This is a genomic window from Candidatus Paracaedibacteraceae bacterium, assembly GCA_019636055.1.
GTDB lineage: Bacteria > Pseudomonadota > Alphaproteobacteria > Paracaedibacterales > Paracaedibacteraceae > Paracaedibacter.
The window spans coordinates 230,687-288,357 of record JAHBYH010000002.1; the positions used below are offsets into that span (position 1 = coordinate 230,687).

Here is a 57,671-nt window from a genome sequence, read left to right on the forward strand (position 1 = left end):
ATAATGAAACGGGAGTCATTCAACCTTTAGATCAAATCGTGAAACTATGCCGTCAGTATGGCGCAAAGATCCACACGGATGCGGTTCAGGGTGTCGGCAAACTAAATTTAACTTGGTCAGATTTTGATTTTATTTCTCTGTCTGCTCATAAAATTGGCGGGCTACAGGGTGCCGGGGCCTTGATTATCAATGAAAAAATTTCATTATTCCCACTGATCCGGGGCGGGGGACAGGAACGTTACTTTAGGTCAGGTACAGAAAACATTACCGGGATTGTCAGTTTAGGAACAGCAATTGCTGATTGTCCGAATCGAGATTGGCAGGCTATTGAGGCATTGCGCGACTCTCTTCAAGATCAATTAACCGCAGCTTGCCCGAATTTAACCGTTTTCTCAAAGGATGCGCCTCGTCTAGCTAACACTCTGTGCTTTGCAACGCCTGACCTGACCAGTAATACGCAGGTTATGCACTTTGATTTATCAGGTATCAGCGTTTCTGCCGGATCAGCCTGCTCATCGGGCAAGGTTAAAACGTCTCATGTATTACAAGCCATGGGGATGACATCCCCCTGTTTAGATCAATCTCTTCGTGTTAGTTTAGGTCTAACAACAACTAAGGCTGATATCGACGCATTCATTGCCGCTTGGCAAATTTTATATTCTCGCACTAAAGAAAGGATCGCTTCATGACAACTTCATGTAATCCAACTGCTCAACAATCACCGTCATTGGAAGGTCAAATCTATCTTGATTATCAAGCAACTACACCGTGTGATCCTCGTGTTTTTGAAAAGATGATCCCCTATTTTTGTGAGGTCTTTGGCAATCCTCATTCTCGGAGTCATCCACATGGTTGGTTAGCCGAAGCTGCTGTTGAAAAGGCACGCGCTCAAGTGGCCTCTATTATTAAAGCCGATCCACGCGAAATCGTCTTTACGAGTGGGGCAACCGAATCTAATAACTTGGCTCTAAAGGGAACAGCTCAGTTCCACAAGGATAAGAAAAACCATATTATTACTGTGGTCACAGAACATAAATGTGTTTTGGACACCTGTCGTCACTTAGAACAAGATGGTTTTGAGATAACATACTTACCTGTTGGGACAGATGGTCTCATTAATTTGGATGACCTGAAGTCAGCGATTAAAGATACAACGTTAATCGTCTCGGTTATGGCTGTTAACAATGAAATTGGTGTCATTCAACCGATAGCTGAGATTGGTAAGATTTGCCGTGAAAAAGGTGTATTATTCCATACCGACGCAGCACAAGCCATTGGAAAAATTAATATTGATGTTGAAGCTATGAACATTGACCTCTTAAGCATTTCAGGTCACAAGATTTATGGTCCTAAGGGCATTGGGGCATTGTATGTTCGTCGTCGTCCTCGGGTTCGACTCCAAGCGTTGATTAATGGTGGCGGGCAAGAACGAGGTATGCGGTCAGGGACATTATCCCCTGCATTATGTGTTGGGTTAGGTGAAGCGTGCGCCATTGCAGAAGCAGAAATGACACAAGAACACGATCGTATTAAAAAGTTAGCTGACAAATTTTATTCAACATTGACGGCACGCTTACCTGAAGTCTTTTTAAATGGTCATAAAGACAAACGAGTTCCCGGTAATTTGAATTTAAGCTTTGCCCACGTTGAAGGCGAAAGTATGATTATGGGGATTAAAAAACTATCCGTATCATCAGGATCTGCCTGTACCTCGGCATCCCTTGAACCATCTTATGTCTTGCGTTCAATTGGTGTCGGAGAAGAACTCGCCCATACGTCCATTCGTTTTGGCATTGGACGGTTTACAACAGAACAAGAAATTGACCTCGCTCTCGAGGCGATTATTACATCCGTTGAAAAACTTCGTGCCATGAGCCCTCTATGGGAAATGGCACAAGAAGGGATTGATATTACGAAGATTCAATGGGCAGCCCATTGATGATCAGTATGGCAGAAGATGCTTGGACAATACTAAAATCGTACTAATATAATTAAAGTAAGGAGGCCAAAATGGCATACACAAAAGAAGTTCTCGATCATTATGAAAACCCACGCAACGTTGGATCGATGGACAAAGATGACCAATCTGTTGGAACAGGTCTTGTTGGTGCACCGGCATGTGGCGACGTTATGAAACTACAGATTAAAGTATCTGCCGAAGGTATTATTGAAGATGCAAAATTCAAGACTTTTGGCTGTGGGTCAGCAATTGCTTCATCCTCTCTGATCACAGAATGGGTTAAAGGAAAATCCATTGAGGATGCTCAAGCCATTAAGAATACAGAAATCGCTAAACATTTGGCATTGCCTCCTGTTAAAATTCATTGCTCAATTTTGGCGGAAGATGCCATCAAAGCAGCTGTTGCTGATTATAAAAGTAAAAATTCAACCACTGTTGATGCAGCTTAATTAGAGGATTGAACCGATGCGCCCAACACCATTGACCATGACAGAATCAGCCAAGCAGCGTGTTCGCGATTTGATGAGTCAGCGTGAAACACCTGCTGTTGGGATTCGCATTGGAATCAAAACTAAAGGATGTTCGGGCATGTCCTATACCATGGAATTTGCTGATCAAGCCTCTCCTTTTGATGAAGTTGTGACCATTGATGACATTACCTTGATGATTGATCCCAAAGCTATTATGTTCATCCTGGGTACAGAAATGGATTACATCGAAGAAACTTTGCATTCTGGATTTGTCTTTAACAACCCGAATGAAAAAGGCCGTTGTGGCTGTGGAAAGTCTTTTCATGTCTAGCAAAAAAACGCCTCTCCTTCAAAGGGAGGGGTGAGTTCTAATAAGGAAACTTTCTATGTCTAATTCTTTTGATATTTTTGATCTCGAAGCAATGTTCAATATCGATCTTATCATCTTAGATCAAAAGTATCGAGCGATCCAAGCTTTGGTTCATCCAGATCGTTTTATTGGTAAAACAGATGCTGAACGACGCGCTGCCGCTGATCACGCTATCAAGGTAAACGAAGCTTATCAACGCCTAAAGAATCCGCTTCACCGCGCAGAAGAGCTGCTCAAAGCAAAAGGAATAGATATCCCGGGACAAGGCGGACAAACAATTCAACACTCAACGTTACTCATGCAAGTTATGGCGTGGCGTGAAGAGTTAGATGATGTTCAAAAAATTGAAGATTTAGATTTATTAGAACAAGCATTACAAAAGAGGCTAGTGTTTGTTCATCAATCCATGGACACATCAGATTCTTTGGTTTATCTTTATCTCGAACTTGTCTATTTGACCAAAATATTAGAAGAAATATCTTATCATCCGCTAAGGAAAACTCATGTTCGTTCAACTCCTAGACCCTAAAAAATCACAAGAACCTCAACAATCCCAAAAAACTGCTATTGGAATTGATTTAGGGACAACTCATTCTGTTATCGCTTTGGCTGATGATGAAGGCGTACGTGTTTTAACTCCATCAAAACAAAACCGTCTGATTCCGTCTGTTGTCAGTTACAATCAAGGAATTCCTCAAGTAGGAAAAGCAGCATTATCTGACCCTAAGGCAATTCATTCTATCAAACGATTTATAGGAACAGCTAATCGCCCCGAAAGTGGTCATTCCCCTATTCAGGTTTCATCTCATATCTTAGCCTATTTAAAAGCGCAGGCAGAAGAAACCTTGGGAACATCTGTTAATGACGCTGTGATTACAGTACCCGCCTATTTTGATGAAGCAGCACGCCAAGAGACCATTGAAGCAGCAAAAATTGCTGGACTCAAAGTTTTACGGTTAATTAATGAACCAACAGCAGCTGCTCTTGCGTATGGTCTCGATCAAAATATTGAAGGAATTTACGCTGTTTATGATTTAGGTGGTGGAACCTTTGATTTGTCCATTATCCGTTTCAGCAAAGGTGTTTTTCAGGTCATAGCCACGGCTGGTGACACACTATTGGGTGGTGATGATGTGGATCAATTGATTGCAACAGAACTTAATGTATCCGTACAAGACGCGCGTGTGATCAAAGAATATTTATCGGATCATCCTATTCATCCGAGTGGACTGACACAACAAGATTTAGCTGCTTTGTGTGCCCCACTCCTTGATCGGACGCTTATGATTTGTCGTCAAGCCCTAGAAGATGCCAAACTTGCGACTACAGATCTATCTGGGATTGTTCTTGTGGGTGGCTCAACACGGATGCCGGCTGTTCGACAAGCTGTTGGCCAGTTTTTTGATCAAGCCCCCCTCGTCAATTTAAATCCGGATGAAGTGGTTGCTTTAGGGGCAGCACTCCAAGCTAAGGCGTTAACCCATGGCTCTGACACTGTACTATTGGATGTAACGCCGCTATCTCTTGGTATTGAAACCATGGGGGGGTTAGTTGAAAAAATTATCCATCGCAACTCCCCAATTCCAGCTGCTATCGCCCAAGAATTTACTACCTATGAGGATGGTCAAGACGGCATGGTTGTCCATGTTATGCAAGGAGAGCGTGAGTTTGTCAAAGACTGCCGGTCCCTTGCAACATTTACGTTAACAGGGATTCCGCCCATGAGTGCAGGGATTGCTCGGGTTCGTATTACCTTTATGTTAGATGTTGACGGTCTATTGACCGTCAGTGCAAAAGAAATGACAACGGGCGTGTCACAGCGTATTGATATTCGTCCGTCCTATGGTTTAAATGAAGATGATTTATTCTCTATTCTAAAGGATAATTTTGATCATGGTGCCAATGATATTGAACAGCGATTACTGATCGAAACACGGTTAGAAGCCGAGCAAACCATGAGCCTTGTTACATCAGCTTTGGCTCAAGATGGGGATTTACTGACAAATGACGAGCGACAGGTCATGGATACACGGATGAATGATTTACAGAAGTCTTTGAATTGTGATGATAAAAATGTTATAAAAACTCAACTACAAGCCCTTGAAGCAGCGACTCAAGATTTTGCCGATCGTCGGGTTAACCGAAATATTAAACGTGCATTATCCGGGAGTCATGTGGACAAAATTTAAGAGAGAAAAAAATGCCAAAAGTTACGTTTATTGACCAAGCCGGAAATAAAAAAGAAGTTGATGCACCTGTTGGTCTATCTATTTTAGAGATTGCTCATCGCAATGATATTGACCTAGAAGGTGCGTGTGAAGGATCTTTGGCTTGCTCAACCTGTCACGTCATTGTTGACCCAGAGTGGTTTGATGTCTTGTCCGAAGCCACCGAAGATGAAGAAGATATGTTGGATCTTGCTTTTGGTCTAACCCACACATCCCGTCTGGGATGCCAAATCATCATGAGTGATGAATTGGATGGTTTAGTTCTACGTCTACCGGCTGGTACCCGCAATATGTCGGTTTAACCAATTTAGGCACCTTCTCTATAAAAATGAAGGTGTCTTTTGCATGACAATAGGAATGCATTCGTTGACATCTCGAAAAATCCAGTCAAAAGCCTATGATAACCTCAGCCATCGGTATCGTCATACCCTTGATAAAAAGGGGTTGCGATCAGAAGATGAAGCACAAGCATATGTCACGGCTCGTATGCCTGCAACACAGGCAACAATTAAAAGGTGCTTGAGTGAACTCCCATTAGACTATACGCCAAAAACAAGCTTAGATGTGGGCGCGGGTCCCGGAACAGCAAGCCTTGCCCTGTTAGAAAGATTTCCGGATATTCAAACCACCTTGATAGAAGATGATCCTTATATGTGGAAAATTGGTCAAGACTTTGTTCCCCATGGACAATGGATTCGCCAAAAATTGAATTCATCATCAGTACTTCCATCTGCTGATCTTGTCATCCTATCCTATGTTCTAAATGAGCTTCCTCAAAATGAGATGACCTCTATCCTTGATAGTCTGTGGAAAGCAACAAAGGATTATTTGCTGATTATTACCCCGGGAACCCCTGATGCTTTTTCACAGATCAGAATAGCTCGTCATTATCTAATTACCCAAGGCGCCCGGCTTCTTGCTCCGTGCCCCCATAGCTTTGATTGTCCTATTCAAGGCAATGATTGGTGCCATTTCACAGTACGTCTTAATCGTTCGGCCGAACATCGCCGAATTAAGGGTGCTGAGTTGGGATATGAAGACGAAAAATTCAGCTATCTTATCCTAAGCCGACATCCTGAATTGCAACAAGAAAGTCGAGTCACGAAACCGCCACAGCATCGTTCAGGTCATGGGAGTTTTGAAGTTTGTACGCCGCAAGGACAGCTTAAGACAATCCCCTACAGTAAAGCCAAATCCCAGAATTACAAAATATTAAAAGACTTAAACTGGGGCGATACAGTTAGTGCAAGTAGAATGTGTCCTAAAGATACAAAATAGAAAAATTGCCTCTACCCTTCTTCCTCAAACGGTTTGATCAAACCAAGCCCTATCAACCCCATTCCGAGCAAGACGACAAGATGATACTTGATTAAGTTTGGCTCATGCCATTTTTGCCACAAATAAGATGCAACAAGCGGTGCCGAACCTGAAAATAGTAAAGACCCCACTGAATGGCCGAAACTAATGTGACGGTAACGTGATGATGAAGGGAATTGCCTCATCAACAAAACAAAACCGGGGCTATGTATTGCAGCTAAAGCAATGCTACAGAAAATAAGGATTGGAAGAGAAGCAGTGACAAATGGAACCACACACAATGCACTAAGAATACCCGCTAAAATAACACGCTTTCCACCATATTTTTCTGCAAGCAACGCACTAAGAAAAAGGCTTGGAATATAGACTAATAACGATGTACTAATCAACCCTTGCGCTGCTGCCGGTGATACAATGCCTAATATTTTAGACCAATAGGTTGATTGATAAACAAAGAAAAGGTGATAAGTTCCACCAACAGATCCGCATAGCAAAATTGTTGCTAATAAGCCTTGGAAGTTTGGCTTACCGATTAACTGCTTGGGGCGTAAGAATTGGGGCGATTCCATAAGGCTCCTGCGTGCTAAGAACAACAACAAACCAGCAGAACCACCCAAAATAAATGGGATTCGCCAAAGATCTGGCATGATCTCTGCAAAATGAGCGGCATGAGATGCTAAATATATCCCGATATAGCAAGCAATCCCCGCAGCAGCATTCAAGACATAAGCTGAGCCACTCGATTCAAAAAGCCGAACACGAACACCATCACTCTCACCCGCAATAAAGATTCCTTGTGCCATACGCGATAGTAACACAATAACCATAGCAATTTGTGGAGAAAGCCCTTCTGGCATAAAAGCAATCGTAAACGTTGGGATAATTATCCCCAACATACTCCACCGCAAGGCTGGACGACGCCCCTTGATATCTCCGATCCAACCAAAAATCAAAGCCCCCAATGGTTTAGCCAAAGAGCCCGAACAAAATAACAGGTACGTTTGACATAATGCCCACTCCGAGTCAATATTTGGGAAAAACTTATCTGCCATAAACCCGGCACAAAAGCCATACAGGGCATAGTCATAATATTCTAAGATCGTGCCAAATAAGGATAAACGATGGGTGCGTGATGTCGCCACAGATGCAAGTGCCATTTTTTCCTCTTCCTACGGTAGTCCTAACTACATCAGGTTCAAAGGGTTGATCGCAAAGCAATCTCTCAGCCCAAGTGGGCACCCCCGGTTTTTTCTAAGTCATATCTTATTTTTTTAGAACTTACAATTGTTATCTACAAATGTGTGGTAAAAGTTTTATATTTGCAATTTTGGATTTAATCTCTATTTAAACAATAGATAAATACGGAGTTTTTGACCATGAACATCAATAAATTATATTCAGTTTTATTTTTATTATCGACGACTCAAGCACAAGATGTCCCTGTTTCCGCACCTAATCAAGGTTTAGTTGTTGAGCAAAATCAAGCGCTGCAACAGGATCAAGTCCCGTTGAGACTGACACTATCGATTTTGAAGGGAGTAAAATTACAAAGCCTTGTAAAAAAATACCCCCAATTTACACAAGAAGACTTGCATCAAATTATACGAAATAAGAAGAAAGCTGGGGATATAACCAAAGCTGAATATGATTACATCATCCGCCCCAGAAAATATGCCCGTGTTTTGCCTGGAATTTATAAATCTCGTAAATATACTCATAAGCAGCTTAGGGCGATTGGTCGACTCTCAAGAGAGAAACAAGAGACGCTATTGTATATTCTGAATAAAATGTCTTATGACCAAATGCAAGCTACCAACCCAACTAAAACACGCCAATCTTTTGCATCAACTGTATCTTTCTTAAAAAAGTCAGCTTTTGTTAAAGCCCAAGATACTCGCTATTTATCACCAAAACGCATCGCAAGTGAAGATGTACAATCTGCTGATTTTATCAATTCAGCTATTGATACGATCCTTGAAGAAGAGAGTGAACCAACATTCAACATGTTAGTAGAAGCAACAGGATACACCTCTGGCTCCCTGCGTGTTATGGTATCAAAATACTGCCAATCTGGTCTATTGGACCATGATAAGATTGCGGAATTTGATAAAAGAACCCGTCTTTCCCGTGATTTTCAAAACCGTGTGAATACATTAATTGATTTGGTCAGAAATAAGGCCCCTCTCGAACAACTCCTGTCGACTATGGGGACTGAAACAAAACTAAAACTCAACCGTCAATTTCAACGACTTTATGAAGAACAACGATTAACACCAGAAGATACAGCCTATATTAAAGAAGTTGGGTCTGTTGTCCAACGTCGCGGACAAACGAAACAACAAATCCTAAGTTTTGTAACACAATGTTATCAAGCTAACCGCTATTTTGGGATGCTCTCGAGTGTATGGGATGCTTTTAACGATGAAGGCAATAACGGAGCGAGAGCGATTAAAGTCGGAACCATTGGAACACATTACCGAGAATTAGTCAAACTTGGACGAGTCTCAGCCCAAATACAAACTTATATGGACACCATTAAAGAACGTGGTGAAGCCATATGGAAATCAAACATGGGAAATTCATCGAACTTACATTAGGATTTTTTCATATATCCTTTGAAGAATTTCTAAATCACCTAAGCTCACCAATTCATTATCCTTATGAGCCAAAACATTACATAGCCCTAGTTCAACAACTGGGGCTATGTCTTTTATAAACCGAGCATCGGACGTGCCGCCACTCGTAGATAAGATTGGTCGTGATCCTGTGACACTTTCGACAGCTGTTGCAACTTGCTCGGCCCAAGGGTGCCCCACATTGTGAAAAGCTTCGCCGCTTACTCGAATATCCAAAGATAGGCGATCGGATATTTGGGCGGCTGTATCCCTTAAGTAAACAGCCAACTGATCCCCTGTATGGCAATCATTAAAACGGATATTAAAACGAGCATGAGCCATTCCGGGAATGACATTACTCGTTGGGTTTCCTGCATCAATAGTGGTGAACTCCAGATTAGACGGTTGAAAAGCCTCATTCCCCTGATCAAGAGGCGATGATTTCAATTTATTATAAAATTGGACAATAAGGTCGAGAGGATTGAGGCACTGATCCGGATAGGCCACGTGCCCAGCAATACCTGTCGCTGTGACCATAGCATTTAAGCTGCCACGACGCCCCACCTTAATCATATCGCCAATACGAGATACACTGGTGGGTTCTCCCACAAGACAACAGGTAATTTCTTCCCCAATTTCTTGCAGCCAATCAACCATTTTTCTGGTACCGTGTTCGGCGGGCCCCTCTTCATCTGCGGTCAACAAAAGGCTAATTGACCCCTTAAGAGGTGTTTGGAGTCGTTTTTTAACCGCGATCATAAAGGCAGCAATAGCGCCTTTCATATCGACAGCACCACGACCATAAACAGTATTCCCAATAGTCATCTTAGAAAAAGGGTCATGATCCCAAGTCTCAGGATGCAAAACCGGAACGACGTCTACATGCCCGGCAAAACATAGATTCGGCGTGGCTGTTCCAATGCGAGCATACAGATTGTCGACATCGGCAAACTTTTTACGGGTGCACTCAAAGCCCAAATTCTTCAGATAATCCTGAATAAAATCCAAACATCCTGTTTGATCAGGCGTGACCCCGGGAAAAGAAATTAACTGCTGGGCTAAGGTTGCAAATTCTGTCATGCACGTAATAACTCGTTAATACCAACTTTTGATCGGGTTTTTGCATCTACCTGTTTGACAATAACCGCGCAGGCTAATTGAGGCGCATCGGGTGTCGCCCCCGGAAGCGTCCCCGGAACAACAACAGAATAAGCAGGAACACGCCCATAGGTAATCTCACCCGTTTGACGGTTGACAATTTTTGTTGATGCCCCTAAGAATACACCCATGGATAGGACAACACCTTCTTCGATAATAACGCCTTCGGCGACTTCACTACGAGCTCCGATAAAGCAATTGTCCTCAATAATGACAGGATTAGCTTGAAGCGGTTCTAGAACCCCGCCAATGCCTACACCACCTGAGATGTGGCAGTTTGCACCAATCTGGGCACAAGATCCGATCGTTACCCACGTATCAACCATAGTCCCCTTCCCGACACGTGCGCCAACATTAATAAAGCTTGGCATGAGGACCACATCCTTTTCAATAAAGGCTGAGTGACGGATGATTGATCCGGGAACAGCACGGAATCCAGCTGTTTGGTAATCAACTTCTGTCCAATCAGATGTTTTAAGAGGAACTTTGTCAAAAGCGTATTCTCCCATCATGACATTGCCTTTTAAGCGAAAGGATAGCAGTATTGCCTTTTTTACCCATTGATTCACATGCCAGTCGCCATCAATTTTTTTGGCAACTCGTAAAGATCCTGCATCTAGTTGATCAAGGACACCTTGGACTAAAGTTAATGTATCTGTGTTCGCAGGGGATAAATCCTGACGATTTTCCCACGCTGTATTTATTTGTTGTTCTAGGGTCATTTTCTTTCAGTACTCTATATTACTTTCTCAAGGATATCTATATATGGTTTAAAATGGAATGTTTTGTTACGTTTTGATGCGGTATCTTCTTGAATTATATTTTCATTTATAAGTTTTGTAATAACGTTGCTGATGGTATTATAGGCGCCCCCCGTTCGTTGAGCTAAATCTGAAATGGTTGTGACGGGTGTTGCGAAGAAATGCCCAATAACATCTTGGGAGATTTCCCGAATTCTTGAGAAATTTGGTGATTCTGAAATTGTTAACCGAATTTGACTTTCAAGAAGTTCTACTTGTTTTGCTCGTTTATGAGCATCCTGAGCACTATCTCGAATAGCTGACAGATAAAAGGCTATCCATCCTTCATAATCTCCGTGAGTTCTAACTCGATCAAGGCATTGATAATATTGCAGATGAAATTTCTTAAAATAAAAAGATGGATACAAGATTTCAACATCAAGTATTTCGTAAAATATGAGCATAAGAACGATTAAAAGACGTCCGATGCGGCCGTTTCCATCTAAAAATGGATGGATTGTTTCGAAATGGACGTGAACAAGACCAATTCTGATCAGAGGGGGAATATCGCTTGGACTATTCATGTAGTCCTCCAATTGTTTAATTAAGTTTGGAATCTCAGGGGCTGGCGGTGGAATTAAATTACCAACTCGCACAGATTGTTGGCGATAACTCCCTGGCGCAGACTTATCACCATCCCCTGTCATCATGAGTGTTTCATGGGCTTTTAAAATGACACGTGACACTAATGGGTAATTTTGATCCTTAATTAGAGATAGTGCTTCATCGAGAGCATTTTTATAGTTTAAAACCAGCTGAGTTTCTTTGCTGGGCTTTGTGTCTGTTAATGGGGCTGTAAAAACTTCCATTAACGTTGTGTGGATTCCTTCAATTTCCGATGATATCAGAGCTTCCTTGATTACGTAGGCTTTGATGAATCGCTGAAGATTAGGTAATCTTCCACCCATTTCATTAAGTTGCCCCAGGGCAAAGCTGGCTTCACTAAGTAATGTTATAATCTCGGGGGGTAATTGTAAATCAGGATCCTTAGGTGGTAAGGAATAGGGAATGAAATACTTTACATCTCCGAGTTGTTGATAAAATCCAGTTTCACGCATAATCGTTATTTCAATTTAGGGTGCTATCCTGAAATAAGAATATCATTTTCCTATTCTTATTTCAACTTAGGTACCTAAACTGAAATAAGAAGGTTAAAAATTTGGCCTTATTTCAGTTTAGAGGGCTATCTTGAAATAACGATATCATTTTAAGGGGGCTTATTTCAACTTAGGTGTCTAAACTGAAATAAGGATGATCAATATCCCAGAGTTTTGGCTTCAATGCGCTTTAATTCATCACGCAAACGAGCCGCTTCTTCAAATTCAAGGTTTGATGCGGCTTCTCGCATTCGTTTTTCAAGGTCTTTCATATGATTTTCCAGACGTTTTCCTGTTAACTCAACTGTTTCGTTATCAATCTCAACCGTTAGATGATCGGATTCATAAACACTTTGCAAAACATCTCGGATTGACTTTTTAATAGATTCCGGCGTGATGCCATGAGCAGTATTATAAGCCTGTTGACGTTCACGGCGGCGATTGGTTTCTGTTAAGGCTTCTTGCATGGATTTTGTAACCCGATCCGCATATAAAATCACACGTCCATTCACGTTACGCGCAGCACGACCAATAGTCTGAATCAAAGATGTTTTTGATCTGAGGTATCCTTCCTTATCTGCATCAAGAATGGCAACAAGACCGCATTCAGGAATATCAAGTCCTTCTCGAAGTAAGTTAATCCCAATCAAAACATCAAAAATACCAAGGCGCAAATCTCGGATGATTTCAATACGCTCTAAAACCTCAATGTCTGAGTGCATATACCGCACTTTGAGGCCTGCATCATTAAGATATTCTGTTAAGGCTTCGGCCATTTTTTTGGTGAGGGTCGTGATCAAAACACGCTGCCCTTCTTTGATCACCGATTGACATTCAGCAATTAAGTCATCAATTTGATGCTCACAGGGGCGAACCACACAAACAGGATCAATAAGTCCCGTTGGCCGAATAATTTGTTCGGCAAACACACCTTGAGTTTTATCTAACTCCCAAGGGCCCGGTGTGGCAGAAACAAACACAGTCTGTGGGCGAAGGTTTTCCCACTCTTCAAATTTCAAAGGCCTGTTGTCTGCACAGGATGGCAAGCGAAAACCATATTCACTCAAGGTCGTTTTGCGGGCTCGGTCTCCTTTGTACATGCCATTGATCTGAGGAACGGTCACATGGCTTTCGTCGATAATTAACAAGGCATCTTTTGGTAAGTATTCAAATAGTGTTGGCGGTGGTTCGCCCGGTGCCCTGCCCGTCAAATAACGGGAATAATTTTCGATTCCCGGACAAGTCCCTGTTGCCGCCATCATTTCAATATCAAATTTGATCCGTTGTTCTAGACGCTGTGCTTCAAGCAGTTTATTCTGCGCATTAAATTCCTTAAGACGATTATCCAGTTCCACATGGATATGTTTAATCGCTTGTTGGATGGTTGGCCCCGGTGTCACATAGTGGCTGTTGGCAAAAACTCGAATTTGCTCAAGGTTCGCGTATTTTTCGCCAGTCAATGCATCCATTTCTGTAATCGATTCTATCTCATTGCCAAAGAAACTGAGACGCCAAGCTCGATCTTCATAATGGGATGGAAATATTTCCAAAACATCACCACGAACGCGAAAGGTTCCACGTGTGAATGACAAATCATTGCGTTTATAGTGCAATTCAATCAACTGGCGCATAACGTCATTGCGTTCAATATATTGTCCGACTTTTAAGGGAATGATCATCCCGCTATAGCTTTCAACGCCGCCAATACCATAAATACAGGATACACTGGCAACGATAATTACATCACGACGCTCCAACAATGCCCGAGTTGCTGAATGGCGCATCCGATCGATTTGTTCATTGATTGATGCTTCTTTTTCAATATACGTATCGGTGCGAGGGACATAGGCTTCGGGCTGATAATAATCATAATAAGAGACGAAATACTCAACTGCATTATTTGGAAAGAATTCTTTCATCTCCGCATAAAGCTGTGCCGCCAACGTTTTATTCGGTGCTAAAATCAAAGCAGGTTTTTGGGTTTTGGCAATGACATGAGCCATGGTAAAAGTTTTACCAGACCCTGTGACGCCCAAAAGGATCTGATCTTTTTCACCGTTCAGAACCCCTTGGGTTAATTCAGCAATTGCTGTCGGCTGATCGCCAGCGGGTTGATAGTCAGACACAACCTCAAGCGGTTTCGATTCTGTAAAATTTTTATCATATAGAAGAGGGAGTATTGTCATAACTATAGGGGAAATAAAACTTCTTTGTTCAGAGAATAGCAGATAATCCCCCATTATACTTCAAAAAATGATAGGATTGATTTGCTAATTCTATATAGTTTTTACCCTGTTAAGCCCTAGAATCTATAATTAAATTGGATTGAGACAGCATGAGTATGGTATTTGATTTTCCCTCGCAATTCACCTTTTAAGAATTGAGTCGGAATATTGTTAATAGCACGTCTTACAGCATCATCATCCGCAATTATTTCCGGAAGTACAGGCGTAGAACCTTTGCTATAGTTCACGTTTCCTTTTTTGTTATATCGATATCCATACCCTAAAGTCCAATCTAAATCAGAGGTTGCGTGATAAGTTGCTCCAATAGAATATAGATCAGATCGAGTACTCGGGAAATAAACACTAGCATTGGATTTTCTCGTTAAACCTTGACTATATCGATAACCTAAGCGGAAAGAAAATAATTCATTTAGCTTAATGGACGCCCCTAAACCGGCTGCAAACGCATTGTGCCAATCAAGATTAAAATTATCATTATAGTTTACATTGTCATCGACTGATATAATGCTAATCCCTTTTTTCTTGTTCCAATTTGTAAACGACATATCAGCAAAGAGTGTCCATGTATCATCAACAATAACAGAGGTATTGAGATTGAATTTTGATGGGAAATACACTGTACTTTGTGTCATGAACGTTGAGTATCCATGAGCAAGATAATCATTTGACGGGATTAAGTTTGTATATGCTTTTGCTTTTCCTGCCATTTGCGATTGATAGGAAAATCCAATATTCCATCGCGGTGACAATTTGGCAAGTAATCCTGCTGTCCAACCTACTGTCCAATTTTTTGCAGAACTATGAACGATTGTTGTTGGAAGAAAGAAGTCATCCGCTAAACCTGGATCGATAGTAAACCCATCAGAAACCATAAATCGTCTTGAATGGGATAACTCAAAATGCTGAAGTTGCAGACCTGCCCCCACACTGAACATATCAAAAGGTGAGTATGATATTGAAGGGGTTATATTAACAGTTTTTAATTTTGTCCTGATAATATGACCGGTTAGGACTGAGTCTTGACCAAAAGATGTTCGCCCCCCAAAAGGAGAATGAATAATAATACCAACCTTTAGATCTTTGTGAGCATTAGAAATAATACCAATTGTCGGAATGAACTGGTTTTTCCGGCTTTTTGCTGAGCCCGTAAACTCATTACCATAGAAAATGATCCCTTCATCATCCGCACCACTGCCGTCATCATCTTCCGCTTCAAGTCTTGGAATTGATGCCGTACCGGTAAATTTTTTTCGATATAATAATAATGAAAAATTTCCTGCAATTTGGTGCTGCGTTGCAAGTCCCATGGATGCAGGATTAGCATAAATAGACAAAGCATCACTCTCCACGCCATGACATGGATTCGCCAGATTAGAACTCCAAATTTCTTGGGGAGCAATAGTGAATCCAGCATGAGCTGAGGATAATAGAGGGAACAACAGTAAAGCAACTGAACGACGAAAACTTCTTTCCATAACCAAACGCCCAACGTTTATCACAACTGTAATTATAATTTTAATCTAATTAACATGATTCTCGTCAATTACAAATTGAAGTTATTAACAACGGTCAGTAATTTTATCCCCCCTTGTTTTGCCAACCTGAAACTTAACCAGCAATGAAAAAGTTGACCGTTGGCTATCGCAAAAATTCCCCGTTAAAATTCTTTCACAACACGCGCTAGTGTCAAAACAAAAACGCGATCAGCCCCTGATTTCTTAAGGGTTTTCGTACAAGCATCTATCGTTGCACCTGTTGTCCAAACATCGTCGATCAACACAACCGTTTTTCCTTTGATGATATCAGGATTGATCACCTCAAAAGCTTGTTTAACATTCTTCTTACGTTCTTTAATTGTTTTATGCCCCTGAGATTGAGTTGCTTTTTTTCGTATAAGGCAATTTGTTAGTACGGGCCTATCAACCAAGGATGACACAGCTCGCGCTAAGAGCGTTGCCTGATTATACTGTCGCTTGAATAATCGCCAACGATGAAGCGGGACTGGCATAATATAATCAGCAGCCTGAAAAAACTCTTGTCCGACTGATTTTAAGAAGGGTGCTAAACATCGGGATAAATGTGTCGCATCGGAATGCTTGAATCGAAGCACCAGATCTCGACTTAATCCTGAATAAGTAAAAACAGATCGACCTGAGTCAAAAACAGGAGGATTTGCTAAACATGGGACACACATTAGTTGATCTGCAGCAAAAGCAAGAGGTGTTCCACAACAGTTACAAAGGGGTTTCTGGATAAAGGTAATAGCATTCCAGCAATCAGCACATAAAAGATGGGGCGTAACAGATTCTTGGCGGCAACTTGGGCAAACAGACGGAAGGATTATGTTGACAATAAAATTATAAACCTTTTGAATTTGCTCTTTTATTGAATTTATCAAAGGATTAATCTAGAGTTATAGGGTTAATATAAAGAGTATCTGTCTATGAAAAAGTTTATTCTAGGGGCTTTTGCCTTGTCAATGATATCCGCCTGTGACGCACGTCGCAATCAACCGTTACCACAGGATACAGTTGTTAACTCAGATAAAAAAGAAGCCGAAGTTGTCATCTATACATCGGATCTATGTAGCTGGTGTACAAGCGCAAAAGATATTCTGAACGAACAGAAAATTGCTTACCGCGAAATTAATGTTCGTGGTAATAAAAAACTAATTGACGAAATGGAAGCCAAAACCGGAAAAAGAACTGTGCCCCAAATCGTCATTAATGGTGAACATATTGGAAGTTACCTGTCCCTGGCATCTGAAAGCATGTCCGGTGATCTAGACAAGCGTCTGGGACGGGACAAAAAGGAAGCTTAATGTTATTTAAACTGTTTCGACTGGGGACAATTATCATTGTCTCCCTTATTTTTATTTTTAAATTTTTTAATCACGATCAACCCCAAGATTTACCTGTTGTCGCTATTACACAAATCATTAGTCATAAAACATTAGACACTGTTCGCGATGGCTTAATTAAGGGTCTTGAAAAACAAGGGCTTGTTGATGGGAAAACAGTAAAAATTATTTATGATAATGCTCATGGAAATACCAGTGTTGCTGCCCAAATAACAAAGAAATTTATAGCACTCCCCCCGAAAGTGATCGTTGCCTTATCGACAACCAGTGCCCAATTATTGATGAAACCTGCCCAAGATGCCGGTATCCCTTTAGTTTTTTCTGCTGTCACAGACCCCATAACGGCAGGATTAGTATCGGCTTATGATAAAACAACGCACGGCGTGACAGGAATTAGTGATTATATGCCATCAGAACCACAATTAGAAATGATTGCAGCGTTTATCCCGGCAATCAAGAAGCTTGGTGTTTTATATAACCCGGGCGAGACCAATTCTGTTGCTTTTCTGAATCAAATGGAACAAGAAGCCAAACAACGCGGTATTATTTTTGTGCGTGGTGCTGTGAATACAACAGCCGAAGCCGCAACAGTTGCCAAAAGTTTAATCGGTAAAATCGATGCTTTGTTTTTCCCAAACGACAATACAACCATGGCAGCTGCAGCAGCCGTGGCACAGGTTGCAAAAAATAACGACATCCCTTTATTTGCTAATGATTCAGAATCAGTCAAAGATGGCGCTCTTGCTGCTGTGGCTTATGATCGAATAGCCATGGGAGAGAAAACAGCCGAGATTGTTGGAGGAATTTTGTCCGGAAAATCAACAGGGGCTTATCCTGTTAGTCATGATGTTCCGTCAGAAATTGTCGTCAATCAGCAGACATTAGAAAAATTACACCTGACTATTCCCCCAGTATTGTCACAAAAGATCAGAGCCATCAGTGGATCCTAAAGCTTTTGACTCAATTCATCGCAAACTTTTGTGTTGGTATGACCAATATCAACGCATCCTTCCTTGGCGTGCAGCATCTGGTGAGAGACCAAACCCATACCATGTATGGTTAAGCGAAGTGATGTTACAGCAAACAACCGTTGCAACCGTAAAAGATTATTTTATCCGCTTTACACAACGTTGGCCAACTCTACAAGATCTATCACAGTCTTCATTGGATGATATCTATCATCAATGGCAAGGATTAGGCTATTATTCCCGCGCAAGAAACTTGCATGCCTGTGCCTTGGCTCTCTCAGAATTAAATGAGATTCCTAGGAATCCTGATGAATTAATCAAACTACCGGGTATTGGTGCTTATACGTCTGCGTCTATTGCATCTATCGCTTATGACTTTCCAATCATTCCCGTTGATGGGAATATCACACGTGTTATATCAAGACTTTTGGCCCTAAAAACACCCTTACCAAAGTTAAAAGATTTAATTTTTGATATTGTATCGCCTTACCAGCCCAATCGATCCGGAGATTTTGCTCAAAGTTTGATGGACTTAGGAGCAACAATTTGCACACCAAAAACGCCAAAATGCGACTCCTGTCCTATTGCGAAAGATTGTTTAGCCTATGCCCAAAATAAACAAAACCAAATCCCTGTCAAAGCCATCAAATCAAAAAAACCAACTCGCTATACTTATGCCTATTGGGATGAAAATCTGTCGAATGAAATTGCTTTGATCAAACGACCAGATCGGGGATTACTTGCTAATTTAATGAGTCTGCCAACCAGTGAATGGGTTGATTACGAAGAAGAACTCCCCCCGTTAACCCCCGGACAAATATTATTGGATGGGTATGTTAAACACGTTTTCACCCACTTCACATTAATCTTGCGGTGTGTCAAACAAGTCTCTCATTCAGAATATACTGGAACACGGTATCCTAGAGATTCTCTTAACAATCTGGCGTTACCAACGTTAATAACGAAAACATTAACCTATTACAAAATCATAGAACTAAATAGATAAATCAGTAATTCCAAACGTTGCAAGATAGGTCAATAGCTGATCTTGATCTAAGGGTTTAGAAAATAAATAACCCTGTCCATAGTGAGTACCAATAAATTTCAACATTTCGTGCTGATCTTTCGTCTCAATTCCCTCAACAAGTGTTTCAATCTTAAGGAAATGGGCTAGGTTTAAAATTGCTTCTAATATTTTTACTTTGCGTTCCGTTAAATTCTGGATAAATGATTTATCGATCTTAATTTTATCAACAGGGAAATGGCTTAAATAATGCAAGGATGAATAACCCACCCCGAAATCATCAATAACAATTTTAAATCCCAGGTCCTGAAGTTCTGTTAGCTGAGATAAAGCAGGAGCAAGGGGATTTAAATCTATTTCTTCGGTAATCTCAAGCTCTATATCCTTAGGGGACAACTGAAATTGAGCGAGCTTATTTTGAATTGTATGAATAAGTTTGCCTGAGATAAATTGTTGGCCGTTGATATTAATAGATAATTTTAACTGTAACCCTTTAGTTTGCAGATCTTTTAATGTAGAAAAAGCTTGATCAAAAACGATATCCGCCAGTGTATCCATTGCATTTAATCGTTCAATAATTGGCAGAAAATCAAACGGCGATATGGGACCAAATTCCGGATGTGTCCAACGGATAAGAGCTTCTATCCCAACAGGTTTTAGTGTGACTAAATCAATTAACGGTTGATAGACAACAAACAACTCTTTTTTTAAAAAGGCTTGCTTTAAATCACTTTCTAAACGTGTCGCATATAAAAGCTTGCTTGCTTCTTCGTAACCATAATACTCAATAAATCCGTGTCCCTTGCGTTTAGCAATAGCAAGAGCTGATTGAGCTTGATCATAAAACTGAAAAGGATCAACCGAAATTGAATCGGTAATAACAACCCCCACATCAATACTGACAACCAAATTTTGAGCAGCAAAATAACTCGTGACTTGCTGATAAAGGGAATTTAGTTGTTGTGAAAATAAATTTTTATCATGAATATCATCAATAATGAGAGCCATTTTCATGGTGGAGTAAGAATATAAGTGCCATTTAGGGGGTAAAGTATTTTTTACCGGTGCATAAAGTTTTTTGATACATTGCGCAACACGGTGCCGGTTAAACGGATTCGAGTCATAGGTTTCCAAATTTAATAAACAAAGACCTGAATTTGTCTCGAGAATAAAAGCACGATTTAAATGATCACCAATAATTTCTATAAATTGCGATTGGCTTAGATGAGCCTGAAGGTTGCTTGTATGTTGTTCAGATAACTCATAACGTGTTTTCTGTAGTTCCAAACATTTTCTGACTAAATCTAGAAAATCAGCGTTCGATCCTTGATCATAAAAATAAACCCAATCTCGAGCTGATGGGGAAACAGAGTCTGGATCTTCTATTCCAGACAAACAGACAACAGGAATTCGTTGAGGTAAAATATTAAGAATGACAGAATTTACCTGCGGAACATATAATATCAGATGAACAGGAACATTCGATGTTAAAGAACGATTGATATATTCAGGAATAATCTCAAAACTAAAAACAGAATCAATATGGACTTCTTCAGCATTTATTTTTAGGTTTTTCAATGTCTCTCTGATGTTAAGATGATCCCTCAAATGAGGGGAATAAGATAAAATTCTGAGCATAATTTCTCCCCATTTTTAGAATAAACAAATAAGGTTAATTAAAAGTTTAAAATACAATTGCTGGAAAATTTTCTAAAAATGTCCTATAAATGGCAATATGTAATAAAAAGGGTATTTGAAAATGAATAAAATTATGCAATCTGCGCTTATCGCAACGGCCATAATGAGCCAAGCAAGCGCAGGAAATTGGAACTCCGGCCTGCGTATTAGTACGTTGGGGATCGCCGGTGAAGTCGGTTATCATTTTAATGAAACTTTTGGTCTTCGCCTCCAAGGTACATGGTGGGAACATTTCCGCAAAACCATGTCTTTCGATGGTGTAAAATATCATGATGTCAGATTTCGCCCAGTAACCGTTACCTTGTATGCTGATTGGTATTTCTATACGAATTGGTGGCGCTTGAGCATTGGTGGCGGTTATAATGCAACCAAAATTCGCTTAAACAGAGATTTTTCAAATGATCCAAATCCTCTACGACAAGCTTTGGGTTATACTCATGGTCGATATCGTTATAAAAATCCAATCAGTTATTACGTTGGAACAGGTTTTGACTTTCGTAAACTTGGCGGATCAAACTGGACACTAACCATGGATGCGGGTATTTATTTCATGAGTAAAGTTAGCGCTAAAGTAACAGCTAATGGACCAGCACAAGCTAGTGAAGAGGCTATGCGCAAACTTAGATACGGTGCAGAAGAACTATTGAATGATAAAAAGTATCTTCGAACTTATCCTGCTATTAGCATTGGATTCAAATACGAATTTTAATCGTTTTCTGATAGCATCGGACGAATCAGTTCAAAACGATTCCTGAGAATCGCTAGAAGATCGTTATCACGATTATCAGCAGGAAGTTCTTTTAAAACACGCTGAGATGCTGGTTTCAGCATAAAACTGCCTTTGCGAATTTCGTCTAATACATTTTCAGATAATGACGATGACCCGGCTCGGGTTGTCGTCTTTTTTAACCCACTTAAATCTTCTGCCAACTGATTCGTAGTTAAAGGTGTTGGTTTTTTTAGTTTCTGTGCACGATCTTTCGTCAGGTGTTTTAATTTTAACGACGGTGACTGTGGTGGTTTTGGAATAAAAGATACAACACTGGATGGTAGTGGGGGTGCCGGTGGCGGTGGAGTACCTGTCCCCTTTTCCGCATTATTCATTAGTTTTTCTGCAGCATCCTCAATCATTCGTGTTCGTTCAGAGACCAAAGAAAACATCTCATGATAGTTATGGTCAAGTTTTATTCCCAATTCAACAGCAAGCAACTCAAAGGCAAGAATAGCATGATAATGGGATGGGATTTTACTCCAAAACTGATATCTAGATATAGGGGCTTTTTCATGGTCAGCAACAAGACATTCTAATTGATAATCAAAATAACGCTTCATTATTTTTTTGACGGAAGCTTGGTCTCCTAAGAATGTACTGAATAGGAATCGCTGAAACTTACCCTGGAGTCGCCTAACCTCTTGATCTAATGCAGAACTAGGGTCTTTCCAAAATTTTGACGCTGTATCTGATATCTCTTTCCAGTCATAGGAATGATGCTCTTCCATCGTCGACATGATGGCACTGCTGATCATTCGTGTGTAAATACTTTGATCGGATTCATGGCTACTTGCCGGAGAGTACCCCAATAAACATAAAGTTATGAAGCTGAATACAAAATATTTCATTGGCTTCACCTTAATCAAAAGTATGAATATATATTCAGTATTACTTAGTAAAATTAACAATTCATTAATTAATATATTTTTTTGACAGATTTCAAATTAAACAATTGAAATCAGTTACTTTAACTCTTAAAAAGTTAACACAACTATATTGATCATCCCTTGAAGAATACAGAATTAAACCGCATACTAAAGCAATATGAATAAAAAATTATGAGAATCATGATCGTTCTGGGCATAACAGGATCCATGGCTTCTGGAAAATCAAGCCTCACGCATCGCGCCAAGGTGATCTTAAAGGCTCCTGTCTGGGATGCTGATCGTGAAGTTCAAACCTTATATAAAAAAAAAGCAATCCGGCAAAAAATTGTCACTCTTTTCCCTTTATGTATGACTCAAGGGTCACTGGATCGTCAATTGCTGAGAAATACCATTGCACAAAACCCCAATGATCTAAAAAAACTTGAGGCCATTCTCTACCCTGAGTTGTCTATTTCACGGGAAAAATTTTTATCGTTTCATCAAAAAAAGCGCTCTCCTTTTGTTATCTTAGACATCCCCTTACTTTTTGAGAAAAATCTAGAGTCCTTGTGTGATTGGGTAATCCTAACTCAAAGTCAGAATTGGTTAATCCGTCAACGCATTCTAAGGCGAACAAATATGACAGCTGACTTAATGGAGAGCTTACTCTCCAAACAAATGCCCCAAATTGAAAAACAACACCGGGCAGATTTTGTGGTTGATTCTGGCGCAGGGCATCACCATACTTGGATTCAGTTCATCAAGATTTTGGAGCATCTTAAGCTATGAGAGAAATCGTTCTCGATACAGAAACAACAGGATTTAATCCGAAAACAGGCGACCGTATTATCGAAATCGGCTGTGTTGAGTTGATCGATCTTTTACCGACAGGGCAAACCTATCATACTTATGTTAACCCTCAACGCGATGTCCCACCTGGCGCATCCAAAGTCAGTGGTATTACGACTGAATTCTTATATGACAAACCTCTTTTTGTTCATGTCGTTGATCCCTTTTTGGATTTTATTGCTGATTCAACCCTTGTCATTCATAATGCTTCCTTTGACATGGGGTTTATCAATGCCGAACTAGAACGTCTTTGCCGCAACCCTCTTCCTATGACACGGGCTATCGACACAGTATCTATGGCTCGGCAGAAATTTCCGGGGTCGCCTGCTTCATTAGATGCTTTGTGCCGACGATTCGGTATCGATTTATCAGCCCGTGTTAAACACGGTGCCCTTCTTGACGCGGAGCTATTGGCGAATGTCTATTTAGAATTAAAGGGGGGTCGACAAGTTACATTCTCCTTTAACCAAAAAAAACAAGCAATCATCCAAGAAAATATACCCACAGTTGCGCCATCATCATTGCAAGCCCGTCCAAAACGCTCCTTCCCCTTGTCAGAAGCGGATAAAAAATCCCATAAAGAATTTATTGCAAGCTTAAAAAACCCTTTGTGGTTACAAGCTTAGTTCAGTATTCTTAAGACAAATACCATCGAGCATAATCAAGGATAAAGAACTTTGTGTGGATTTTCAGGATTTTACCATAGAACGGCAACTTATGACCGTTTATCTGCTTTAAAATCAATGACAGATTGCATCGTTCATCGTGGCCCTGACGGTGACAGTCAATGGAGCGATGAATCGGGAATAGCCCTTGGTCATCGTCGTCTAGCTATTTTAGATCTATCGGAAAATGGACGTCAACCTATGCACAGTCATTCAGGACGACTGACCATCATCTTTAACGGGGAATGCTATAATTATCAAGAACTCCGTTCTGAATTAGATCAACATAACCCACGTCAATGGCGCGGCCATTCTGATACAGAAGTCATTCTGGAAGCGATCGAATTTTGGGGGTTAGAGGCAACTCTTAAAAAAATAGTCGGTATGTTTGCAATCGCCCTATGGGATCACCAACGTCGAGAACTCATTCTTGCTCGCGATCGAATGGGGGAAAAGCCCCTTTATTATGGGTGGTCAAAAGGTGCATTATTATTCGGGAGTGAACTAAAATCTTTCCGTCAACATCCTTGTTTTGAAGGTCAGCTCAACCCAATTGCCGTTGATCAAATGTTACGATACAGCTATGTGCCGGCACCATACAGCATCTATCAATCCTATTCAAAATTAACTCCCGGAACCTATCGTCGTTTTACTCAGGTTGACTTACAAGCCAATTTGATGCCTGAAGAGGTGAGTTATTGGTCTTTGGAGGCCTGCTTAGAACAGCAATCTCTTTCAGATTTAGTTGTTGTCGATCGACTCGAAGATCTTTTAAGCCGTGCTATCAGCCAACAAATGCTCGCCGATGTGCCATTAGGCGCATTCTTATCGGGTGGGGTTGATTCATCCACAATTGTCGCCTTGATGCAGAAACAATCATCCTCTCCGGTTAAAACTTTTTCAATTGGCTTTAATGAGGCTGGTTTTAATGAGGCTGAATACGCCAAAGCAGTCGCTCAGCATTTAAAAACAGATCATACAGAACTTTATGTCACAAACCAAGATGCCTTGGATGTCATTCCTAATTTACCGTCAATTTATTGTGAACCTTTTGCTGATTCTTCGCAAATCCCCACTTACCTTGTTGCAAAGTTAGCCCGTCAAAAGGTAACAGTCTCCTTATCCGGCGACGCTGGTGATGAACTTTTTGCGGGATATAACCGCTATTTGATGGTTGAAAAAATCTGGAACAGCATTCGCTGGTTGCCACAACCCTTACGCAAAACTGCTGCTTTTGCCCTTAAAGCACTTCCAACCCATACCCTGAATGCCATTGGCAAGACGTTACCAGGTGTTCCCAATCAACTTGGGGACAAAATTAAAAAAGTGGCAGATATTATTCCCGTTGATCATATGGCTATTTATGATTCCCTTATCAGCCATTGGCGCCACCATGATGCGGTTAGTAAAATATCAACAGGCGCATCTCCGTTTGCAAAATCAATCCAAGGGTCTGAAAAAACCAAATCCTTTACCGAACAGATGATGTATTTAGATACGTTAAGTTACCTTCCCGATGATATTCTGGTTAAAGTTGATCGCGCAGCCATGGCCAATAGTCTAGAAACACGTGTTCCTTTGTTGGACCATCGTGTCGTTGAATTTGCTTGGTCTTTGCCCCTTGAACAAAAATTAAAACAGGGAATAACAAAATGGCCACTGCGTCAAGTGCTTTACCGCCACGTTCCAAAAGAACTTATTGAACGACCAAAACAAGGGTTTGGTATTCCATTAGATCAGTGGTTACGAGGGCCGTTAAAGGATTGGGCCGGTACATTGCTTGACCGCAAAAAATTAGAGGCTAGTGGATTAATTAATCCTGATTTTGTTCAGATGAAATGGCAAGAACACCTAACAGGCGGTCGAAATTGGCAATATGGTTTATGGAACATTCTAATGTTCCAATCTTGGTTTGAGGAAAATTCATGATTTATTGTTATACCCCGTCATCACAACATTTAGCAAAAGAAACAGACTATGTTTTTAAACCTGAAGTCTATTGTGACGGGGCCTACAACATCGTTATTCCGTCAGACTGGGCTCAGCAATCAATTACCCTCGTTCATAACTGTCGTGATCATAATGACTGGGTCCTCTTGTATTTTCTGGTCATGAAGTTGGGCATAACAGGATGTTTGGTACATGTAATATTGCCCTATATATCCTATGGCAGGCAATTACCTGAATATTTAACAACCCTACTCTTGCCGCTACAGCAATCCCATGTCAAATCCATCAAAACATTTGATTTACACCAACCCCTTGACGGTATTCACAATCAATGTCTATCGCCTCTTATTGCAGAAGACATCAAATCCCGTTCCTTGGGTGATATGGTTCTTATTGCGCCTGACGAGGGATCCGTTCAACGGGTTAAGTACGTAGCAGAATCATTGAATGTCCCCGTCATAGCTCTTCTTAAGAAACGTAAAGCGGGTCAAGTTTTTATCACGCCCAACGAACCTTTTCCTCAAGGGAAAATAGCCGTTATTGTCGATGATATGGTTGATACAGGATCTACACTGAAAGCCTGTGCGAACTATCTAATCAGTGCCGGTGCTGCTGCCGTTCACGTTTATGCAACCCACGGCGTTTTGTCTTATGGATTAGGGGATTGGACTCAACCTTTTGCCTCAATCACCTTTTTAAATACCCTGCCTTCTATTGAGGGGGATGCCCGTTGGATTTCAATTCATGAGGTGATCAAATGACAACTCCCTTACCCACCACACTGAAACGCGGATTTTTAAGAACATGCCCATCATGTGGCCAAGCAAAAATGTTTAATGGCTATTTAAAAATCCAAGATCAGTGCGGAAAATGTAATCTTGATTTTGATAGTATTCGATCTGATGATGCACCTGCTTACTTTACAATTGCTATTGTTGGGCATATTGTTCTACCTGCTGCATCCTATGTCGAATTTACCTATTCCCCATCTTTGATGACCCATATCTTGGTTTGGCCACCTGTTATTACAGGACTAACCTTAGGTTTATTGCCTTATATAAAAGGAATGATGATGGCAGTTACTTGGGTCGTTAAGGGGCGTAAGAAAAATTAATAACCACGAACAGGAGTTTACAATGTTAAAAAAATTATTTTCTCTGCCTATAATTTTGATGCTTTCTGCCCATAGCGCTGACCAAAATTATTCGGCAAATGGGGTTACGTTAAAGTCAATTGATTCAGCAACAACAGAAATGGCTACTCAACTAATCGCTGACTATAACATAGAAATGGGCGATCTGTTAGGGGATAATGCCGTGACGATCGGAAATATTGTCCCTAATCAATTAAAGAGAAAAGAAAATGGAAATGCGTGGCATTTACAATTGGTTTTTGCTGATACCGTTTGCGTAGGTTTGCTCGCTTTTGGGAAAATCCCGACCAGTTATGATAAAGCCGAACATCAACCGTTACACCAAGCGTTCCGCACCATAACTGACAATACCGATGCCATGGCAACGTGCGTTTGGGCATTTAACAAAGAGGTTTCTACTGAATTAAAGGTTTCTAGCTTTAAAACAATGGTCGACTATGCCCGTCACCTTAAAGCAAACCATAAAGTACTTCCTTTATCCGATACCATTCCTCAGCATCTATTTGTTTTAACTTCAGACAACGATTCCCAAACCCAAGATTTGTTAAGACAAGCAGGATTGACACTAAGCGCCAATGATGCCTGGACATTATTCTATGATAAACCTCGAGTTGCAGGCCATACAAAATTGTAAAACCGCATTAATCGGCTCAGATAAAACAAAATTTTGAGCCGATTAATCATTTTATTCGGCTCAGGATAGGGTTGCTGTAAAACCATAATGATCAGAACCCAATGCCGGCAAGCGTTTAGCCTGCTGCGTCGATAAACCTGGAGAAATAAGTAAACGGTCAATCGGTAAAAACGCCGGTGCTTTATAGGACTGGGAGTTAAATTTACGTGGTGCCGGATAACTTGCAATCAGTGCTTTGCCCTTAAGGCCGTCTTTCAGACCTAAGTATTCACAAAAATCTTGGTAATGCTTTGACCAGGGCACCATATTAAAATCACCTGATAAAATAGTTTCGCCATCAAAACCACCGATTTGTTCAGCAATTTCTTTATAATAAGCCCCATCAACATCGTAAACGCGCTCAAGATGAACACTGATAAATCTGTATTTTTTTCCAGTTTTAAAAGATCGTGCATGAACTATCATAACAGGATGATGTTTAAGACGGTATCGCTTAAGGACTTTAAAACCCTTTGTTAAAACAACAAGGCGATTATAGCGATGATGATGCTGTGGGTCAAAATCTTCGAATTCTGAAGACAGCGCATACCCTCGTGGAACCAAATCTTTTCGAATTTTCCAATACAAGTCCGGCGTACACTCTTGTAGCAAAATGACATCAGGCATAACATCTTGTATTTGTTTATAAATTGGTTTTGTATCCGGGTTTTCCCCCCAACAATTTTGGTGCATCACCTTAAGAGGCAAATGGATTGGCTGCGCCAAGTTTTTTTTACGATCCAAGAAGTGTTCAATAAATGGGTACGAGACAGGTAATGCTAAGATGAACCACATGAACCAAATCCATTTACGCACCTGTAAAAAAAAGAAAACAAACCCCATCACCCCAAATCCAAATAAAACGGGGAGACGAAGCTGATCTAAGATCGTAACAAAAGTGGATAAATTCAATTCATAAACTCATCATAAGTTTATCTGATAATTAAGCATTAACATCTGAATATGCAATTAAAATTATGTCTGCGTTTTGACAAGATACCAATTTGGTTCGCTTGAACTAATCTTTCGATGGAAAGTCCAAATTTCAGTCACAGGGATACTAATTTTTGCCTGATTTTCAATGATATTGCCATTTTTATCTGATGTTACAAGAATCTGATGTGTTCTAAAACGAACAGCTATATAAACATCGTCACCATGCACCTCAATCGCGTCGACATCTACACGATCAAAAGACTCTATACTTATTTCATAGGTTTCATCACGTTTTTGTCGCTCAGCAATTTCACTGAAAAAGGCATCATATACTTTAGGGGATAAGAGTAATTTCAACGTATCTAAATCACCATCAGCAAAAGCTTTACTAACCATCTCATAAGCACCTTTTGCTCCTTTGATGAACTTACTGAAATCAAAGGCTTGATCTGCTTTTTTTAGAAGTTCAAGACTATCACGCACGCCTGATTTTAAATCCGTTTCTTCCACATGAATTAAAGGCTCAGCCGATTTACGTTGCGGCATTGGGATAATGTTATCCTCAAGAATTGCCTCTAGTTTTTTGCGTTTTTCTTCTCGACGTTCCTCATCAGCCTCAGATTCTTGTCCCAAGACAGACCATAGTCGATAAAATATATACGCTGACAGCATCGCAAAAAACAGTAATTCTAACATAGGTCCCACAGCAAAACTTCCTAAAAAATACACTTATTTCCATAATATAGTAGACGACCCTTATATGCAATTGCTAGACTCAGGACATAACTATATGTTTATGGAGTATTAACACATGGCAAAAACCAATTCCGCAACAGCCCCCGTTGCAACAACAACTGTTCGTGCGCAATACATTCGCGATTTGTCTTTTGAAAATCCTAATCCCTTGGCCATCTTCACAAGCGACAGCCAAGAACAACCTGAAATTTCTGTTGGCATTCAAGCAAAAGCCCAAAACCTAGGGGAACGCAATTTTGAGTTGGTTCTAGAATTTAATGTCGAAGCAAAACGCAGTAAAGATACGATGTTTATCGTTGAGCTGAGTTATGGCGCTGTTGTCAGTGTTGATGAATCCGTTGCTGAAGCTGCCGTTCAACACGCCGTTATGGTTGATGCAGCCCACTTGTTGTTCCCATTTGCCCGCAACATTATCGCTGATATGACCCGGGATGGTGGTTATCCTCCATTGATGTTAGCACCAATTGATTTTAATAGTTTGTATGAACAACAAAACCAAGAGCAAACATCTGTTAACTAAAATCTGAGAAAAACGGATTAGAGGGGCTGTTAAAGCCCCATTTTAAATTATAATGAAAAAAAATAAATTACTTTACTTACCAACACTTCTCGTCTTAGCAGCTATTGTATTCGAGATGTCATCAGATCTTTATTTGCCAAGCATGCCAGAAATGGCTCTTTATTTTAGTGTTCCTGATCATAAAATTGTCCTGACAATCAGTTTATACATGGTTGCATTTTCTGTTATGGGATTGGTCGGAGGATCTTTATCTGATCATTTTGGCAGACGCCCCGTTTATTTATGCGGTCTCGCCATTTTTGCCTTAGCAAGCCTAGGCAGCCTTCTAGCAACAACCATCGAAACATTAATCTTATTCCGACTATTCCAAGGGATGGGCGCTGGTATCAGCTATGTCATTTCAACGGCCATGATTAAAGATTCTTATTCCGATGAACAGTGTTCAAAATTATTTTCGATCATGGGGATGGCTATTGCCATTTCACCAACAGTAGCACCGATCTTAGGAAGTTATATTTCATCCTATTGGGGATGGCAAATGAACTTTACCTTGATTTCTATCACAGCCTTTTTCATTTGGGGCATCAGTCAACTGTTTATTATCGAAACACTTCAGCAAGAACAGCGACAAGACCTGAATCTAAGAAAATCCTTTAAAACTTATGGTTTTTTATTTACCAATCTTTCTGTGATTGGTAATTCTTTTATTTCTGGGATGACTTATGGATCGTTATGGGCATGGATAACACTCGCCCCTTTCTATTTTATTGACACATTAAAATTCAATACTCAAGATTATGCAGTTTATGCTGCTATAGGCCCTGCTTCGTATATGGTTGGAGCATTACTCAACCAAAAACTTGTTTCCCATCTTGGTGTCGACAAAATGCTGAGGATCGGACTAACGATAACTGTGATCGGTAGCATTATCCTAAACATAGTGAGTTATAGCTATGCCCAATCCATTATTTGTATCGTGATTGCTTTGATTGTATTTTGTGTTGGCCTCGCCCCAGTTTTTTCAAACTCAGCAACACGAAGCTTAAATGTTCCTGCATCTCAGTTAGGAGCTGCATCTGCTGTCTTAGCTTTGGTTGAGATGGTCTTAGCTGGCATTTATTCCTACCTTGTTGGATGGTTCAATAAAGGAACATTATACCCGGCAACCATAACCATGCTTTTAAGTAGTATCGGATGTGTTGCGTTATATTGGTTAATTAGGCAAAATAAAAAATATCAGAGCAACGAAGTAAAATCGTCATGACAAAACCTTTGCGCATATTTGGATTTTGGACCGCAACCTCTTTAGTTTTAGGGAACATGATCGGCTCTGGTATCTTTTATTTACCAGCCTCTCTTGCCCATGTTGGCCCAATTAGCATTCTAGGTTGGATGATCACTGCCGTGGGCGCTGTTAGCCTTGCTTATGTTTTTTCTAAACTATCTCTCCATAATCCCAGTGCAGGTGGCCCTTTTAGCTTTACACGCCAAGCATACGGCGATGAAATGGGGTTTTTTATGGCGTGGGGTTATTGGATTATGGCTTGGTCAAGTAACGCAGCCGTATCCCTTGCTTTTGTTAGTTATCTATCACACTTTGTCCCCGTATTAGCCGAATCCAAAATAGCAAGCTTTGGTGTCGCAACAGCGTTGATTTGGTTAACGACCTTTTTAAACTGTCGTAACCTTAAGTATGGTGGTTTTGTTCAAGTTTTGACTGTTATCATAAAAATATCCCCCCTTGTTGCAGTCGCCCTCGTCGGTTGGTATTTTATTGATATTAACAATTACGTTCCCTTCAACCCAAATCATGAAACCCCGTTAGAGGCAGTTAATGCCGCAGCAGCAATAACCATGTGGGCCTTTATTGGTTTAGAATCCGCAACAGTTCCTGCTGAAAGCGTTGAAAACCCGGGCAAAACTATTTCTCGTGCGACATTATTTGGCACCTTATTAGGGGCAATGATTTATATTATTATTACAGCCGTTGTCTTTGGTCTTATTCCGTCCGACAAACTGGCTCAGTCCAACGCTCCTTTTGTCGATGCCGCAACATTAATATTTGGCTCTTGGGTTGCACCCATTGTTGGTTTCTGCGTTCTTATTTCCATTTTTGGGGGGTTAAACGGTTGGATTATTATGCAAGGACAAATCCCCTATGCCTTAGCTAAAGAAGGTTTATTTCCTAAAGCGTTTAAGAAATTAAGCGACAATGGCACACCTGTTTTTGGTCTTGTCTTTACAAGTATCTTGATGACAATTTTAATGTCGATGAATTATAGTAAATCGCTTGTAACACAATTTAACAATATGATTCTTATTGGGACAATTATGACCTTGGGCACATACTTATCCTCGGCTCTAGCATCCATTAAATTACTGCGTCATTCATTTACTGTTAAATTGAAACCACAAGTTATTCTAGCTGTTTTATTAGGTAGTGCTTATTGTATATGGGCTATTTTTGGCTCTGGTTTGGAAAATCTAATGGTTTGCTTTGTGGCCTATGCCTGCGGTATTCCCGTTTACATTTTTAGTAAATGGCAAAACCGCAGGATAGGTCGATAATCATTGGGGTTAAGCAGGTTGAATGACCATGCTTGGCTTAATCAAAACACGGTATCCAATAATGCCAAGCAACGTAATACTCAGAAAGAAAAATGGCATCGGAAAGATTGTGTCATTATGAAGTTCAGCCATAACAAAAGTTACCAACGAGATAAAACTATAGTAACTGAAACCAAATAAAGCAGAAGCTGTGCCCAGAACATGTTGATAATCTTCCAAAGCAGAACTCAATGAGCTGATCGTAATCCAACTAACACCAAACATCATTATTGTCATGGCCAAAATAATCGCGCCGATAAGCCAACCATTCGATGCCTGAATCATCGGCAGAGTCACAACAGCCCCTGCTAATAAAAAACTACCCGCCAATAAAATAGCAAGCCCGCGCTCTAAAATGTCTCGAGCTGTATGGAGCGCAAATAACCGACGCCCTGTGAGGCCTCCCAAAATACCAGCTAAAGCTAAAAGCATAAAGGTATAACCGAATTGAACTGGTGTTAATCCCAACATATCAATCATAATAAATGAACCCTCTGCATAATAACTGAAACTAATACCGTTAATCACCCCAATAATCATGATAAATCCCAAGACTCTTTTATCTGAAAATAAGTGACGCGCCACAGTTAACAGGTTGAAATCCTTTTTACCAATCGATTGATTCGTCTCGGGCAATTTGGATTGGACAATCAAAACTACCGCCCCCCCTAAAAAGGTTAAGACCACAAAGACAGCAGACCAGTCAAAATTTTGTGTTATGATGCCACCAAGCGTTGGCCCCAAAGCTGGTGACAAAGAAAGGGCACTACCAACACTGGCAAAAACACGTCCTCGATCGGCTCCTTGGAAGGCTTCGCGGCAAATAGCTTGCCCTAAAACACTTCCTGCACTCCCTCCTAATCCTTGAATAAAGCGAAAAAGAATAAGGTGATGAATAGAAGAAGATAATCCGCAACCAATACAACCAATCATATAAATAAAGAACGCCATAAGAATACACGGTTTTCGCCCAATCCGATCGGACAAAAAACCCCAGAATAATGTACCAAAAGCAAATCCAATTAAATAAATCGTCAGCGTAAATTCAACTAAATTTTCGTCGACACCAAAAGCCTGGGAAATGCGAGGCATAGCAGGGCTGTAAATCGTTTCTGATAAAAGGGGCAACCCCACAATGAAAATAATCAGCCATAAAGCTGGTTTTGTAGAAAGAGACATCATTAAAATCCTTTTGATTAGGTAAAATAAAATCGTTCTGACAAGAAAAACCTGTCAGTTGGCGCATCTTCCGACCGAAGATGCCGAGATTACCTAATCAGTGGGCAGAATTTTAACCATGTTATCCTCAAAATAGTGGCTCCCTTAAGATAGGATGTCTACTAGAATGCGTCAAGTCTATTATAATTGAATACGAGCAAGAAACTCCTGCACGATTTCGTTTGAAAACTTTCTTCCTTCATCGCTAAACGCTAGAACATCTATGGCATTCTCTAATTTTAGGAGTTGACTATGATACAGCAAGACAAAGACAGGCAACCACCGCTTAAGAAACGCCGTTGCTTGGTCAAGACAACCCCTAGCAGCAAGATATAACTGTTCATCTCCCGCCAATGCCTTAATATGATACGCCATTATATTGACTTCACTTTGCGTTAAAATGTACGTCAGTATTTTATCTAAAAACTTGATATTTTCTTTAATTTGGTTGTCATCGATTTGATGAACAGAGGTCAGTAATTCCCTGAATCTCGTTGCATAATCCTCTAAACTTGAAAATGCTGTTTCTTCATCAAGAAAAAAAACAAAAGACGCATTCGCCGGTTTAACAATTTCACTAAATAACTGAACTTTCTCAGCACCCGTTAAAACATCACTCACAGGATTTGAGAATCTCTGTTTATGGGGCATTAAACCTGATAAATCTCGCAGAATTGTAGCAACGTTAATGTCAGAAAAATATATATCAGAGTGATCAATGTCTCTAATCAATCTTTGTGCATTAGAGCCGGAAGAGATTAACTTTAAAAGAAATATTTCCTGACGATATAAAACGGCAATTTTATGAAACCACTGAGAACAATAATAATATACAGCCTCAATTTGTTGCTGAGCAGCAAGCATAAACATTGGTTTACCTTGAGCTTTAGATAGAAATTGTTGCGCATGCGTAACCACATCTTGAATTAAAAACTCCCATATGTGATTAAACGATTTAATCCGCTGATATAAAATAGAAAAATCCTCAGGTGACGGGGGGTTTTCTGAATGAAACGTACCCGTATCATGAAGCACCGTTTTAAAAAAGGCAGAAAAATCCTCAGAATTAGAAAAAACCCCATCCGAATCAGTTCTGAATAAAATCTGATGTTTAGCAACAGATTCGGTTGCTTTTAAAAATATCTCATCATTTGAATCAGAATCTACTGAAAAACCCAGAGAACATAAAAGATAGAATAATTTCATCATTGTCCACATCTTACTGCGGACGCTTTGTCATAAAAAAACTCATAACCGAATTACCAACACTCCAAAATACATCTGTCAGTATCGTTTGATTACTTGTGACAGGTATCATACAATCTTCAGCGATCGCCGTGGACCCAGTTCCCCTAAAAAATAACGTCTTGCAAACACCACCCAAACTATCAATACATCCCAAAACACATTGAGTTACAGGATCAAGATAACTGAAGTAAACAAAACTTTGGCCCGATTCCAGCGTTATAATCTCATGAGGGTAGTAAATTACGTCACCTTGGGCATTTCTCAATTCAGTGGTTGAGGATGGCAAAAGCGAGTAAGCCAATAACGGAATAGCAGTGGCAGCCGCAACCCCTCCTGCGATAGCGAGTGTCTTGTGAAGGGTGGTTTCTTGAGCCCTAGAAAATTCCTCTTCAGTATCATAAAGATCATCGCCATGAACATTTTTCGTTAATGAAAATATTATAAATAAAGAAAAAATCAGTTTTTGTATAATATTAACCATTATTTCTCTCCAAGTTTAAAATAAAGTTATAATAATAACTATATCCCAATCAATTAATAGTTATCAACTTAGATATTTTTCAAAAATACCTTGATATTTTAGCGATTTCGACATAAATTCAATGTGTGCTTTGGCAACACTGCACAAAGATATTTTATTACCTGCGTCATGGAAAAAGACGCACTTAAAGGGTACAAAGCGTGGATATTTTAAAAAAAGTAGAAGAATTACTGGAACCGTCATTAACCCATATGGGGTACGATATTGTTCGCATCCAAATGTCTGGTCTAAAACGAAAAACTCTTCAAATCATGATTGACCGCCTAGACGGACAAGGGATTACATTAGAAGATTGTGAACAAGTCAGCCGTTACTCTTCTGTTTTATTAGATCAGCATGATCCGATCACTGGGGCATACTCTCTCGAAGTTTCTTCGCCAGGAATGGATCGTCCGTTGGTTAAGCCAAAACATTATCAGCAATTTGTTGGTCATGAAATCACGCTGAAAACACATCTTGCCATTGGTAACCGCAAGACATTTTATGGTATCCTTGAGTCAGCGACTGAAACTGAGATTACTCTAAAAGCACGTCTCAGTGACAAAGAGACTGAAAGTTTAACATTACCGTTTTCAGATATTAAATCTGCAAAACTACATATTACATTTGATTAACATCTGGATTAAAAGGACTTACGACTGTGACAACACGACGAATTACACCAGTTGACCACTCCATCAACCAGCCACGTCATGAATTGTTGGCGGTAGCAGAAGCTGTTGCCCGCGAAAAAGGGATTGAACGGGATGAAGTCCTGTATGCGATGGAACAAGCAATTCAAAAAGCAGCTCGGGCTAAGTATGGATTTGAAAAAGACGTTCGTGCCAAGGTTGACAATCATACCGGTGATGTTAGCATTTGGAAAGTTTTAACCGTTGTTGAAGAAGTCGAAAACCCCCTCACACAAATCGCTCTGGTTGATGCCAAGCATCATAATACAGAATGCCAAATTGGGGACGAAATTACAGAACCGCTGCCCCCGATTGAATTTGGCCGAGTTGCTGCTCAAAGTGCTCGTCAAGTCATTATTCAGAAAGTTCGCGATGCTGAACGGTCACATCAATATGCTGAATTCAAAGATCGTGCCGGCGAAATCATTAGCGGGATCGTCAAACGTGTTGAATTTGGAAATGTGGTTGTTGATCTAGGACGAGCAGAGGGAATTCTTCGTCGTGAAGATTTAATCCAACGCGAAGTATTCCGTGGCGGCGATAGAATTCGCGCTCTTGTTGCTGAAATTCGCCCCGATGCACGGGGCCCAATGGTTTCGCTCTCAAGAACCAATCCCCAATTTATGGCTAAATTATTTGAATCAGAAGTTCCGGAAATCTATGATGGTGTTATCGAGGTAAAATCTGTTTCGCGTGATCCAGGGAGCCGAGCTAAAATGGCTGTTTACACTTCTGATGCCTCGATCGATCCTGTTGGATCCTGTGTCGGACTTCGCGGTGTTCGCGTTCAAGCCGTCGTCACAGAACTTCAAGGAGAAAAAGTTGACATTGTTCTGTGGTCAGCCAATCCAGCGACCTTTGTTGTTAACGCCTTGGCTCCTGCCGAAGTTATCAAAGTGGTTTTGGATGAAGAAGCACACCGCGTTGATGTGGTTGTGGCCGAAGATCAACTTAGCCTTGCTATTGGTCGTCGTGGTCAAAATGTCCGTCTGGCAAGCCAATTGACAGGCTGGAACATTGATATTATGACCGAAGAACAAGAAGCAAAACTTCGAACAGAAGAGTATAACACCCGCACCGAATTGTTTATGAAAGCGCTCGATGTGGATGAAATGATCGCCCAACTTTTGGCTGCCGATGGATTTAGTACTGTTGAAGAATTATCTTTCTCACCGATTGAAGAATTCCTCGGCATCGAAGGGTTTGATGAAACAATTGCCCAAGAAATTCAATCACGAGCACTCGCTTATGTTGAACAACGCGCTAAAGACTCTCTTGAAAAAGCACGTAAACTTGGCGTCAGTGAAGATATCCTTGAGATTGACGGGATGACAGCTGAAATGTTATTAAAGTTAGCAGAGCATGATATCAAAACTTTAGATGATTTTGCAGACCTTGCAGGAGATGAACTTCTAGAAGTAATCAAAGATGACCAACTTTCTTTGGATCAAGCAAATACCATGATTATGGCAGCTCGTGCTCACTGGTTTAAAGAAGAGCCTAAGGCTTAAGAAATGAAGTAACGATTGGAAAGAATAATGACGGATCAAAAGCAAGGCGAAAAAAAAACATTAACTCTGAACCTTAACACGGGTGCCAAAAAATCGGGTGATTCAGATCAGGTCCGTCAGAGTTTTTCCCACGGGCGGACAAAATCTGTTGCCGTGGAAGTCAAAAAGAAAAGAACAACATCGGCAAGCGATACAAGACAAGCTCAAAATACGCTCAAAGCTGTCGCTTCAGGAAAATTGACAGAAGGTGAGTTTGAAGCTCGTATGAAAGCCTTACAAGAGGCTATAAAAAACCAGTCTCAAGAAGCTGAAGAACGAGCGAAGCGTGAAGAAATCGAGGCAAAACGTCGCGAAGAAAATCAGAAACTGCTCGACGATAAGGAAGAACTCCGTCGCTTAGAAGAAGAGCACCGCCAAAAAGAAACAGCTGAACGAGAAGCTCGTAAAGAAGCAACCAAACAACCAGCGAGTGAAACAAAGAATAATGAGGTGGATGCTGGTATCCCGTCACATGTTCTGGATGAACCGCAACCGGATCACAAGGTAACATCACCAAAACACACCCCTAAAGTCAGGGACGCGGATGACGAAGATGATGAATCATCCACCACGGCCCGTCGGTCAAATCGCGGTGGTGACGTTAAAAGAGTTGTCATGCCTGTTAAAAAAGAAATGAGTGACGGTCCGCGTAAGCTAAATCGCAATGTTTTAAGTCGTGCTTTAGATGGTGAAGAACTCAGTCGCGGTCGATCCATGGCATCCCTACGCCGAGCACGGCAGAAGCAAAAAGGACAAAACACCCATTCTGATCAAGCAAAAGTAGTTCGTGAAGTCATCATCCCTGAATTTATCACCGTGGGTGAACTCGCAAACCGTATGGCTGTTCGTGGCGGAGATGTGATTAAATCTCTCATGAAGTTGGGGATGATGGTAACGATCAACCAACCAATTGATGCCGATACAGCTGAACTTATTTGTGGGGAATTTGGTCATACTCCAAAACGTGTTTCTGATAGCGATGTTGAAATTGGAATCCGCGGTGTTGAAGACAGTACAGAAAATCTGGTTCATCGCGCCCCTGTTGTGACTATCATGGGACACGTTGATCATGGTAAAACCTCATTGTTGGATGCGTTACGTAAAACAGACGTTGTTGCAGGCGAAGCTGGTGGGATTACACAGCACATTGGGGCTTATCAGGTAACATTACCATCGTCAAAGAAAATTACCTTCATCGATACCCCTGGTCACGCAGCCTTTACAGAAATGCGTTCTCGCGGTGCAAATGTAACCGACATTGTTGTCCTTGTGGTGGCTGCTGATGACGGGATCATGGAACAAACAGTCGAAGCAATTAACCATGCTAAGGCAGCCAATGTTCCAATTATCGTTGCTATTAACAAGATTGATAAACCGGAAGCCAATGCGGATCGTGTTCGTGGTGAATTATTGAACCACGGTTTGGTTTGTGAAGAATATGGTGGTGACATCATGTCAGTTGAAGTTTCCGCAAAGCAAGGACTTAACCTCGACAAACTCGAAGAAGTCATTCTCTTACAAGCAGAAGTTCTAGAACTAAAAGCAAACCCGAATCGTGAAGCTGTTGGTGTCGTTGTCGAAGCCAAGGTTGATCGCGGTCGTGGTACACTGGCAACGGTTCTGGTACAAAAAGGAACCCTGAAGGTTGGTGATATCTTTGTTGCCGGTACTGAATGGGGCCGTGTTCGTGCCCTCTTAAATGATCTCGGTCGAAAATTAGATGCTGCCGGTCCGTCACTTCCTGTTGAAATCCAAGGATTCAACGGTGTTCCAACAGCCGGCGATGAATTTATCGTTGTCGAAGACGAAGCAAAAGCACGCGAAGTTGCAGAATATCGTCAACACAAAGAAAAAGAAGCCAAAGCTGCTGCATCAGCCAAAACAGGCATGGAACTAATGATGTCACAAATCGCAGCCGGTAATATCAAGGAATTGCCGATTGTTGTCAAAACTGACGTTCATGGGTCTCTCGAAGCAATTATTCAAAGCTTGAGCAAACTTGCAAATGAAGAAGTTGCTGTCCGCGTTCTTCACGGCGGTGTCGGTGGAATCAATGAATCTGATATCACCTTGGCTCGTGCATCCAATGCTTTGGTTGTTGGCTTTAACGTTCGTGCAAATCCTCAAGCTCGGGATCTAGCGCGACGCGATGGTGTCGATATTCGTTACTATTCAATCATTTATGATTTGATTGACGATGCAAAAGCTGTCCTATCTGGTCTTTTGACACCAACACTCCGTGAAAAATATTTGGGTAACGCTGAAATCCGTGATGTCTTTAATATTACTAAAGTGGGTAAAGTTGCCGGATGTTATGTTACAGATGGTATGGTTAAACGTGGTGGTAAAGTTCGTCTCCTTCGTGACAACGTTGTTATCCATGAAGGAACCCTCAAAACCCTTAAGCGCTTTAAAGAAGAAGTCCGCGAAGTCAAAGAATCCTATGAATGTGGTATGGCCTTTGAAAACTATAACGATATCCGTCCTGGTGATATTATCGAATGTTTCGAAATTGAAACCATTGCCCGTCAACTCTAAGGATTAGATAAATGAGATCAAAGCCGTCAGCGAAGGCGCCTTCCCAACGACAACAACGTGTAGCCGAAGAAATTCGGCACATTCTTTCTGGCATTCTGCTGCGTGGAGATTTTTCACGCCGCGGACTATCCGTTGGATCTGTGACATTAACGCACGTCCACACATCGCCGGATCTCAAGCATGCTAAAATCTTTGTGATGCCTTTAGGCGGCGGAGATGCAACTGAAATTCTAGTTCATCTGAACCAAATGGCTGGTGAAATTCGTTATGCCCTTGCAAAAAACCTAACCATGAAATATATTCCGGCCTTACGTTTTTATGCGGATGATACTTTTGACCAAGCAACCCACATTGATCAATTAATTGATCGCGCTATTCAACGGGATAATAAGACAAATCAAGACATTGATCTTTAAGTGATAACACAGGCTTGAGAGACAGCTCTTCTCATACAACAGGATAGCACACCGCCTCTGGCTTCTCCTCCGAACCTTCCTCCTTGGATTATGGCTTTTAGGGAACAAATAACAGTATCACAACATATTGATTTGAGATTTATTCTAGTGCCTTAATCTTAACTGCGGGCAAACTCAAGATCCGGCAAAACCCCCCACCATCTGTGAAAACTGTGTCGTGCCTGTCGATACAGCATTTCTAACCCACCTAACGTTTTGTATCCGCGATCATACGCCAAGCAAAGAAGGGGTGTTTTTTCTGGTTCATAAACCATGTCCATAATCAATAGATTCTTATTCGGTAAGACATCAACAGGACAGCCCTTACCTTGCAATCCAATCGGCGTTGCATTAATAAGCATATCAGCTGTGTCCATTAATCTGTGTCGATCATACCATTGCTCTCGCGGGATACAAACGACCTCTTGCCCCCGTGATTCACCGACAACCTTAACAGCTTTTGCAGCCCCGCCATGACCTAAAACAATGATTCTTTTGATCGTCTCGGGAATCATCTCAAGCAAAGCTATGGCATCTGTATTATCGCCTATCCATAGGCCCTGCTCCCTATAGATTGTATTAACCGCGCCGATCTGTTCTGCAAGAGGCGTCATACCATCAATAAACGGTTTTATTTTTGTCTTAAATGGGGTTGTAACATTACAACCGTCAAACCGTGCGAAAGACTCCGCTAAAGAATCCTCCAGGCAATCATAAATTTCATATGACCCCTTTAGATGATAACGTTTCATCCACCCTTGATGGATCTCAGGGGATCGTGAATAGGAAATACGATGACCAAGAAGTCCTAATCTCATGTTAAAATCATTCCCAGCCTGCGAAGTTCTTGGAGCAATGGAAATAAAGGCAGCCCCATAATGGTAAATATATCCCCATCAATTGACTCAAATAATTGAGCGCCGCGCCCCTCAATCTGATAACACCCGACACATCGAAGGATGTCATCACCAAGTTTTTGGACATAATCCTGAATAAATTCTTCAGACAACGATCTTACTTTCAAAGCCGGAATATTCACATGTGACCAAACCTCTTGCCCATCTTGAAATAAGACACACGCTGTATAAAGATAGTGCGATTTTCCACTGATAAAACCAAGCTGATCCGCCGCCTCAGTCAGGTCTTTGGCCTTATCAAAAGCTTGCCCCTCACACCCCATAATCTGATCCGCCCCAATAACAAGAGCATCCGGATGCTGATCACTTACCACTTTTGCCTTGGCACGAGCTAATTCTAGAGCAATTCTATCCATAGACCACGACATCTCTTGGCCTTGCTTTTTAAGGATATCCTCATCCACCCCTGACGGAACTCCTTTAAACTCAAGTCCGATCTGGCTCAGAATCTGTGCTCGGGAGTGGCTTTGTGATGCTAAAATTAATGGGCTGTGGATAAGTTTGTTCATAATGTGCTCATTTTCTCAATTAAGCTTGTGAGTAAAGGTATGCTTTACCCACAGATAAAATAACCTGTGTATAACTATGGCAGTTTTCAAGATATTACGAAACCCTTTTTCCACGGACACAACAAGTTATCCACAGCTGGGGATAACTCTAAAAAGATATCCCCAACACTCACAAAGTTATCCACACGTTTTATGAACCATAATGTCGCGGATATCTTTGCTTTTTATTATATTTGAGCTAGGGTAGGAACTACCAGATATGTGGATAAGTTTTTTCTGGGGAAAACCTGTTGGTTCAATTGTATCCACAGGATTCACAGGGATCCACAACTACAACTATTTTATTATATATATATATTATTGATATGCAGAATAGACTTTTAAAAACCCTGAGCGGAAATCCCGTTGACCGACCCGCCCTTTGGATGATGCGTCAAGCCGGACGGTATTTACCGGAATATTTGATGGTTCGTCAAAAAGCAGGATCCTTTTGGAATCTTTGCTTTACCCCTGATCTTGCTACAGAAGTAACGCTTCAACCCATTCGACGGTTCGATTATGATGCAGCTATTATTTTTAGTGATATCCTTGTTATCCCCCAAGCATTAGGGCAAAAGGTAGAATTTCAAACAAATCACGGACCGATTCTAGATCCGTTAATGTGGGATTCTATTTGCCAATTTCAAGACTGGCATCATTTTGATCAAGGATTAGCCCCTGTTTATCAAGCCCTTCGCCAAACACGTCATCACTTAGATTCCGGAAAAGACTTGTTAGGATTTGCAGGAACCCCATGGACAATTGCAACGTATATGTTGGATCAAGGAAAAGGTCATGATCACTCCAAAAGTAGATTAGCTCTTCAGAATCCATCAGACCTAAAACCATTGATTAACATCCTAACAACTGCAATTGCTCGGCATCTGATTAATCAAATAAAAGCAGGTGCTGATGCTGTACAGCTTTTTGACTCCTGGGCAAGCATTGTTCCAGAATCCCATCGCGATAGTGTGTTGTTTGATCCTCTTGCTAAAATCGTTAATCAGATTAACACTGAAATAGGTCGTCCCGTGCCGATCATTTATTTTGGACGTGGCATCAGTGATAGTTATGAAGCATTCTGTCAACGTCAGTTGCCGATTGCTCTTGGGATTGATCAGGACGCAAACTTAAGTAAACTTCACAAGGATTTGCCTAAACATGTTGTTTTTCAAGGCAATTTAAGTCCTCAGACTCTCATTAAAGGGGGCATTGCCCTTGACCAAGAAATCTCGGGAATCTTAGAAATTTGTCGTGATCGACCCATGATTTTTAACTTGGGACATGGGATTCTTCCACAAACGCCGATTGCTCATGTCGAACGTGTTTGTGAGCTTGTGAGGGCTGCATGACGCGCTTAGCTGTTGTCCTAATGAATTTAGGTGGTCCAGATTCACTGGAGGCTGTTCAACCTTTTTTGCAGAACTTGTTTTCTGATCCTGCGATTATCGGTTTGCCCAACCCCTTTAGAGCATTGCTTGCTAAGTTTATCTCAAGTCGTCGTGCTGAAAAAGCCACGGGGATTTATGAAAAACTAGGAGGAAAATCACCTCTACTGGAAAATACTGAGGTTCAGGCCCGAGCGTTAGAGATCGTCCTTAAGGATAGACTTCCTGATCTTAATATCAAAGTTTTTATTGCTATGCGGTATTGGCATCCCCTAACACCTGATTGCATTCAGGCTGTTCAAGCTTGGAAGGCTGATCAGGTTGTTTTGCTACCATTGTACCCTCAGTTTTCAACGACAACGACGGCTTCGAGTATAAAAGCTTGGCAAGATGGCTTGGGGAATAAAGCTTTTTTGCAGGGCTGTTATTTCGCTCAATCGGGATTTATTAAGGCGTACCAGAAACTAATTCAGGTTGAGTTAGAAAAAATACCTCACGGTGTGCCTGTTCGCTTGTTATTTTCTGCGCATGGTATTCCGCAAAAATTGGTTGATCGAGGCGATCCGTATCAATGGCAGGTAGAACAAACGGTTGCTGCGGTTGTGGCAAAACAACCCTATGATCATGTAATTTGCTATCAAAGTCGAGTTGGCCCCCTTAAATGGTTGGAGCCTAATATTGAGGATGAAATTGTCCGAGCCCACAACGAGGGGCTGGGCGTGGTTGTTATACCGATTTCCTTTGTCTCTGAGCACTCAGAAACCCTTGTTGAGTTGGATATGGACTATCGGGATCGAGCACAGGAGCTCGGGTTACCCTATTACGGCAGGGTTTCAACGGTTGCGGATCATCCTGATTTTATTGCAGGGCTTGCAGATTTAGTCCAAGCGCGTCTTGCCACTCAGTCGAGTTGTAATCAATCTTTGTGTCCTGCGAAGTTTACGAAATGCGGGTGCCGATCATGTTAGATGCCTTAATCCCTTATTATCTGTGGCTAAAATCATTTCATGTTGTTTCTGTGATTGCTTGGATGGCGGGGTTATTTTATTTGCCAAGGTTGTTTGTTTACCACTCGCAACCCCAGACAACACCTGAAACTCGAACAACATTTTTGATTATGCAGGATAAGCTGTATCGGTTCATTATGCAGCCATCTATGATTTTTTCCTTGACAACTGGCGTAATACTTGCCAGTATCTTAGATACGTGGTCTACACCATGGCTTCACATTAAACTACTTTCTATCCTTCTATTGTTGGTTTTTCATTTCTCCTTAAGAAAATGGCATTTTGAATTCGAACGCGGTGAGACTAAGCGAACCGAACGTTTTTATCGAATGGTCAACGAAGTTCCAACACTGTTATTAATTGTGATTGTCATCAGTGTGATCGTTAAACCGTTTAGTTAATCCCATATACAGGACCGTTATATGCATCTTCAAGAATTGAAACGTCAATCACCCGCAGATTTATTGGCTAAGGCCGAAGAATTAGAAATCGAAAATGCCAGCTCTATGCGCAAGCAAGACCTGGTTTTTGCCATCTTAAAAAAGCTAGCTGAAAAAGATGTTGCTATTTTCGGGGACGGTGTCGTTGAAATTTTGCAGGATGGTTTTGGCTTTTTGCGCTCTCCTGAAGCAAACTATTTGCCTGGTCCTGATGATATTTATGTCTCGCCAAGCCAAGTTCGTCGTTATGGCCTGCGTACAGGAGATACCATCGAAGGTCAAATTCGCGCTCCTAAGGAAGGGGAACGTTATTTCGCTTTGCACAAAGTCAATAAAGTGAACTTTGATGAGCCGGAAAACCTAAAATATCGCATCAACTTTGATAACTTGACCCCGCTGTATCCCGATGAACGGCTTCGTCTTGAAGTTGAAGTTCCAACAAAATCTGGAAACAACAATGATTTATCCCAACGGGTGATTGATTTAGTTGCTCCCCTTGGAAAAGGTCAGCGTGCTCTTGTTGTTGCCCCGCCTCGTACTGGTAAGACTGTGATGTTGCAGAATATTGCGCATGCTATTACATCGAATCACCCAGAAGTATACTTGATTGTTCTGTTGATTGATGAACGTCCAGAAGAAGTCACGGACATGGCGCGGTCTGTTAAAGGCGAAGTTGTGTCTTCAACTTTTGATGAACCAGCGGCACGCCACGTACAGGTTGCTGAGATGGTTATTGAAAAGGCAAAACGTCTGGTGGAACAAAAACGCGATGTTGTAATTTTGCTCGACTCGATTACACGTCTTGCGCGGGCCTACAACACGGTTGTTCCGTCTTCGGGTAAGGTTCTGACCGGCGGTGTCGATGCAAACGCTCTACAGCGTCCTAAACGCTTTTTTGGTGCTGCTCGTAACATTGAGGAGGGTGGATCTTTGACCATTATCGCAACAGCTTTGATTGAAACCGGTTCCCGTATGGATGAAGTTATTTTCGAGGAATTCAAGGGTACGGGTAATGCTGAAATCGTTATGGACCGTAAACTTTCTGACAAACGCGTCTTCCCGGCAATTGATATTAACAAGTCCGGTACCCGTAAAGAAGAATTGTTGGTCACAGAAAAAGCCGAGCTAACTAAAATGTGGGTCTTGCGCCGTATTTTGAACCCAATGGGGACAATTGAAGCTATGGAATTCCTAGTCGATAAACTTAAATATAGCAAAACCAATCAGGATTTTTTCCAGTCCATGAATTCGTAAATAAAAAGCCCCGTAATCGGGGCTTTACCTTATAAGAATCACCTCCTACAACGAAAAAAGTGATTCTTATAGTTATTCCATTTGACCTTATTGAGCTTGGAAATTCGTCACATCGTTGCTTTTTGTTCCTGCTTCCAAACTCAAATGAAACAACTATATAATAATACTATTGGCGAGACACCCAATCTTTTTGAACACGATGGTGAGCTGCTTCTTTGACGTGACCATAACCGCGGATCTGTTGTGGAAGGGCCATAAACGTGCAAATCTCATCAAGATTATCAGGTGTGACTGTTGGTAAGATTGACTCAATAGCAGCAAGATAATCTTTGACCCATTGACGCTCCATTTTACGTTCAGCTGTATAACCAAAAATGTCCAATGCTGTTCCTCGTAAAAATTTCAAGCGAGCCAAGATTTTAAAGACAGGCATAATCCAGCCCCCAAACGTCATTTTCTGAAGTTCACCTTTTTCATTACGGCGAGCCAGGAGCGGTGGAGCTAAATGGAATTTTAGTTTCACGGGGCCATCAAATTGCTGAGCTAGGCGACGTTGAAAATCTCCGTTTGTATAAAGACGCGCAACTTCATACTCATCTTTGTAGGCCATGAGTCGATAGAGAGTTTGGGCAATAACGCGGGTTAATTTTTCTGTTCCCAAATCAATTTCACGCGCTCTGACTTTTTCTAGAGCTGTGTGATAGGTGTCGGCATAGGATCGGTTTTGATAGTCCTCTAGGAATCGTGTTCGGCGCTCAATAAGTTCCCCTAAGGATTCACTCAGGCGGTGATCCGGATCAACTGGTTTATCTTTGTGAGCAAAACCTTGAACGCTCAGTATATCCACGGCAGCCAAGCGCCCCCAGTTAAAAGCTAAAATATTATCCGCAACCGAGACACCATTTAAACGAATTGCTTCAATGATGGACTCGGATGATAATGGAATGAGTCCTTTTTGTGTCGCATAACCAACCATGAATAAGTTTGTCATGATCGAATCACCCATCAGGTTTGTGGCGAGATCCTGAGCTTCGATAAACTCAACATTTGCACCGCCTGCAACTGATTTAATGTCATTTTCCATCGCTGTTTCAGGGAAGACATAATCAGGGTTTTTGGTAAAATGACCGGTGATCGTTTGGTGTGAATTCACTAATACTTTGGTTTTTCCGTGGGTGATTTTATCCAGTCCCTCTTGACCTGCCGTGACAACAATATCAAAACCTAAGAGTAAATCAGCCCCGCGACTGGCAACACGGGTGGCGTGGATTTTGTCCGGAGATTTTGCGATTTTTAAGTGGCTGACAACGGCTCCGCCTTTTTGGGCAAGACCAGCCATATCAACAATCGAGCAGCCTTTTCCTTCAAGGTGAGCAGCCATCCCAAGTAAAGCACCGATGGTTGTAACCCCTGTTCCCCCAACGCCGGTGATAAAGATATTATAAGGGATTTCACCTAATTCTTTGGATGAAGGGGCTGGAAGTGTCTCGAATAGAGCTGCGGGGGAGGTGGCGGCTTCTGGTTTCCTGATTTTCCCGTCGATCACTGAGACAAAACTTGGGCAGAATCCATTCACACAGGAAAAATCCTTATTACAGGTGGATTGGTCTATGGTGCGTTTGCGCCCCCATTCTGTTTCTAAGGGGGTTACCGATAAACAGTTGGATTTTTTACTACAATCACCACATCCTTCGCAGACGGATTCATTAATAAAGATACGGCGGTTGGGATCGTCCATGAGACCCCGCTTGCGACGACGACGCTTTTCAGCGGCACAGGTTTGATCATAAATCAGGGCTGTTGTCCCTGGGGTCTCTTTGAGTTCTTCTTGAATTTTTTGCAGGTCATGTCGATGATTGACAGTCACACCCGGTGCAAAATTAGCGTCTTTTGGATATTTATCGGGCTGATCTGTGACGATTGCAATGCGACGAACCCGTTCTGCGTATAATTGCTGGGTAATATCACCCACAGATAACGGACCATCAACGGGCTGACCACCCGTCATAGCAACAGCATCATTATACAAAATCTTATAGGTGATGTTAACGCCAGAAGCAACAGCGGCTCGGATCGCAAGAAGGCCTGAGTGGTAATAGGTTCCGTCACCTAAATTGGCAAAAATATGGTTTTCATTGGTGAAGGGGGCTGCTCCGATCCACGGAACCCCTTCCCCACCCATTTGGGTAAAAGTGGTGGTGCGATGGTCAATCCATGTGGCCATATAGTGGCAGCCAATCCCGGCAACCGCGCGACTTCCTTCTGGCAGTTGTGTTGTTGAGGTATTGTGGGGGCAGCCAGAACAATAGTAAGGAAGGCGCAATAATTTTGCCTCAAAGGTTGCCTTTTGGGTTTCAACGTCAATTGCACGGGTAAAACGATCTTGATACGGCTCAAATCCTGGTACTTGTCGCCATACTTGTGCTAAGCCTGCCGCAATTTTTTGACTGTTTAATTCATAAACAGATGGCAAAAGAGGGTGATTGTTTTGATCCGTCTTTCCAAAAATCTGCGGACGCTGGTCGGCAGGGAGATTGTATAACAACTCTTTGAGCTGATTTTCGATGAGGGGGCGTTTTTCTTCGACAACGATAACATGGTCTAGCCCGCGACAGAACTCAAGAATGCCTTGTGGTTCAAGAGGCCATGAGACAACAACTTTGTATAAGTTGATCCCCAGAAGTTGAGCTGCTGCTTCATCGATGCCTAAATCTGCTAAGGCTTGACGCAGTTCTAGATACCCTTTTCCAACAGCAACTAATCCAATACGGGCTCGCGGATAATTCCAGATTTTCAGATCTAGACCATTGGCGCGAACGAATGCCGGGATGGCTTTCATTTTGAAGTCGTGCATACGGCGCTCTTGCTCTACCGGGATATCAGGCCAGCGTAAGCTAAGGCCACCCTGTGGCATGTCAAAGTCTTGGGGTAAACGAATATTAATGCGGCCTAAATCAACAGCAACGGATGCAGCTGTGTCAACCGTATCGGACAGCATTTTAAAGCCGACCCATACGCCTGCATAACGAGACAAAGCCCAGCCATAGAGACCAAGATCCAAAACATCTTGGACTGTTGCCGGATGAATCGTTGGGATAAAGGCGTCAACAAAAGCGTATTCGCTTTGATGGGGGAGTGTCGATGATTTACAGGCATGGTCATCACCGGCCAAGGCTAAGACACCACCAAAAGCTGAGGTTCCGGCAAAGTTAGCGTGTTTGAGAACGTCTCCTGTGCGGTCAACGCCGGGACCTTTACCATACCACATTCCAAACACACCCTGAACTTTGGCTTGGGGAGAGAGGTGAACTTGTTGACTTCCCCAAACGGCTGTTGCGCCTAAATCTTCGTTGACTCCGGGTTGAAATTCAATGTGGTGGTTTTTTAAATAGGGTTTTGCTTTCCACAATGCTTGGTCAAATCCGCCGAGGGGAGACCCACGGTAGCCTGAGATAAAACCGGCTGTATTAAGGCCATTCTTTTGATCCAGTCGCCATTGCATCATAGGGAGCCGCACAAGAGCTTGGGTCCCTGTGGTAAATATATATCCTGAGTCTAGAGTGTATTTATCGTCAAGGTCGACGGTTCTTAGGGTGATAGTCATTTTAGGCTCCATCCACTAACGTAATTTTTTTCAGTCTAATTCACAATGACTCTGAGTACTAGAATTTCTTTGAACCAATTTCCAATATAATGTTCTTGATATACCAACTAATGGTTGATATTTGAATTATTATAAGCCTTTAGTTTGTATAATGCCTCTTGTTTTAAGTTTCTCGAGCTCTTAATATTGCCATTCTTTCTGACAATGTCCCATCCTTGCTCGTTGTTTCCTGCCGGAAAACCAACAGGACTTAGGCAATCGGAGCTTTTCCAACAGTCTTCATTTCGTGTTGGAGATCGAGAGCACGTTGGTGACTGGGGGTTCCTTTACGCAGTTCTTTAATTGCTTGTGTCACTTTTGATCGTGTTAGATCGATATCCCCTTTGGCATAGGCTTCTTCGGCTATCGCAAGAGATGCCAGACCGGGGTTGTTACTATTTCCTTCGGCTATGGCAAGCAATCTGAATGCAAAAGCATTATCCGGGTCTTTTTGAGTAATCGGGATTAATATAGCTTTTGCTTTCATGGCTCGATTCGGATCTTTGGATTCTAGAATTGCATGGGCGAGCATTACTCTGAGGTATTTAGCTTTGGGTCGGCTTTTGGAGGCTGTCTCTAAGCATTGGATAGATTCGGGGATTTTACCTGTATCGAACAGAATTTGACCTTTCATTTCGTGATACCACCCACTATTGGTGGATTTGATTAAGCTATCGAGTTCTGATAAGGCTTCTGGATACCGTCCCAAACGATATAAAGCAATTGCTTTGGCGTATTGTTGACCTTCAGCAGACAATTTTTTGCGACCTAAATTTTGTAATAATGATCGGGGGTCGTCAAAGAAACCAAGAACTTTGGCGCGAAGTCTTTGGAAGTTTGCCTCAATCGCAGCGGGCGGTGTTTGGTTGGGGTGAAGTTTTGCATGATCATCGACGGCTTTAATTCGTTCTGACGTCATCGGGTGGGACATGGCATAGGGACTAAGTTGTTGGGCGTATAAAGCCATCTTTTCATCAATAATTTTAAAGAAATCACGCATTCCTGTGACGCCCCAGCCCAATTGATCAAGGTATTTCATGGCTGCTTGGTCGGCCGATGATTCTTGAGTTCGGCTAAATTTCAACATACCGCGTTCAAAGACATGCCCTCCGCCATAAATACCGGCAGCTAAGAGGGATGGATTGCCGGTTGCAAGGGCGAGGGCTCCGCCTAAGATTAGGGCCGCTCCGGCAGGAATTAATGCTTCGGTTGCAGCTTGGTCTATTCTTGAGACGTGCCCACCTGCAATATGCCCAACTTCGTGAGCCAAAACGCCTAAGAGTTGGCTCGCATTTTCACATTTTGCAATGAGACCGGATTGGATCATAATAACGCCACCAACAGTGGCGGCGGCGTTAATTTCTGGATTGACGACAAGGTAAATTTTGGGTTTGTGGTCTTTTAAGCCTGCGACTTTAAAGAGACTCGTAATCCAATCACTGAGCAATTCTTCAATTTCATCATCAACAATAACTGATCCTTGTTTGAACTCAATCACAGCATAAGAAATCTGGGGAATGATTAGCAGAGCAATAAGTGACAGGATTTTAATCATAAAGCATGCCTTTCAATTGTACCAATCATGATAAATAAGTCCTACAGCGAATTTTGCGGAACATCGGCTTTGCGCGCACACTGTATGTACGTTTGCGCAGCCTCGCCCTTAAATGCATTCATATTACTTACAGTATTGGCACACTTGACCCTAAAATCAAGGGCTAAGCCACTTGTTTCATTAAGGATTTATAGGTTGGGCGTCCAACGGAAATATAGTCAAAACCAGAAGTGATCACTTCATCTGGCTTATAAATATTGCGCAGATCAACTAATACGGGTGACTTAACGATTGTCCTAAGGTGCTTTAGATCAAGGGCTCTGAATTCATTCCATTCTGTTAGAATCACAATGGCGTCACACCCGGTGACGGCCTCTGTTGAGGACGAGCAAAAGTCAACATTTGAAAACATCTGTTTTGCATGATCCATACCAACTGGATCATAAGCTTTGATCTTGGCACCAAGGCGTTGCAGTTCTGGTATGACTGTCAAGCTTGGGGCGTCACGCATATCATCTGTATTTGGTTTAAATGTTAATCCGAGAATACCAATGGTTTTACCTGACCCAGATCCGCCAACAGCTTCAATAACGCGAGATGCCATGTGAAGTTTACGCTGGTCGTTCGATTCAATCACAGCTTCAACAATACGGCTTGGGACCTTAAGGTGTTGGGCTGTATGAGCAAGAGCTTTCGTGTCCTTGGGGAAGCAAGATCCACCATAACCAGGTCCAGCATGGAGGAATTTACGCCCAATACGACCGTCAAGACCAATGGCTTTGGCAACATCTTGAACATCTGCTCCTGCGGCTTCACATAAATTTGCCATTTCGTTAATAAAAGCAATCTTAGTGGCCAAAAAGGCGTTAGCTGCATATTTAATAATTTCAGCTGTTTCAATGCCTGTGAAAACGATCGGTGTTTCAATCAGGTATAGGGGACGATAAAGTTGTTTTAAAATGCTGCGGGCAGCTTCGGATTCTGTACCGATGACAACACGATCCGGGCGCATGAAATCGTTAATAGCAGCACCTTCGCGTAAAAATTCCGGATTAGAAGCAACATCAAATTTGGCGGATGGATTGGTTTTTTGGATAATGGAGTGAATTTTTCGGGCGGTTCCAACGGGGACGGTCGACTTTGTCACCACAACAACATAATCTGTAATGTTGCGGGCAATTTCTTCTGCGGCGGCAAAAACGTAGGATAAATCGGCTTCGCCACTATGCTCTGAGGTTGGTGTCCCAACAGCTAAAAAGATCGCATCTGCACCAACCATAGCTTCTTTGAGATTATCTGTGAAAGACAAACGGCCAGACTTGAGGCCTTGGGCTAAAAGTGAGTCTAACCCCGGTTCGTAAATTGGGGATAATCCTTGCTTAAGCTTTGCTAGTTTTGCTTGATCCTTATCAACACACGTAATTGTGTGGCCAAATTCAGCAAAACAAGCCCCGGTCACAAGACCAACATATCCGGATCCAACGATGGTAACGCGCATGGAGTAACTCACTTCCTAATATTATTCTTTGATAGTATAGGGATTATGTGTGGAATCTTCAAGATTTCTAGTGGCATAAATTTGTACGAGCATGTAGTCTATTAAGTAATGAAATTGATACAAGGTGGAATGTTATGTCATTGAATGCTCTGCAAACTCAAGAAATCCTCAATCAACAAAAGGAAATGCACCAAACACGACGGGCAACTGTACCGGCGTTAGAAGAAATACTCTTTGATGCGATTCCATTGCTGGATCACGGTTTTATTCGTGTGATTGACTATATGGGAGATGACTCCGCGATTGTTCAAGCTGCTCGTGTTTCCTATGGTAAAGGCACCAAGAAAATCTCAGAAGATCAAGGTTTGATCAATTATTTGATGCGTCATCGCCATTCTACGCCGTTTGAAATGTGCGAAATTAAATTCCATATTAAATTACCAATCTTTGTTGCGCGCCAGTGGATTCGTCATCGTACCGCCAATGTGAATGAATATTCGGCACGGTATTCTATCCTTGATAAAGAATTTTATATTCCGCAACCGGAACATTTGGCATCCCAGTCTAAAGTTAATAATCAAGGTCGAGGAGATGTTTTGGATGGGGAAAGAGCGGCACGTGTTATGCAGTTGCTAAAAGAAGATGCTTGCCGAGCTTATGACCATTATCAAGTGATGCTTAATGAAACCGAAACCGGTGAAAAAATTGACGAAAACGAAGATGGCTTGGCTCGTGAATTGGCTCGTATGAATCTGCCCGTCAATTTTTATACCCAATGGTATTGGAAGATTGACTTGCATAATCTGATGCATTTTTTGTCGCTACGCGCGGACTCCCATGCTCAGTACGAAATTCGCGTTTATGCCGAAGCCATGTTAGACGTTCTCAAAAAATGGGTTCCAATCACCTATCAAGCCTTTACAGATTACCGGGTGGGGTCTGCTCATTTATCCGCCAAGGGGTTGGATGTTGTGCGCTCTCTTTTAAATGGTAAAAAAATGACGCGTGAAGAATCTAAAATGGGCATTCGAGAATGGCGTGAACTTGAGGCTGTTTTACAAACAAAATTGGATTAAGTCACTCCCTTTGACTCTCTAACAGAGTCATGAATCTTATGATTAGCTCTTTAATTCCGTGTGGAACAACTTTAATTTTCAACTCTCCCTTTGCGGGAGACGCCTCCCGACGCCAAGGCTTTGGGAGACAGGTCGCCTGAAAGGCGGATGAGGGGTAACCCAAATGCTTAGATTATATCAGTGGTTAGTGATTCTAACAGCACCCTTTTTGAAGATCCATTTGCGGCGACGACTTGCGCGTGGGAAAGAAGACCCTGCAAGGTTGTATGAGCGTTTTGGCGGTGCCTCTTTGCCACGTCCTAAGGGAAAATTGGTTTGGATTCATGCAGCGAGTGTGGGAGAGTCTATCTCTGTTTTAAAGCTTATTCAGGATTTAACAGACCAACACCCTAAGATCAAAATTCTGTTAACAACAGGGACTGTAACGTCAGCACGTTTGATGGCACAACGATTGCCTAAATCTGTGATTCACCAATATATCCCGTTAGATGTGCCAAATTGGATGGCTCGGTTTTTGGATCATTGGCAACCTAATCATGTCATAATTCTGGAATCTGAGCTTTGGCCAAATATGCTCTCAGCAATAAAACAACGAAATTTATCGTGTTGGTTGGTGAACGCACGGTTATCTCCTAAGAGTTATCGTCGTTGGTGGTATTTAAAAGGGACATTTTCATCGCTCATGTCATCCTTTGATAAGATTTTTACGCCTACTTCTGAAACCCTAGAGCGTTTAAAAGATTTGGGGGCAAATCAGGCTGAACTTTCTGTTAATTTGAAATACACAACTGACCCTCTCCCCTTTGAGATTCAAGAGGTTACGGCTCTAAAAAAATCTCTTAAACGTCCGATTATTGCCGTTGTCAGTACGCACGCAGGTGAAGAGTCGTTTATTTTAGAAAGTATCCACATTTTGAGAAAAGAACACCCAAAGCTTCTGGTGATTCTCGCACCTCGACATCCCGATCGAGCTGAGACGGTATTGGGGATTTTAGCTGATCAGAGGATGAGCGTTGCTAGGCGTTCGCTTCGTGAGATCCCCTCTCAAAAAACGGATGTTTGGTTGATTGATACGATTGGTGATTTGGGGTTGGTTTATTCCTTGGCTCCTGTTTGTGTCTTAGGGGGATCTTTTGAAGCTATTGGCGGGCATAATCCCATTGAGCCTTATAATTTAGGGTGCATTGTTGTTCAGGGAAAACATACCTTTAACTTTACGGACACTAATCAGATTTTAGCTTCAGCTTTGACAGCAGTGACAACGCAGGCTGAGTTGTCAAAGGCATTATTGTCGTTATATGGTGACTCCACTTTAGTTGAAACCAAAAAGGCATTTGGCCAACAGGTCTTAGCCTCTCAAAAACGCGGATTAGAAATTTTGATACAGGAAGTCGTTGAGGCTGTTTCATGATGAAAGCGCCAAAGTTTTGGTATAAAAAATCTATCCTAAGTCTCCTTTTATCCCCTTTTGGTTGGATTTATGGGGTGATGGTTTGGTGTCGGTTAAAGAAATCTCAACCCAAGCTGGGTGTTCCTGTTTTGTGTGTTGGAAATCTGACATTGGGGGGATCAGGTAAAACGCCTGTTGTTATTGGTCTTGTCCAAGCTTTGAAGCAACAGGGACATGTGCCTCACATTCTAACCCGCGGATATGGTGGAAAAGGCTGGCAATCCGTTCAAGTAGATCTAAAAAAGCACACGGCTGATGATGTTGGGGATGAACCGATTTTACTAGCTTCATATGCTCCAACGTGGGTTGGTGGAAATCGCTATGCCTCAGGACAACGAGCTATAAAGGCCGGAGCAACCATTCTTGTGATGGATGATGGGTTGCAAAACCCAAGTCTATATCAGGACATTAAAATCGGTGTTTTCGATGGGAGTATCCCCATGAACAATATTTGTACATTTCCGGCTGGCCCTCTACGTGAAAATTTTTCAAAAGGCCTAAAACGTTTGGACATTATGGTTTTGTTGAATTTTGAAGAACAACCAATTTGGGCAGATTCAGACCGGTGTGTGATTGGACAAACGGTGACAGATCAACAGCCAGAATTTTCTTCTTATATTGCTTTTGCTGGGATTGGTTATCCAGATAAATTTTTTAACTTTTTAGATAAAATGAGATTTAATGTTATTGAACGACTTTCATTCCCTGATCATCATGTTTATACATGCCAAGAAATCGAAGTGCTTTTAGAAAAAGCAAAAATTCAACAAGCGCAACTCATTACTACTGAAAAAGACTTGGTTAAATTTCCCAAAAATGTTAAAAAAAACATTCAGCCCTTAAAAATAAGGTTAGAGTTGGACTGGACTGAAATAGTTAACAAAGCGTTAAAAAAAAATTAACTCTTTCTTAACTTTGATTGAAAAACAATTAAGAATAAGAAGTTTTTATTTAGGTGGTTTGAACAATGAACGCCCTTGAAAAAGAAATGTTATCCCTGTTAAAAATTGGTCGTGATAGTTATGGGTTTACCCATGTCCGCGCAGAATTTGAAGCAGAAGGGGTGCGGGAAGACGACCTGTTTCGCTTAGCAGAATTAACATTCAGGGCAGATCTCAACCTCATGCTAAAAATTGGGGGCAGTGAAGCTGTTTCCGATTTGTTCAAAGCCAAACAAGTTGGTGCTACAACGATTATTGCACCCATGGTTGAATCATCCTATGCAACGTGCAAGTTTATCCAATCTGTCAAGCGTGCCTATACAGAATCTGAGCGACCTGAAATGGAGTTTTTGGTTAATATTGAAACAATCCAAGGCTATGAGCAACGGGAAGCTATTGGTGATAAAATTGCGGATAATGGATTAACCGGGGTTGTTTTTGGGCGGGTTGATTTTTGTGGTTCCTTGGGGTTGGGACGCAAGGATCTTAATGGATCCGAGATTACACGCCGTATTAAGGATGTGGCTCATCTTTGCCAAGATCGGAACCTCTTTTTTGCTGTCGGTGGCGGTGTTGATGCGGAAAGCGTTCCGTCCTTGAAAGAAATTTCACAAACCTACCTTAACCGTTATGAAACCCGTAAAATTGCCTTTGATGCAGGGGCTCTTGCTTCAGGGAATGCTTCGCAAGGTTTGATGGAAGCATCCCGTTTTGAACTATTGTGGATTCGAAACAAAGCGAGTTATTACAAATCTATTTCCCAAGAAGACCAAGATCGGTTAAAGTTGCTAGAACGACGAGTCATTGCCCTTGTGGCATAGGATTATGAATGGGTAGAGTGTTTGGATCGACATGTTTAATAGCAGGAACCGCCATCGGGGCGGGTGTCTTAGCTTTGCCTATGGTGTTGATTCACCTCAGCCTCGTGCAGTCCATTATTTTAATGGCTGTCGTTTGGCTTATTGCTTATTATTCAGCATTGTTGGGATCAGAGCTTGTATTAAGGGCAAAGGCGCCATTGTCACTAGGATCTTTGAGTGAGAAATACAGTGGCCATGGTGCTCATGTTTTTGGGCAAATTTGTTTTCTTGGGCTTTGCTATGCTCTGTTGTCAGCCTATCTATCTGGAACATCTTCATTAGTGTTGGTAGCTAAACCCGACTGGGATACGTCGT

54 protein-coding genes and 1 riboswitch (2 of these 55 running past the window's edge) are annotated in these 57,671 nt (G+C 41.6%); of the genes, 35 read left to right on the forward strand and 19 right to left on the reverse strand.

Annotated features, from left to right (window positions below; translation table 11 throughout):
* The 8 genes from KF820_04575 to KF820_04610 form a co-directional block, all read left to right on the forward strand.
* On the forward strand, nucleotides 1–689 hold the 3' portion of the coding sequence (locus tag KF820_04575) for a cysteine desulfurase (protein ID MBX3457614.1). Its footprint begins 409 nt before the window's first position; the window shows 689 of its 1,098 coding nt (coding positions 410–1,098); the start codon falls outside the window, past its left edge; it ends in the stop codon at nucleotides 687–689.
* Nucleotides 690–727: 38 nt separating this feature from the next.
* Nucleotides 728–1,939, forward strand: a complete 1,212-nt coding sequence (locus KF820_04580) for an IscS subfamily cysteine desulfurase (GenBank protein MBX3457615.1) — start codon at nucleotides 728–730, stop codon at nucleotides 1,937–1,939.
* 71 nt (nucleotides 1,940–2,010) lie between these two features.
* Complete coding sequence (gene iscU, locus KF820_04585; protein MBX3457616.1) at nucleotides 2,011–2,409, forward strand: Fe-S cluster assembly scaffold IscU; 399 nt, start codon at nucleotides 2,011–2,013, stop codon at nucleotides 2,407–2,409.
* Between the two features lie 16 nt (nucleotides 2,410–2,425).
* The gene (locus KF820_04590) at nucleotides 2,426–2,761 is read left to right on the forward strand and encodes an iron-sulfur cluster assembly accessory protein (GenBank protein ID MBX3457617.1); all 336 of its coding nucleotides are present in this window, start codon (nucleotides 2,426–2,428) and stop codon (nucleotides 2,759–2,761) included.
* 55 nt (nucleotides 2,762–2,816) lie between these two features.
* Nucleotides 2,817–3,329 carry a Fe-S protein assembly co-chaperone HscB gene (hscB, locus tag KF820_04595; GenBank protein ID MBX3457618.1) on the forward strand — a complete coding sequence of 171 codons (513 nt, stop codon included), beginning with the start codon at nucleotides 2,817–2,819 and terminating at the stop codon, nucleotides 3,327–3,329.
* Nucleotides 3,304–4,989 carry a Fe-S protein assembly chaperone HscA gene (gene hscA, locus KF820_04600; GenBank protein ID MBX3457619.1) on the forward strand — a complete coding sequence of 562 codons (1,686 nt, stop codon included), beginning with the start codon at nucleotides 3,304–3,306 and terminating at the stop codon, nucleotides 4,987–4,989. Before hscB ends, hscA begins: the two co-directional genes overlap by 26 nt.
* 11 nt (nucleotides 4,990–5,000) lie before the next feature.
* A complete protein-coding gene (locus KF820_04605; GenBank protein MBX3457620.1) occupies nucleotides 5,001–5,330 on the forward strand; it encodes a ferredoxin family 2Fe-2S iron-sulfur cluster binding protein in 330 nt (109 codons plus the stop codon).
* Between the two features lie 43 nt (nucleotides 5,331–5,373).
* Nucleotides 5,374–6,306 carry a hypothetical protein gene (locus tag KF820_04610; GenBank protein ID MBX3457621.1) on the forward strand — a complete coding sequence of 311 codons (933 nt, stop codon included), beginning with the start codon at nucleotides 5,374–5,376 and terminating at the stop codon, nucleotides 6,304–6,306.
* 11 nt (nucleotides 6,307–6,317) lie between these two features.
* Here KF820_04610 and KF820_04615 read toward each other — a convergent pair whose 3' ends face one another.
* The gene (locus KF820_04615) at nucleotides 6,318–7,502 is read right to left on the reverse strand and encodes an MFS transporter (protein MBX3457622.1); all 1,185 of its coding nucleotides are present in this window, start codon (nucleotides 7,500–7,502) and stop codon (nucleotides 6,318–6,320) included.
* Nucleotides 7,493–7,598: riboswitch (TPP riboswitch) on the reverse strand. (Overlaps the previous gene by 10 nt.)
* Before the next feature lie 123 nt (nucleotides 7,599–7,721).
* On the opposite strand from KF820_04615, the gene KF820_04620 reads away from it, so the two are divergent.
* Nucleotides 7,722–8,942: a hypothetical protein gene (locus tag KF820_04620; GenBank protein ID MBX3457623.1), complete on the forward strand. Its 1,221-nt coding sequence runs from the start codon at nucleotides 7,722–7,724 to the stop codon at nucleotides 8,940–8,942.
* Here KF820_04620 and dapE read toward each other — a convergent pair.
* The 6 genes from dapE to KF820_04650 form a co-directional block, all read right to left on the reverse strand.
* A complete protein-coding gene (gene dapE, locus KF820_04625; GenBank protein ID MBX3457624.1) occupies nucleotides 8,934–10,040 on the reverse strand; it encodes a succinyl-diaminopimelate desuccinylase in 1,107 nt (368 codons plus the stop codon). The genes KF820_04620 and dapE overlap by 9 nt on opposite strands.
* Entirely contained in the window at nucleotides 10,037–10,840 is an 804-nt protein-coding gene (dapD, locus tag KF820_04630) for a 2,3,4,5-tetrahydropyridine-2,6-dicarboxylate N-succinyltransferase (protein MBX3457625.1), read from the reverse strand. Before dapD ends, dapE begins: the two co-directional genes overlap by 4 nt.
* Nucleotides 10,841–10,854: 14 nt before the next feature.
* Entirely contained in the window at nucleotides 10,855–11,976 is a 1,122-nt protein-coding gene (locus KF820_04635; protein MBX3457626.1) for a Fic family protein, read from the reverse strand.
* A gap of 197 nt (nucleotides 11,977–12,173) precedes the next feature.
* A complete protein-coding gene (gene uvrB, locus KF820_04640) occupies nucleotides 12,174–14,201 on the reverse strand; it encodes an excinuclease ABC subunit UvrB (protein ID MBX3457627.1) in 2,028 nt (675 codons plus the stop codon).
* A gap of 116 nt (nucleotides 14,202–14,317) precedes the next feature.
* Nucleotides 14,318–15,736 (reverse strand): outer membrane protein transport protein, encoded by a 1,419-nt coding sequence (locus KF820_04645; protein ID MBX3457628.1) that lies wholly within the window; start codon nucleotides 15,734–15,736, stop codon nucleotides 14,318–14,320.
* Between the two features lie 182 nt (nucleotides 15,737–15,918).
* Entirely contained in the window at nucleotides 15,919–16,659 is a 741-nt protein-coding gene (locus tag KF820_04650; protein ID MBX3457629.1) for a ComF family protein, read from the reverse strand.
* Nucleotides 16,660–16,704: 45 nt separating this feature from the next.
* Between KF820_04650 and KF820_04655 the strand changes: the two genes are divergently transcribed.
* From KF820_04655 to KF820_04665, 3 genes are read left to right on the forward strand one after another with little or no spacing between them, the layout of a single operon-like run.
* Nucleotides 16,705–17,082, forward strand: coding sequence for a glutathione S-transferase N-terminal domain-containing protein (locus tag KF820_04655; GenBank protein ID MBX3457630.1), 378 nt, complete (start codon nucleotides 16,705–16,707; stop codon nucleotides 17,080–17,082).
* Complete coding sequence (locus tag KF820_04660) at nucleotides 17,082–18,071, forward strand: ABC transporter substrate-binding protein (GenBank protein MBX3457631.1); 990 nt, start codon at nucleotides 17,082–17,084, stop codon at nucleotides 18,069–18,071. Before KF820_04655 ends, KF820_04660 begins: the two co-directional genes overlap by 1 nt.
* Nucleotides 18,061–19,095 (forward strand): A/G-specific adenine glycosylase, encoded by a 1,035-nt coding sequence (locus KF820_04665; GenBank protein ID MBX3457632.1) that lies wholly within the window; start codon nucleotides 18,061–18,063, stop codon nucleotides 19,093–19,095. The genes KF820_04660 and KF820_04665 overlap by 11 nt, the downstream gene beginning before the upstream one ends.
* Here KF820_04665 and KF820_04670 read toward each other — a convergent pair.
* Complete coding sequence (locus tag KF820_04670; protein MBX3457633.1) at nucleotides 19,084–20,751, reverse strand: EAL domain-containing protein; 1,668 nt, start codon at nucleotides 20,749–20,751, stop codon at nucleotides 19,084–19,086. The two genes, KF820_04665 and KF820_04670, sit on opposite strands and share 12 nt — an antisense overlap.
* A 121-nt stretch (nucleotides 20,752–20,872) precedes the next feature.
* On the opposite strand from KF820_04670, the gene KF820_04675 reads away from it, so the two are divergent.
* On the forward strand, nucleotides 20,873–21,520 hold the full coding sequence (locus KF820_04675; protein ID MBX3457634.1) for a hypothetical protein: 648 nt from the start codon (nucleotides 20,873–20,875) through the stop codon (nucleotides 21,518–21,520).
* Here KF820_04675 and KF820_04680 read toward each other — a convergent pair.
* On the reverse strand, nucleotides 21,517–22,431 hold the full coding sequence (locus KF820_04680) for a hypothetical protein (GenBank protein ID MBX3457635.1): 915 nt from the start codon (nucleotides 22,429–22,431) through the stop codon (nucleotides 21,517–21,519). The two genes, KF820_04675 and KF820_04680, sit on opposite strands and share 4 nt — an antisense overlap.
* A 210-nt stretch (nucleotides 22,432–22,641) precedes the next feature.
* On the opposite strand from KF820_04680, the gene coaE reads away from it, so the two are divergent.
* Genes coaE through KF820_04710 form a run of 6 tightly spaced genes read left to right on the forward strand, consistent with a single transcriptional unit; the run spans nucleotide 22,642 to nucleotide 27,700 of the window.
* Complete coding sequence (coaE, locus tag KF820_04685; GenBank protein ID MBX3457636.1) at nucleotides 22,642–23,238, forward strand: dephospho-CoA kinase; 597 nt, start codon at nucleotides 22,642–22,644, stop codon at nucleotides 23,236–23,238.
* Entirely contained in the window at nucleotides 23,235–23,924 is a 690-nt protein-coding gene (dnaQ, locus tag KF820_04690) for a DNA polymerase III subunit epsilon (protein ID MBX3457637.1), read from the forward strand. Before coaE ends, dnaQ begins: the two co-directional genes overlap by 4 nt.
* 51 nt (nucleotides 23,925–23,975) lie before the next feature.
* Nucleotides 23,976–25,892: an asparagine synthase (glutamine-hydrolyzing) gene (gene asnB, locus KF820_04695; protein MBX3457638.1), complete on the forward strand. Its 1,917-nt coding sequence runs from the start codon at nucleotides 23,976–23,978 to the stop codon at nucleotides 25,890–25,892.
* On the forward strand, nucleotides 25,889–26,674 hold the full coding sequence (locus KF820_04700) for a hypothetical protein (protein ID MBX3457639.1): 786 nt from the start codon (nucleotides 25,889–25,891) through the stop codon (nucleotides 26,672–26,674). The genes asnB and KF820_04700 overlap by 4 nt, the downstream gene beginning before the upstream one ends.
* Nucleotides 26,671–27,027 carry a DUF983 domain-containing protein gene (locus KF820_04705; GenBank protein MBX3457640.1) on the forward strand — a complete coding sequence of 119 codons (357 nt, stop codon included), beginning with the start codon at nucleotides 26,671–26,673 and terminating at the stop codon, nucleotides 27,025–27,027. The genes KF820_04700 and KF820_04705 overlap by 4 nt, the downstream gene beginning before the upstream one ends.
* Nucleotides 27,028–27,049: 22 nt before the next feature.
* On the forward strand, nucleotides 27,050–27,700 hold the full coding sequence (locus KF820_04710; GenBank protein ID MBX3457641.1) for a hypothetical protein: 651 nt from the start codon (nucleotides 27,050–27,052) through the stop codon (nucleotides 27,698–27,700).
* A 60-nt stretch (nucleotides 27,701–27,760) separates the two neighbouring features.
* On the opposite strand, the gene KF820_04715 is transcribed toward KF820_04710, so the two are convergent.
* Together KF820_04715 and KF820_04720 are read right to left on the reverse strand one after the other, a co-directional pair.
* Nucleotides 27,761–28,651 carry an endonuclease/exonuclease/phosphatase family protein gene (locus tag KF820_04715; protein MBX3457642.1) on the reverse strand — a complete coding sequence of 297 codons (891 nt, stop codon included), beginning with the start codon at nucleotides 28,649–28,651 and terminating at the stop codon, nucleotides 27,761–27,763.
* Between the two features lie 63 nt (nucleotides 28,652–28,714).
* Nucleotides 28,715–29,380 (reverse strand): Tim44/TimA family putative adaptor protein, encoded by a 666-nt coding sequence (locus KF820_04720; GenBank protein MBX3457643.1) that lies wholly within the window; start codon nucleotides 29,378–29,380, stop codon nucleotides 28,715–28,717.
* 106 nt (nucleotides 29,381–29,486) lie between these two features.
* On the opposite strand from KF820_04720, the gene secB reads away from it, so the two are divergent.
* The 3 genes from secB to KF820_04735 are packed head-to-tail and all read left to right on the forward strand — an operon-like array spanning nucleotide 29,487 to nucleotide 32,519.
* The gene (secB, locus tag KF820_04725) at nucleotides 29,487–29,951 is read left to right on the forward strand and encodes a protein-export chaperone SecB (GenBank protein MBX3457644.1); all 465 of its coding nucleotides are present in this window, start codon (nucleotides 29,487–29,489) and stop codon (nucleotides 29,949–29,951) included.
* Nucleotides 29,952–30,003: 52 nt separating this feature from the next.
* The gene (locus KF820_04730; GenBank protein MBX3457645.1) at nucleotides 30,004–31,215 is read left to right on the forward strand and encodes a multidrug effflux MFS transporter; all 1,212 of its coding nucleotides are present in this window, start codon (nucleotides 30,004–30,006) and stop codon (nucleotides 31,213–31,215) included.
* Nucleotides 31,212–32,519: an amino acid permease gene (locus KF820_04735; GenBank protein ID MBX3457646.1), complete on the forward strand. Its 1,308-nt coding sequence runs from the start codon at nucleotides 31,212–31,214 to the stop codon at nucleotides 32,517–32,519. Before KF820_04730 ends, KF820_04735 begins: the two co-directional genes overlap by 4 nt.
* Before the next feature lie 9 nt (nucleotides 32,520–32,528).
* Here the strand turns inward: KF820_04735 and KF820_04740 are convergent, their stop codons facing one another.
* The 3 genes from KF820_04740 to KF820_04750 form a co-directional block, all read right to left on the reverse strand.
* Nucleotides 32,529–33,737 (reverse strand): multidrug effflux MFS transporter, encoded by a 1,209-nt coding sequence (locus tag KF820_04740; protein ID MBX3457647.1) that lies wholly within the window; start codon nucleotides 33,735–33,737, stop codon nucleotides 32,529–32,531.
* A 180-nt stretch (nucleotides 33,738–33,917) separates the two neighbouring features.
* Nucleotides 33,918–34,985 carry a hypothetical protein gene (locus tag KF820_04745; GenBank protein ID MBX3457648.1) on the reverse strand — a complete coding sequence of 356 codons (1,068 nt, stop codon included), beginning with the start codon at nucleotides 34,983–34,985 and terminating at the stop codon, nucleotides 33,918–33,920.
* 10 nt (nucleotides 34,986–34,995) lie between these two features.
* The gene (locus KF820_04750) at nucleotides 34,996–35,505 is read right to left on the reverse strand and encodes a hypothetical protein (GenBank protein ID MBX3457649.1); all 510 of its coding nucleotides are present in this window, start codon (nucleotides 35,503–35,505) and stop codon (nucleotides 34,996–34,998) included.
* Nucleotides 35,506–35,705: 200 nt separating this feature from the next.
* Here KF820_04750 and KF820_04755 point away from each other — a divergent pair, with 200 nt between their 5' ends.
* From KF820_04755 to rbfA, 4 genes are read left to right on the forward strand one after another with little or no spacing between them, the layout of a single operon-like run.
* Nucleotides 35,706–36,179: a ribosome maturation factor RimP gene (locus tag KF820_04755; protein MBX3457650.1), complete on the forward strand. Its 474-nt coding sequence runs from the start codon at nucleotides 35,706–35,708 to the stop codon at nucleotides 36,177–36,179.
* 26 nt (nucleotides 36,180–36,205) lie between these two features.
* Entirely contained in the window at nucleotides 36,206–37,747 is a 1,542-nt protein-coding gene (gene nusA, locus KF820_04760) for a transcription termination/antitermination protein NusA (protein MBX3457651.1), read from the forward strand.
* Between the two features lie 27 nt (nucleotides 37,748–37,774).
* Nucleotides 37,775–40,324 carry a translation initiation factor IF-2 gene (infB, locus tag KF820_04765; protein MBX3457652.1) on the forward strand — a complete coding sequence of 850 codons (2,550 nt, stop codon included), beginning with the start codon at nucleotides 37,775–37,777 and terminating at the stop codon, nucleotides 40,322–40,324.
* An 11-nt stretch (nucleotides 40,325–40,335) separates the two neighbouring features.
* Nucleotides 40,336–40,740 (forward strand): 30S ribosome-binding factor RbfA, encoded by a 405-nt coding sequence (gene rbfA, locus KF820_04770; GenBank protein MBX3457653.1) that lies wholly within the window; start codon nucleotides 40,336–40,338, stop codon nucleotides 40,738–40,740.
* Between the two features lie 158 nt (nucleotides 40,741–40,898).
* Here the strand turns inward: rbfA and KF820_04775 are convergent, their stop codons facing one another.
* Entirely contained in the window at nucleotides 40,899–41,597 is a 699-nt protein-coding gene (locus KF820_04775; protein MBX3457654.1) for a shikimate dehydrogenase, read from the reverse strand.
* On the reverse strand, nucleotides 41,594–42,205 hold the full coding sequence (gene maf / locus KF820_04780) for a septum formation protein Maf (GenBank protein MBX3457655.1): 612 nt from the start codon (nucleotides 42,203–42,205) through the stop codon (nucleotides 41,594–41,596). The genes KF820_04775 and maf overlap by 4 nt, the downstream gene beginning before the upstream one ends.
* Nucleotides 42,206–42,570: 365 nt before the next feature.
* Between maf and hemE the strand changes: the two genes are divergently transcribed.
* Genes hemE through rho form a run of 4 tightly spaced genes read left to right on the forward strand, consistent with a single transcriptional unit; the run spans nucleotide 42,571 to nucleotide 46,333 of the window.
* Nucleotides 42,571–43,596 (forward strand): uroporphyrinogen decarboxylase, encoded by a 1,026-nt coding sequence (gene hemE / locus KF820_04785; protein MBX3457656.1) that lies wholly within the window; start codon nucleotides 42,571–42,573, stop codon nucleotides 43,594–43,596.
* Complete coding sequence (hemH, locus tag KF820_04790; protein MBX3457657.1) at nucleotides 43,593–44,600, forward strand: ferrochelatase; 1,008 nt, start codon at nucleotides 43,593–43,595, stop codon at nucleotides 44,598–44,600. The genes hemE and hemH overlap by 4 nt, the downstream gene beginning before the upstream one ends.
* Entirely contained in the window at nucleotides 44,594–45,040 is a 447-nt protein-coding gene (gene hemJ / locus KF820_04795; GenBank protein ID MBX3457658.1) for a protoporphyrinogen oxidase HemJ, read from the forward strand. The genes hemH and hemJ overlap by 7 nt, the downstream gene beginning before the upstream one ends.
* 21 nt (nucleotides 45,041–45,061) lie before the next feature.
* Nucleotides 45,062–46,333, forward strand: a complete 1,272-nt coding sequence (gene rho / locus KF820_04800; GenBank protein MBX3457659.1) for a transcription termination factor Rho — start codon at nucleotides 45,062–45,064, stop codon at nucleotides 46,331–46,333.
* 166 nt (nucleotides 46,334–46,499) lie between these two features.
* On the opposite strand, the gene KF820_04805 is transcribed toward rho, so the two are convergent.
* From KF820_04805 to KF820_04815, 3 genes are all read right to left on the reverse strand, one after another.
* Complete coding sequence (locus KF820_04805; GenBank protein MBX3457660.1) at nucleotides 46,500–49,937, reverse strand: indolepyruvate ferredoxin oxidoreductase family protein; 3,438 nt, start codon at nucleotides 49,935–49,937, stop codon at nucleotides 46,500–46,502.
* Between the two features lie 250 nt (nucleotides 49,938–50,187).
* The gene (locus KF820_04810; GenBank protein MBX3457661.1) at nucleotides 50,188–51,531 is read right to left on the reverse strand and encodes a M48 family metalloprotease; all 1,344 of its coding nucleotides are present in this window, start codon (nucleotides 51,529–51,531) and stop codon (nucleotides 50,188–50,190) included.
* Between the two features lie 163 nt (nucleotides 51,532–51,694).
* Nucleotides 51,695–53,029 (reverse strand): UDP-glucose/GDP-mannose dehydrogenase family protein, encoded by a 1,335-nt coding sequence (locus KF820_04815; GenBank protein ID MBX3457662.1) that lies wholly within the window; start codon nucleotides 53,027–53,029, stop codon nucleotides 51,695–51,697.
* A 134-nt stretch (nucleotides 53,030–53,163) separates the two neighbouring features.
* On the opposite strand from KF820_04815, the gene KF820_04820 reads away from it, so the two are divergent.
* The 5 genes from KF820_04820 to KF820_04840 all read left to right on the forward strand — a co-directional run.
* Nucleotides 53,164–54,105: an FAD-dependent thymidylate synthase gene (locus KF820_04820; GenBank protein ID MBX3457663.1), complete on the forward strand. Its 942-nt coding sequence runs from the start codon at nucleotides 53,164–53,166 to the stop codon at nucleotides 54,103–54,105.
* 163 nt (nucleotides 54,106–54,268) lie between these two features.
* On the forward strand, nucleotides 54,269–55,516 hold the full coding sequence (locus KF820_04825) for a 3-deoxy-D-manno-octulosonic acid transferase (GenBank protein MBX3457664.1): 1,248 nt from the start codon (nucleotides 54,269–54,271) through the stop codon (nucleotides 55,514–55,516).
* Entirely contained in the window at nucleotides 55,513–56,457 is a 945-nt protein-coding gene (lpxK, locus tag KF820_04830; protein MBX3457665.1) for a tetraacyldisaccharide 4'-kinase, read from the forward strand. The genes KF820_04825 and lpxK overlap by 4 nt, the downstream gene beginning before the upstream one ends.
* A gap of 65 nt (nucleotides 56,458–56,522) precedes the next feature.
* Nucleotides 56,523–57,317 (forward strand): aldolase, encoded by a 795-nt coding sequence (locus tag KF820_04835; GenBank protein ID MBX3457666.1) that lies wholly within the window; start codon nucleotides 56,523–56,525, stop codon nucleotides 57,315–57,317.
* 8 nt (nucleotides 57,318–57,325) lie between these two features.
* On the forward strand, nucleotides 57,326–57,671 hold the beginning of the coding sequence (locus tag KF820_04840) for a hypothetical protein (GenBank protein ID MBX3457667.1). It continues 830 nt past the right edge of the window; the window shows 346 of its 1,176 coding nt (coding positions 1–346); the start codon lies at nucleotides 57,326–57,328; its stop codon lies beyond the right edge, outside the window.

Coding starts and splice junctions, on each gene's coding strand:
- KF820_04590 (MBX3457617.1), top strand. CDS start 2,426: ATGCGCCCAACACCATTGACCATGACAGAATCAGCCAAGCAGCGTGTT.
- KF820_04680 (MBX3457635.1), bottom strand. CDS start 22,431: ATGAAATATTTTGTATTCAGCTTCATAACTTTATGTTTATTGGGGTAC.
- coaE (MBX3457636.1), top strand. CDS start 22,642: ATGAGAATCATGATCGTTCTGGGCATAACAGGATCCATGGCTTCTGGA.
- dapE (MBX3457624.1), bottom strand. CDS start 10,040: ATGACAGAATTTGCAACCTTAGCCCAGCAGTTAATTTCTTTTCCCGGG.
- KF820_04605 (MBX3457620.1), top strand. CDS start 5,001: ATGCCAAAAGTTACGTTTATTGACCAAGCCGGAAATAAAAAAGAAGTT.
- hemH (MBX3457657.1), top strand. CDS start 43,593: ATGACGCGCTTAGCTGTTGTCCTAATGAATTTAGGTGGTCCAGATTCA.
- KF820_04730 (MBX3457645.1), top strand. CDS start 30,004: ATGAAAAAAAATAAATTACTTTACTTACCAACACTTCTCGTCTTAGCA.
- KF820_04815 (MBX3457662.1), bottom strand. CDS start 53,029: ATGCGCGTTACCATCGTTGGATCCGGATATGTTGGTCTTGTGACCGGG.
- KF820_04775 (MBX3457654.1), bottom strand. CDS start 41,597: ATGAGATTAGGACTTCTTGGTCATCGTATTTCCTATTCACGATCCCCT.
- iscU (MBX3457616.1), top strand. CDS start 2,011: ATGGCATACACAAAAGAAGTTCTCGATCATTATGAAAACCCACGCAAC.
- KF820_04825 (MBX3457664.1), top strand. CDS start 54,269: ATGCTTAGATTATATCAGTGGTTAGTGATTCTAACAGCACCCTTTTTG.
- KF820_04675 (MBX3457634.1), top strand. CDS start 20,873: ATGAATAAAATTATGCAATCTGCGCTTATCGCAACGGCCATAATGAGC.
- KF820_04620 (MBX3457623.1), top strand. CDS start 7,722: ATGAACATCAATAAATTATATTCAGTTTTATTTTTATTATCGACGACT.
- KF820_04805 (MBX3457660.1), bottom strand. CDS start 49,937: ATGACTATCACCCTAAGAACCGTCGACCTTGACGATAAATACACTCTA.
- KF820_04705 (MBX3457640.1), top strand. CDS start 26,671: ATGACAACTCCCTTACCCACCACACTGAAACGCGGATTTTTAAGAACA.
- KF820_04820 (MBX3457663.1), top strand. CDS start 53,164: ATGTCATTGAATGCTCTGCAAACTCAAGAAATCCTCAATCAACAAAAG.
- dnaQ (MBX3457637.1), top strand. CDS start 23,235: ATGAGAGAAATCGTTCTCGATACAGAAACAACAGGATTTAATCCGAAA.
- KF820_04835 (MBX3457666.1), top strand. CDS start 56,523: ATGAACGCCCTTGAAAAAGAAATGTTATCCCTGTTAAAAATTGGTCGT.
- KF820_04670 (MBX3457633.1), bottom strand. CDS start 20,751: ATGCTCAGAATTTTATCTTATTCCCCTCATTTGAGGGATCATCTTAAC.
- KF820_04745 (MBX3457648.1), bottom strand. CDS start 34,985: ATGATGAAATTATTCTATCTTTTATGTTCTCTGGGTTTTTCAGTAGAT.
- rho (MBX3457659.1), top strand. CDS start 45,062: ATGCATCTTCAAGAATTGAAACGTCAATCACCCGCAGATTTATTGGCT.
- KF820_04655 (MBX3457630.1), top strand. CDS start 16,705: ATGAAAAAGTTTATTCTAGGGGCTTTTGCCTTGTCAATGATATCCGCC.
- hscA (MBX3457619.1), top strand. CDS start 3,304: ATGTTCGTTCAACTCCTAGACCCTAAAAAATCACAAGAACCTCAACAA.
- secB (MBX3457644.1), top strand. CDS start 29,487: ATGGCAAAAACCAATTCCGCAACAGCCCCCGTTGCAACAACAACTGTT.
- KF820_04810 (MBX3457661.1), bottom strand. CDS start 51,531: ATGATTAAAATCCTGTCACTTATTGCTCTGCTAATCATTCCCCAGATT.
- KF820_04615 (MBX3457622.1), bottom strand. CDS start 7,502: ATGGCACTTGCATCTGTGGCGACATCACGCACCCATCGTTTATCCTTA.
- KF820_04635 (MBX3457626.1), bottom strand. CDS start 11,976: ATGCGTGAAACTGGATTTTATCAACAACTCGGAGATGTAAAGTATTTC.
- maf (MBX3457655.1), bottom strand. CDS start 42,205: ATGAACAAACTTATCCACAGCCCATTAATTTTAGCATCACAAAGCCAC.
- KF820_04610 (MBX3457621.1), top strand. CDS start 5,374: ATGACAATAGGAATGCATTCGTTGACATCTCGAAAAATCCAGTCAAAA.
- KF820_04710 (MBX3457641.1), top strand. CDS start 27,050: ATGTTAAAAAAATTATTTTCTCTGCCTATAATTTTGATGCTTTCTGCC.
- dapD (MBX3457625.1), bottom strand. CDS start 10,840: ATGACCCTAGAACAACAAATAAATACAGCGTGGGAAAATCGTCAGGAT.
- KF820_04735 (MBX3457646.1), top strand. CDS start 31,212: ATGACAAAACCTTTGCGCATATTTGGATTTTGGACCGCAACCTCTTTA.
- KF820_04750 (MBX3457649.1), bottom strand. CDS start 35,505: ATGGTTAATATTATACAAAAACTGATTTTTTCTTTATTTATAATATTT.
- hemJ (MBX3457658.1), top strand. CDS start 44,594: ATGTTAGATGCCTTAATCCCTTATTATCTGTGGCTAAAATCATTTCAT.
- hemE (MBX3457656.1), top strand. CDS start 42,571: ATGCAGAATAGACTTTTAAAAACCCTGAGCGGAAATCCCGTTGACCGA.
- infB (MBX3457652.1), top strand. CDS start 37,775: ATGACGGATCAAAAGCAAGGCGAAAAAAAAACATTAACTCTGAACCTT.
- lpxK (MBX3457665.1), top strand. CDS start 55,513: ATGATGAAAGCGCCAAAGTTTTGGTATAAAAAATCTATCCTAAGTCTC.
- KF820_04660 (MBX3457631.1), top strand. CDS start 17,082: ATGTTATTTAAACTGTTTCGACTGGGGACAATTATCATTGTCTCCCTT.
- KF820_04740 (MBX3457647.1), bottom strand. CDS start 33,737: ATGTCTCTTTCTACAAAACCAGCTTTATGGCTGATTATTTTCATTGTG.
- KF820_04700 (MBX3457639.1), top strand. CDS start 25,889: ATGATTTATTGTTATACCCCGTCATCACAACATTTAGCAAAAGAAACA.
- hscB (MBX3457618.1), top strand. CDS start 2,817: ATGTCTAATTCTTTTGATATTTTTGATCTCGAAGCAATGTTCAATATC.
- uvrB (MBX3457627.1), bottom strand. CDS start 14,201: ATGACAATACTCCCTCTTCTATATGATAAAAATTTTACAGAATCGAAA.
- KF820_04645 (MBX3457628.1), bottom strand. CDS start 15,736: ATGGAAAGAAGTTTTCGTCGTTCAGTTGCTTTACTGTTGTTCCCTCTA.
- rbfA (MBX3457653.1), top strand. CDS start 40,336: ATGAGATCAAAGCCGTCAGCGAAGGCGCCTTCCCAACGACAACAACGT.